Source organism: Glutamicibacter sp. JC586, from assembly GCF_009805585.1.
In the GTDB taxonomy this organism is placed as follows: Bacteria; Actinomycetota; Actinomycetes; order Actinomycetales; family Micrococcaceae; genus Glutamicibacter.
On sequence record NZ_VHIN01000009.1, the window covers coordinates 57,672 to 115,342 of the forward strand.

Sequence of the window (57,671 nt, forward strand, 5' to 3'; positions counted from 1 at the left end):
GCTGCCACCGGAGCCGCGTTCTCAACGACAACTGTTATCGTGGCCTCGGCCGTGGCACCGTCATTGTCGGTCACGCTCAAGGTCACCTCATACTGGCCATCGGCAGCGTAGGTATGCTCAACGTCCTTTCCTGTGCCCTTGGCAGTGCCATCGCCGAAGTCCCACGCGTACTCGCTAATGCTTCCGTCGGGATCTTGCGAATCCGCGGCGCTCAGTGAAACGCTCAGCCCGGTCTGCTGGCTAGTTATCGCTGCCGTTGGCGGCACGTTCTCTGCCTCGACGACAACCTCATGTGAGGTGCTTGCTGTACTTCCGCGGTCATCCTTGACGGTCAGACGTGCGGTGTACGTGCCGGACTGTGCGTAGGTATGGCTGACGCCCGGTGTTTCGACGCTTTGACTTTCCCCGTCACCAAAGTCCCACGCGTATTCGGTGATGGTGCCATCAGGGTCGGTGGAACCGCTGGCGTCAAAGGCTACGGTGAGGCTGTCATTTGACGAGACAAATTCGGCGGACGGCGCTTGATTTGCCGCACCGACAATCTCGTAGTGTTCGTTGACTTCCTCTTGAGACAAGGCCTTGGAATACACAGCCACTTCGTCGATCTCACCGTTGAACCAGGCGGAACTTGCTCCACCCCATACGCGGTCGCCACCAACGCGCCAGTAACCATTAAATGGTTCGGCTGCCGTTTGCGGGTTGCTGCCACGCATCGCGCCGTCTACGTAGAGCTTCATGCCGTCCGAGGAGAGGGTGGCGACCACGTGGTGCCATTCTCCGTCGTTGTAGGCCTGCTCGGTGACGGCGAGATTTTCTTGGCCCGTGTAGACGCCAAAGACCAAAGTGCCGTCGTTGCGCATGTAGATATGACGGTCATAGCTTGAGGACAAGCCACTGGCCGCGTTGCCAAAGCCGATGATCTTGCCGCCTTCAGTGCTGGTGGTGCGGAACCATGCTTCCGTGGAGAATACGGTCGGGTTCTGCACCGCCCGGTTGGAGACGACCACGGCGTTGGCATCACCAAATCCGAAGGAGCTTCCGGCTGCGATGGCTGGGTCCTGAGCGTACTCTACGGAGTTATGGATGGTTCCATCGTTCTTGGCGATGGTCGCATCGCGGGCAATGCTGCCTTCGGTTTCATCAAGGCGCCAGTACATTGCCGGATCGTCACCGTAAACCGCGATTCCATATGCATCGGTAGGCGGTTCAGGAATATCTGCCGTACGCCCCGAGGCTTGGTAGAGCTTTAGAACGGTTGCGGAATCAACCTCATCCTCAAAGATGACGACTTCATCCAGTACGCCATTAAAGGCAGTACTCGACGGTTGATTTGGCCAACCGTTCATATTATCGCCACCGATTCGCCAGAGGCCCGAGTAGGCTTGGCCGGCGTGAACGTCTTGACGGTCAGCAATCTTCAATCCGTCAACGTATAGGGCCATTCCATCATCACCCAGGGTCGCGGTCATCTGATGCCACTGGCCGTCGTTGTAGCTGGCTGTCGAGCTCACTGTGGCAGCCCAACCCAGCCAAGTGCCGAAGTGCAACTTACCGGCGTTATCCATCCAGACGTGTCGGTCGTAGCTGCCGGAGTTTCCGGAAGCAGTGCTGCCAAAACCGATCAGCTTTCCGCCCTTGTCGGTGGTGGTCTTGAACCACAACTGTGTTGAGAAGGTATCTGGAGCGGTGCTCACGTTGCGACTGGCCAAGGATTGACCACTGAATCCACTGGCGTCATCACCGGTGATAGCGCCTTCGATGGAACGTTGCAGCTCACCGGAAGCATCCGCATCAACAAAACCGAGGTTGTCATAGGCCACGGTGCCGTTGGGCTCGTTGAGCGGGTAGTAGATGCTGGCTCCGGCATCGCGCAGTGCTTGCGCGTATGGATTCTCTGGGGCATCGCTCACCGTGACCGAAGCCGAGCGTGGACCAATATAGTTATTCCCCCAGGGGTCGCTCACACGGATGCGATACGTATGGGTACTGCCCGGTTCAACCGATTCGTCTTTGAACCCAAGGGCTTGCTTCTTCCACCAGATGGAGGACGCTTCCACGGTGTGAATCGGGGTCAGCGAATTATCGCGCAGAACCTCATAGGTCAGTTTCTCATCATCCAAATCCCACGTGGTTGGCCACGCAACGCGCACCGAGCCGTTGCTCTGGGACATCACACTGGGCTTAAGCTCCGCAGTGTATTCCGGGCGCACGGAGTTGGGTGAAAGGGAGCGCTTAGGAAAAACAGCCAGAGACTGCTGGTTGTTATTGTTTAGTCTGGTGAATTCGCCGCCCAGCACCAGGTAGTCACCGTTATTGTCCATGGCCCAGCCACCTTGGTACTGACCGGTGTAGGTTCCGGTGTTCAGTGATGGATACCAGTGAAGCAACGTCGGAATTGGTTGATTGCGGATCAACGAATTATTTGATGGCGCGGTGACATCAACCCCGGTGGCAAACGTTGTTTCAGCCAAGGCTCGCTTCCAAATGGTCGGATTCTCCTCGGGGAAACCATTAACCGAGGTGCAGTCGTGAGCGTGCGGTGTTGAATACATGACCTGGCCCATGATCGAAATCGATGAGGTCGAGCCGTAGCAGTTATCCAGCCACTTCAGATCGCCGCTGTTGAAGTCGGCGGCCCAGCGGCCGTCGAACCAGTGCCATCCCATGCCGTTGTTGGCGGCATAAACGACGCCGTTATCCAGTTTGAGGTCAACCACCCACGCGCGTTCATTGTTGCTGATTTTTGCCGGGACGGGTGTTGAGGTCCATTCCATCTGCTCGCCGGAGTCCTTGTTGACCGCTCCCACGCCGACCTTAGGCTCATTGTTGATGCTCTGGAATCGACCACCGACAATAACGCGGTCACTGTCATCCGTGGCAACCAGTCCATGAACAATGTCATCCACTACCGGTGCCCACGGTTGAAGGGCTGCATCGCTCCGTTGCAATTTTGCGAGGTTGCGACGGGTCTGATTACCGATGCTGTTAAACGATCCCCCAAGGTACACGGCGTCGCTGGTGACGGCCAGCGTTTCAACCGAACCACCGACACTGGTAGCAAAGGAGGTCAGCTGGCCGTTGGAAGTCGTAAATTCTGCAACCTTGCTACGTGCTTGACCGCTGACGGCGGTGAACTGGCCCCCAGCATAAAAGCGGCTGCCGTCAGGCGAGAACTCAATATCCAGAACGGGCCCGTTGAAGTTTGGGTTCCAGGACAGGATTTCCCCGGTGACGATATTAAAAGCCATGCCGTTATTTCGCACGACTTCACCAGCTCCCCCGGCAGCTACTCCGCTAGGCCGAGCCCGGGTAAAGGATCCAACAACGTAGGCGATGTTTCCGCGAACCCGCAGATCCCAGGCCACGCCGTTGAGCTGCGGGGTGGGGATGAAATCTGCGCTTACGGTCTCCGGGAGCTCTACTTCTGATTCGTCGGCCGCAGCTGGTGCACTGGCCACGAGCCCAGCGGTGAGCACTGTAGCCATTATCAAACAGGCCGTCAGCAGACCCGCCAGCAGCCTCCTCAGGCCGTGGGTCATCCCACGACGGTCGCTGGAATTGTCGTGGGATTTCATGATCTTCCGTTCCTTTCGCTTCACTGTTGATGCGTAATTTTGTTGTTGTGTTGAAATTCAGCTGCTGAGGTTGGCGAGCACCTTCTCCTCAGTACGAATTTCATGGATAAGCCACCGACGTACTGTCAATCCTCCGGCCACGGCTCCCAGAGCCGCCGCCCATGGGACCAACCGGTAATCATCAGTGAGGGACAGAACGAGCAGTACCAAGAGCACCGACAAGATGCTGTCGGCAAGACGGATCACGAATACAGTCCGCGCCTTTTCGTACACGGCGGCAAGCAACCCGTACGGAGTGGAGACTGCGACGGCGCTGGCATAGGCCAACCATCCGGTCACGGCCAGCGCTGACGGAATCATGCCAGTAAGCAGTGGACCACCCCACGGCAACAGCGACATCCCGATCACCGCACACCCGAGGGTGGCGAGGAAGAGCTTAAGCACCGATCGATCTGTCTGGTGTAGTTGCTGGAGCGGTGCTTGGTCCCGTTGTCTTGCCAATGATGCAAATAGGAAAGAGCAGGTTCCACTGACTACAAGCATCGCCGGCGCTGCGTACAATCGGGCGGCTTCCAGTTGTCCGGCAGCCACCAGCCCGATCAGTGCAATGACCAGAAACCTCGTGACCGTTAGCTGGGCGGGACGCAACCCCTGAAGTGCCGAACGCCAGATCCCAAAGTCTGCAACCATCTTGATCCGTGCAGGTCGCTGTGCTGAGACCTTTTCACTTCTAGGCAGGCGGAGCCACCCATAGAGTGTGCCAACAACTTGGCCGCCAAGCACGGCAACTAAGAAAATCTCGATGGTCAACGTTTGCACCAGCGCCATGCCAAGAAGGATGGATGACGTAGTCACAAGTACTACTAAGTCGACAACAATCAGGCGAGGGAAATCCAAGATCGCCATGTAGCTACGCCTGGTTAGCTCCTCGGCCACGTAGGCGATGGCGACCAGGCCGTAGATTGTGGCGCCAACTATGCTCAGTTCTGTTTGAGCCCAACTAATCAGGACCGCGACGATACCCAACCCAAGAGACAAGAGAACGAACCAAAAGCGCAGGCCTGCTTGGATGTTCGGATCGTGTCGGTCCAATACCATCAGGGTGTCGCCTACGAATCCGGTCGTGATGGCGGCGGCGAGGATCAGCGCCCCATACAGTATGGAGAATAGGCCCAGAGCTTCAATGCCGAGTAGTTTAGCTGCGAGCATCAGCACAATCATGCTGCTCAAGGACTGGATCGCCTGAGCCACCGATGACGATGCCACTTGTGTTACGCGGCCAATCAGCCGCCGGATAGTGGTCATTTCTTCACGGACTTTACGCTGAATGTGGCAGGTGCATGAACCTTGTCAAGGTCAACGTTAAGGGACAAATCATCTTCGGGTGATGGAATGATGAACGCATACTTCGAACTGGTATGGTCGCCGGAATCTAGCGAACCGGCAAAGTCATAGGCCTCGATTTCACCGTACAGTGGCATGGCGATCTGTTTGTCATCTCCCAGTAACAAGGTCACCACAACGCTGTTGAGGTCCAGGGCCGAAGTTGAGTTGTTATCCAGCGTTATTTCGAAAACTCGATAGCCCGCACCCGTGAAGAATCCAGATCCTTCACTCTTGACCGTGCCTTTTCCGCCGTCGGCAACGCGAATGTTGACCCCGTCGCTGTAGTCTGCTTCAGACTCTGATCCCATCTTCGGACTGAGCCGGTCCGCGGCTTTGACCGCTTTTCCGGAGCGCGCAACCTGAGGCAGCTCCTTGCCCGAGGCTTCATACGCCACCCCGCCAAAATCAGCCGATGCGCTAGGTGTCGGCTTCGGTTCTACGGTCGGCTGAGCCGAGGCCTTGAGCTGCTGAGCAGCATCCTTGGGTGTCGCCGTCGGATTGCTCGTGGATTCGGAGGGCTTTGACGAATGAGGTGTTTGCGATGGTGCACCCTCGGACCCACCTGCGTTGTTCGTCTCACCGTTACTCTCTGCCTGAAGTGACGGCGAGGTGCAACCTCCTAGCGTCAAGCCAGCAATAAGCAACAAGGAAACTGCCGCCCAGTTTCTCCTAGTGCCCCCAGTATTTTTAAGAGGGGAGTCGGCGACAGCTGGGGGGCAAGTCGTGTTTTCGCGCGACTGACATGCCGCCGACTCCGTCTGTTGAGTTCCGACTGTGTCGAGAATGAACTGCTGCTTAGTTTCCTCGATCAGTCGGACTCTTTGCTTGGCGTCCGCTGACTTCCCGTCGCGAACGCGTTGATCTAGTTCGGCCTTTGTCGCCCAACGAGTTTGAGATACGTGCATTATCGATCCCCCCACAGAATCATTGCCACCCACTCTGAATGCTAGGTATTCCCTACATGGAAAACACGAGTGACGCATTCTCGTTTTTCACGAAAATCTACTTGGAAACGCCTGGACCACGTCAGCGTACCGTCGAAGGCCTAATAAGCCCCGTCCGGCTTTATCATCACGCCGACCGTTTTCCCAATGATCCGCAGGTCCCCCAATACGCTCCAGTTTTCTGCATAGTACAGGTCTAACCGAACACATTCTTTCCACGACAGATCAGACCTGCCACTGACCTGCCACAGTCCTGTGACACCAGGCTTGATCAGTAGTCGGCGATACGCCTCAGAGTCATAAGCCTCAACCTCTGAGAACAAGGGAGGACGCGGGCCAACAACCGACATGTCACCACGAAATACGTTCAAGAACTGCGGTAATTCATCCAGTGAATGCTGACGTAGAAAACGTCCACAACGCGTAATTCTAGGATCGTTGCGCAGCTTAAAAAGTGGTCCGGAGCCTTCGTTGACCTGATGTAGAGCGGACAGCTGTGCTTCGGCGTCTTCGACCATGGTGCGAAACTTGATCATCTTAAAGGGGCGCCCATCTTGCCCGGCCCGTTCTTGACGGAAGAAGACTTTTCCAGGTCCGTCTACTCGGATCAAGAGTGCTATCACTGCAAAAACGGGAGCTAGAGCAATCAGCGCCACCGACGAGAAAGCAATGTCAAAACTTCGTTTGAGCACATACTTAGGCCCGGCGAATTTTGCCGAGTCAATGTGCATCAGCGTTTGTCCGTTGACCGCATTTGAATGCACCCGACGATTGGAGATTCCCGTAATAGCCGATGCCACGATGAGACTGGTAGCAGTCTTCTCAAGCCGCCAACCTAAATGTTGCAGGGCAACGCTACCCCCGGTCAGATGGCCAGCCACAACTACTGAGTCGGCATCCAGTCTGGCTACGTCATTTTCGAGACAGTCAGCCGACGATATAGGTAGTGACGGGGCAATCTCCGCGATCTCCGCTTGGACTGTCCCGACTTCAGGTCCATCAACAACAACTCCCACTACCCGATAGGCGGGAGCTGCATTGCGCATAAGCTGTTCAAGGACAATCGGAACGTCTACCGCGGAGCCAAAAACCACGACATTCTTGAGAGCAATTCCGGTTCTTTTTCGACGGAATAGCCACTGCCGCCAAGTCCATCGACTAACCAGCAACGCAACCAGCCCCAACGTCATAGACTGGAGCAAGAACACGCGTAATTCCAGATGGCCAGTGAGACCAATATAAGTCCCCAGGCCTCCGGCCACAGCGAATGTCGACGCTACAACAAGTTTGTACTCCCTCAACCCGATGGCGACATGAGCCAACGAGCGACTTTGGGAGATTTGGAGGACAAGCATCCACGTAATAGCCAGGGCAACACCTTCAGCAATGAATAATGAAAGATACTCACTCTCAAGGAGAGTATTCTCTTCGCCTGTCAACAACGAAACTGCCGGCAGACTCAACATCGTTACAAGGATCAGTAAATCCGTGACAAACAGCCATCTGACGTAGAGACGACCGTGGGCTACCGTCTTTTGCGCTGCGTCAAGTACGACAGGACTCGATGTTGACCACGTGCCGACGGCACCAATACTTCTTTCATTTATCCGACTGCTAATCTGCGACATGGTCGCCTCCGAACGTTTCTATTTGAAACGAAGTGCCCAGATCAGCAAAAAGTGACATCCCCATGTCCACCATTAGTCTTCCCCCAAGAAAATGCGAGTTCTCAAGACGGCATCGATTGCTCCCTGAAGCACCGAACCCTTGATTAACTTGAGCCTAAGGTGTGAGACGTGGCTTCGCACGAGTGGAACAATACTCAAATCTCCGGTAAACAACCGGTGTCTGGGCTTGGTTCACACTTGATCCGTACCCTATGAACACTTGGTTTGCGCGTAGCGGCATAAAACCAAACTCTCTACCGATTCGATATCGTGCATAAGGAGTTGTCCGTAAGATCGCCCCCACACACGAATCTCCTCATGTGTCGAATGGGCCTAAGGCCGCTGTACGATTGCATCCAAGCTAGCGTGGTTCAGCTCGGAGCGTTCGGTGATTCCCAATTTTGAGAACACCCGATAGAGATGTCCTTCCACGGTCCGTTGTGAAACTGTCAGAGCCCTTGCGATGCGGGCATTGTTCAAGCCTTGACGCGCCAAATCAACAATCTCAATTTCTCTCGCGGTGAGTTCCGTCATCGCAAGAATTCTTGAAACATGCTTTCCAGGCACAACTTGTTGCTGTTCTATGAGTGTTGCAGTACGCCGCAAGACCGCTCCGCATCGACGCTGATCACCTAATTCTGAATGGCGTTCGCCAGCGCGCGCCCATGCTTCAATTGCAGACAAGTAGTCCTTAGTAGCCAAGGCTTCCGAAGCTAGGTCTTCAAGTGGTTCCCCGTGCGCTTGCAAACGCAGTTCAATTATGCGTCCAAGTAGCCAGGCGCGTTTACCTTCCTGAGACCCTGCTAGTTCCTGCAATCTCCCATGCAGTGTGGAATTGGTCAGTTGCACGTCGCTTTTCTGTCTGGCGTCGTCAAACAGGACTTCACGTTCAATTAACGGGAAATTCTTCACAGACTCCCCCGGATACGGCTGACCGAGAGCCGCCGCAATTGCACGGGCAAATATCCTTTGTTCCGAAGAATCTTTACCGAGTTGGCCAGTGGTACTAATCATTCCACTGAGGCTAGAGCTGTGCGGTCCAATATTGTCAACGGCCAATGTCGACTCTCCATTACGTACAAGAACGAGGTAATACAGATTAATCGCCAAGCCGAGAAGCTGTGCAATATCTGCGATTCGCAACTCTGTAATTGCTTCGGCAATCTTGGACAGCGAAAGATGCTTTCGCCCCTGAAGGAAATGGCTCAGCCCATCGAGTAACGAAACCGCGCCTTGGAATCGTTGAATGTCGTGAAGCATCATGTTGCGTTTCGCCTCAACATGTTGTTGCGCACGATCATTGTCGCCCAGGAAGAGCAAGTTCCATCCAACGCGGAAAAATACTCTCACCTCATACAAAGCTTGGAGCTGTGCATCGCTCGTCAAGAGTTGGGTTGCACTTTCCAATGTATATAGGGCTTGCTGGCAGTAGCCGAGAGCGCTCTGCCTGTCGCTAAGTGCAAGGAGTCCGATGATCCGGGCTCGAGACGTCAAATGTGGATGGGCGAGAAACTCTTGAAATTCCTCCATGCTCGGAGCTGTACCCTTGGCAGAATTAATTCTCACCCAAAGCGAGAACAGTTTCCTGGCCGAATCAAGGGTTTCAAGGTACTTTTCCCCTTGTTCCTTATCCGCGTGCCCTTCCACTTGGTGCTGCCAGTCCCGAAGGATTCTGTCCAATTCAGAGCTGTCAACATCGATACACGTAGCTACGTCCAGAAGGCAGCCGTAGACCCTGCCTAAGAGTTCAAGATCCGTGATCTGCTGGACCAAACGCAAAAGTAGCGCGCGTGCAGCGTGATGGCGCCCAAGAGTGAGCTGAACGTGGGCCTCAAGCAAAGCACCGCGCTCATGTAGTGGAGAGAACCTTCCAAGAATGCAAAGGCGCAAGGCCAAACTGAACTGGTGTTCATTTGCAGCAGAGAGGGCAGCCTCGTACACGTCTTCTATGGGAAGTTCTTGTCCGATCTCGAGACACCAAAGAACTTCCCACGCATTGGTAGGCCGGCCAAGCACCTTCGTTGCGTCGGACCACAGCCCATGTAATCGCGTGATTTCTTGCTCTGTTGCGAGACTCTTGATGATCCGTTGAATCAACTTTGATTTAAGTGAAAGAACACCATCTCTCAGCACAATTTCTCCGGCTTTGGCCAACTGGCGGTACGGTAGGTTGCACTGCTCCAATACCTGTACTGGTTGCTCTCGGGTTGAAGCCAAAAGCAGCATGGTCTGCATCTCAGCCTCGGAGAAGTAGCGCGTGATTTCACGCCCAACTGCCAGCAAGCGTTCATCGATGGCGGGCAAGGCTTCGGCAATTACCCAAACTGTTTCGTGAAGCTTTTCATCCCTTTGTAAATTATTGTCACGAAAAATGGTGCCTTGATCTCGGCACGATGCTACGTACTTTTCTATTAGAAGAGGATTTCCGCCGGTTGCCAATTCAATCAGCCTGACGGTCGACGAGCCTAATTTGCAGCTCAACACTGCTTCGGCCACTATCTGAACTCCGCTACCCACTAAAGGTTTTAGTACCTGAATACTAAACGCCTCATGCTGGACCAGCACGCTAAGCGGCTCATCCACTTCCATAGTTCCACGGCCAATGGCGACGATCTTAACGTCGGAATTCTCAATCAGGAGCGAAAGGACAAAACACGACTGCTCGTCAAGATACTGGGCGTCTTCGATCACAATAATCGGAGTCTCGCCTTGATTCGCCACCGCAAGAAACTGACGGTTTAGCTCGCGCAATACCTTGACCGGTTCGTCAATGCGATCGAGTCCACCCAAATATGGCGACAATACGCCATAGGGTACGTCGCTCAAGGTCGGCGTGCAGTACAACGTCATAGTTGGTTCGTGAAAACCGGAACTGGCTAAAACGCCGTTGACGAGGCTAGTTTTACCCATACCCACGTCGCCTAGGACAACTACCCCTGCAGGACCTGCTTTCTGCAAGACCTTCAGCAACTCTCGGCATTCATTCGGGCGAGTGCGTAATACTATCTCAAACCCCTTCACCGCAGCCCCGCAATTCGTCGGCTGGTACGGTCAAGTGCGGTAAGCTCTTGACGATTTCTGACCTGCACCTTGGAATACACCTGGTACAGGTGACCCTCAATAGTGCGGATTGATACTCCGTTAATTTTTGCGATTTCTTGGTTTGACTTACCGCCAATGGCCAGTATGGCCACGTGTGCTTCACGCTTGGTCAATTCGCGCATCCATGCGGGCTGAGAATTGGCGCCATCAGATTTGTGCGTACCATCAAGATATTTCTCAGGTACTGACTGCCGATGAAGCGCGCTAATAGCCCGCGAAACCTTTCGTTGGTCCTTGGCAACAAGCATGGAAGCGAATTCGTTATGTGCCCCCGTTGCAAGAAGGGAAAGTCCTACCTTTACCAACGCGTCGAGCGCGGTAGCTATCCCGGCGGAATCTCCAGCTGTTGTCGCACTAACAAGTAGCCTCAAAGCGTCCGCTGCAGGATCTTCGCAACTCGCAACGGACGTACTGATTGCTTCAATTTTGCTGGCACCAGCAAGGCGAACGATGAATGCATTGGTGATTGCACGAAATAGGTTTTGTTCATCACTTGATACCATTTCAATCAGGGTTTCTAGTCGACGGATCGCCTTCTCTTGGTCGTTGAACTCAGAAAATACTAGAGCCGTGAAAATCTCGCTGACCCATGAATGGAAATTAAGCGGTACCTCTGCCGTATCGTCAAATTCAACCCCAACTAAGGACGCAGCTTCCAGTTGGCGCCCTGAACGCGCTAGGACATATGAAACAGCGGAGGCAATCGTTGAAACAAATAGCGGCTCGCCTGTCGTCTGCAACTGATGTAGCGAAGGCTCGAGAATGCGCAAAGCAGCATCGTGATCATCGTTGAGCGCCAAGAGAATGCCACGTACAAGGTTTCCGTAAAATACCAAGGAAGGGTCGTCATAGAATCCCTCGGAGAGTCGCTGTGCACGAGTCATTGCGCGGTTCCACGCGCCGGTGACTAGCTCAGCCTCCAACAGTTGATATTCGATTTCGCTTGCCACATTTGGTGCAAGATCTGAACTACTTGAATTGCTCAGACGGGAGGATCGAAGTTCTTCATCGACGTACCGAATCAACTTTGACGCATCAACCTGACGCGACTGCGCGGCCCAGCTAGCTGTCTGTAGTGACAAGGCGCGCAGGCGCAAAGAATCACTCAACCAGCAACCGCCGGCCACCAATTCTTGATCGGCTCTTTCCAGGCTTGGACCAACTTGTCCACCGTTTCCAAAGGAGCGCACAAACTTGCTGAGCATTTCCAATTCTTGCAATGCGATATCCAAAGACTCGAGCGGGCCATATTTTTTGATCGCCCCAAGTAGTCCATTTTTGGAAAATTCGACGAGTTCATCAGCCGCCGGCAACTGACCGACCAGGCTCAGTGCCCGCACATGCATAATCATGATGTCGATCCGGCTTTCCGGATCAACGAACCAGTTTTCCGGTTCGTAACCAACTTTTCGGAAGTCCTCCGCAATTTCAATCTGAGCCATCGGGTCGTGTACGTCGCGGAGGATGAAGAGCCCAGCACGAATTCGCGCTACGTCTACATCTGGATGGAAGCTTGCAAGTTGATCGGCGACCGAGGAGCGGTTCACTAGTTCAAGATCTGAAGCAACCAGTAGTGCAAGTACCGGACTTTGAATACGCACCCTAATGATGGTGCCTGCGCTCATCTCCACCTTGTCGCGAGCCAACAGCCCATCCAAGGCAGCGCTATGACCGCCACGCCTAAGACTGTCTAGTGCAATTGGTCCACCGACCGCGAGCGTACCAAGTAGCTCGCGTTCTGGCTCTGTCAACTCTTGAACTTCGAGTGCATACAACGAACGCATAGACGAGCCAGATGGTAAGTCTTTGAGTTTCAGAACCCACGTGCCTCTGATCTGACGCAATTGACCGTCAGTTCGCCAGCAATGGATCAGCTTGCGCATCAGTCCGCGGTTTCCCGCCGCCATGTAGCGCAGGTTCGCTGAGGCGAGCGCCGATACGCTGGCCCCTAATTCTTCTTCCATCAGCTGGTGGCTTTCCGCCTGGCTAGCACGACGCAGGTGCCGATGCTTGAGTTTGCCAGAGCGAAACAACGTGAACAAATCAACCGGGAGGTCCTGAACCTGCTGGCAGATTACGATGAGTTTCGCTTTACCCATGCTGGCCAATTGCGCCAGCAACGAGCTCGATTGCTCATCAATCAGTTCTGGACGCCCCACAACAATAACCGATGCCTTCCGTTCCCCATCTAGGAGTCTTCCGAGACCATGAACCAGTTCATGGCGACTTGGATCTTCCCCCAGATCTAGTCGGGAGAGCAAGAAAGACAATGCACCTAACGGAACCTGAGTGCCAAACTTGCTGCCGTTAAGGCGTACAACATGTGGCCGGTCTTGGATGCTATCTAGCTCGGATTCGACCAGTGCCCGTCGCCCACTGTTATTGGCTCCGGAAACTACGATTCCTGACAAACGCGGGTCGGATATGACCCGGCTAATTACGTTTCGAGCAAGATTCGGCGTCGACGAGATTTCCCCAAAATCTTCATCCCTCCGATCTCTGCCAGTGCTATCAAATGACAAAAGTTGCGAATGATTCATTGTTCAAACCGTCCCCATCGGTTCGTTCCCCATATACCCAAATGGAACCATTAGTCCATTCGTGGTAGTCCTCATACTAGGACGTACCGATGCGGAATTCACCAACTTTTCACCCACAAAAATGAAGATGGTTCACATGGTGAAGGTTGCGAGAGAAGCGCACTGTGTTACCTAAAACCGAGGACATCGTGAAATATGTACCCACGGCAAGCGCTTGATATGCGGAGAATTAGTTTCCGAAACGCAAACGGATTCTTAAATACTCGAGGTGCACTTGAGAATGATTCGCCTCAAATGCATGTACTTGTTTTTTACTTGCAAGCTACTTATAAGACCGCGTATTCGTCATCTAAGTATCGCTTTAACAACTCGGTGTTTGGTTCCACAACAAAACCACTTGCTTCAAACTTACGGGCATTGAAGGTGCTATTACGTGGACGAGGCGCTCGTTGAGGGTTCTGAGCCAAGTATTGTTTTGTTGACAGGGGCTGCACCGCGTTAGAGTCTTTTCCGCACAGTTCAAAGACATCACATGCCAGCTCATACCAGCTCATGGCCTGCCCAACACCTTGCAAATGATAGATACCTGGTTCACAGTCAGAATCAATCAGGTGCATGATTCCTCTGGCTAGCTCACTGGCAAAGGTCACTCGCCCGAATTGATCGTCAACAACGTTCGGACTGACACCTTGCTGTGCAAGTCGCCTCATCGTTGAAACAAAGTTGTTTCCCTTGCCAACAACCCAACTGGTACGCACCACGAAATTATTAGGATGTGCCAGCACTGCCTGCTCGCCGGCCGCCTTGCTCTGCCCGTAAACTCCGAGCGGCGCTATCGGATGAGACTCGTCAACCTCTGGCGTTGCACCATCGAATACGTAGTCCGTGGACACGTGAATCAGTTGTACCTGCTGCGCAGCGCAGTGTGCAGCAAGCTCGGCGACGGCGACAGCGTTGATGCGCCACGCTTCGCTGCGTCCCGGTTCTGTTTCCGCTCGATCAACTGCGGTCATGGCCGCGGCGTTAATGACGTGGCTGAAGCCCTCGAGGTTTATTGACGTGGCAAAACCTTGTTTTTGGAAGTCAGCCTGTGATCTATCAAAGAGGACTATTCGTGAATCGCGTTCTGCCAATCGAACGAATTCACGCCCCAATTGTCCGTTTTGACCCAGGACAGCAATGCGCTGTGGCTGTACAGCTTTTGCAGAGGACAGGAGTGGATGCTCCCGGTCTGCTGACGAAAGGATCACGTCGTCCAGGCTTATCGGCCAAGGTATCGAGAGCTGCGGGTCAGCAACGTTGACGTAGCTGTAGTCCTTACGCGAGTTCTCGGTCCAGTGTTCGGTGACGAGGTAGGAATAGACGGTGTTGTCACTCAGCGTTTGAAAACCGTTGGCCACGCCGCGAGGAACAAAAAATGCTTGATTTGGGCCAATACGACTGTAGAACACCGCCCCAAAGGTCTCACCTGGACGCAGATCTACCCACGCACCAAAAATCTCTCCGGCCGCCACCGAAACATACTTGTCCCATGGTTCAGCATGAAGCCCGCGAGTCGTACCACGTTCAACATTGAAGGAGATATTGTTTTGCACAGGTCGAAAGTCCGGCAAGCCCGCTGCAACCATCTTCTCGCGTTGCCAGTTTTCTTTGAACCAACCTCGCGCATCCTCATGCACGGGAAGGGTAACTTTCAACAATCCTGGAATTTCGGTTCGTACTACTTGCACAGTCCTGCTGTCGTTCATCAAATGGCGACCTTTGCAGCTTGGCTTGCCTGATAGCTGTATCGCTTCTCAGTGTCTGATTTGGATGGTTGCCACCAGTCACGATTCTTCCGGTACCAATCAATGGTCTGTTCAAGTCCCAGACGTAAGTCTGTGTACCGTGGCTCCCAACTCAATTCGTGACGCAGTGGCGTAGCATCAATGGCGTAACGCCGGTCGTGACCTTGCCGGTCGGGAACCCAGTCTAAGAACCTTTCGTCCTTACCCATGAGTTCGAGGATGAGGCGGAGCACCGACAAGTTGTCCTGCTCCCCATCGGCTCCGATCAAATAGGTACGTCCAAACTCTCCGCTTTCGAGAATGCGTTGCACAGCAGATGAATGATCGCTCACGTGGATCCAGTCGCGAACGTTTCTTCCATTTCCGTAGAGCTTTGGACGTTGTCCATCAAGAATGTTCGTGATTTGTCGTGGGATGAACTTTTCTACGTGCTGGTATGGTCCGTAATTATTGGAACAGTTGGACAGCGTAGCGACAACGCCGAAGGAACGAATCCATGCCCTTACCAGCATGTCGCTGGAAGCTTTGGTTGCCGAATAAGGGCTAGAAGGATTGTAGGCAGTTAATTCGGTGAAACGTTGCGGATCATCAAATTCAAGATCCCCATAAACTTCGTCCGTGGAAATATGATGCAATCGAACGCCATGGCGGCGCACCGCTTCCAGGAGTTCCACTGTCCCTAGGATGTTCGTGGTGACAAAGCTACGTGGGTCATGCAACGAATTGTCGTTATGCGTCTCTGCGGCGAAATGGACTACAGCATCATGTTGGGGAACCAGCTCATTAACTACAGCGCCGTCGCAGATATTGCCAATGACCAACTTGACACGCTGTTCGTCAAGACCGGACAGAGATGCTCGGTTAGCAGCATAAGTCATCTTGTCCAACACGGTAATTTCGACGTCGGAGTGCATGATCATGTGCCGCACGAAGTTAGCCCCAATGAATCCTGCTCCCCCAGTTACTAGGATTCTTTTCATTCCACCAATGTAGCCATGTAATTTCTCCTACAGGTCAGAACCTAGCAATTCTCGAGTATGACTACGCTGACGCTACCTACATACCGGGCCCTAGGATCAGTAGCATGAAGGGAATAATATTGGCTGGCGGAACCGGGTCTCGATTGCATCCGATAACGCTGGGCATCTCAAAACAGTTGGTGCCTGTCTATGACAAGCCGATGATCTACTACCCGCTGACTACGTTAATGCTGGCAGGAATCCAAGATATTCTGATCATCACCACACCGCGTGATGAAGCCGCATTCGAAGAGTTACTAGGCGACGGATCACAGTTTGGCATCCGTCTGACTTATGCAGTGCAGCAAAGGCCAGAGGGCCTAGCTCAAGCCTTTATCCTAGGGGCCGACCACATTGGTAACGATTCTGTTGCCCTCGTATTGGGCGACAATATCTTCTACGGCCCGGGTTTTGGTACACAGCTGATGAACTATGCTGACAAGCCAGGGGCAGCAATTTTTGGCTACTGGGTCAAAGACCCCAGCGCGTATGGCGTGGTTGAATTTGATAAATCAGGAAAGGCAGTTTCCCTGGAAGAAAAGCCACTCGATCCGAAGAGTCATTTCGCCGTTCCAGGTCTCTACTTCTACGACAACTCAGTCGTTGAGAAAGCGCGGAATCTGCAGCCATCTGCTCGCGGCGAGTTGGAAATTACAGATATCAACCGCCTCTACCTTGAAAATCAAGAGCTCAACGTCACGGTGTTAGCTCGTGGGACAGCTTGGCTGGATACGGGTACTTTCGACTCACTGAACGAGGCATCAAATTTTGTGCGCACTGTTGAAGCGCGACAAGGACTGAAAATAGGCTCGCCTGAAGAAGTTGCTTGGCGTCTAGGGTTCATTGATGATCAGCAGCTGCGCGATTTGGCAAACAAGCTGGGCAAGAGCGGTTATGGCGACTACTTGTTGCACCTGGGCGAACTAGATTTTGTCGATCCGCACCATCAGACGCAGAGATCGATGTCTGCTGCATTTGCAGACTAACCGAGATGCGGCGCGGTGTAGTCTTGCTCCTAGATTCCTAATCCCAGTGAGCGCTTGAGCTCATGTTCACGTCTCGCCATGGTATCTGTAGAAATCGTTGACTTATAGGAAAGCCCGCCGGCCGAACTTCAAGTTCGGCCGGCGGGCTTTGAAGAGCTAACGCTAATTAGTCTTCGAGGTTGATCTCGCGTGCAACGCTAGCGCCGATTGCGGCACCAACTACGTCAAGGACACCTGCTGGCAATGCCGAGTCGATGCTGATAACAGCCAAAGCTTCGGACTTCTTCTCATCGCGGGCAACCTGCATGCCTGCGATGTTCACACCCTGCTCGCCCAGTACGTTGCCCAGGGAGCCAACGACACCTGGACGGTCAGAGTAACGAACGACGATCATGTGATCCGAAATTGGGATTTCGATTTCATGGCCGTTGATACCAACAAGCTTTTCAATCTGCTTAGGACCGGTCAGGGTACCAGCTACTGCCAGCTGCGCGCCTTCGTTGGTGGAGCCCTTGATGGTCAGCTGGTTGCGGTATTCAGGTGAATCAGCGGTGGTGATCAAACGAGTCGCCACGCCACGCTGCTCAGCAAGAACTGGCGCGTTCACGTAGGAAACCTGCTCCGAGACAACGTCCATGAAGACGCCCTTGAGTGCCGAAAGCTCCAAAGCCTTGACATCGAGGGAAGCGATTTCACCGGCAACCTCAACGTCAATGCTGGTCAACGATCCTGCGGTCAGTGCGTTGAAGATACGGCCGAGCTTTTCGATCAGTGGGATACCTGGGCGTACGTTCTCGTCAATGACGCCACCGGCAACGTTCACTGCGTCTGGAACCAATTCGCCAGCCAGCGCCAGTCGAACCGACTTAGCTACCGATACGCCAGCCTTCTCCTGAGCCTCGTCGGTGGAGGCGCCAAGGTGAGGGGTGACGGTCACGTTGTCGAATTCGAAGAACGGAAGGTCGGTGCTTGGTTCCTTGACGAAGACGTCAATACCGGCGCCGGCGATTTCTTCGTTCTTCAATGCTTCGTAAAGGGCATCCTCGTCGACCAGACCACCGCGAGCTACGTTCACTACGTACGCAGTGTTCTTCATCTTGGAGAACGCATCCTTGCCCAGCATGCCCACGGTCTCTGGGGTCTTTGGCATGTGGATGGTGATGAAGTCAGCCTGTTCCAGCAGCTCATCCAGGGTCAGCAAGGTGACACCAAGCTGAGCGGCACGTGCCGGGGTGATGTATGGGTCGTAGGCGACAATTTCCATACCGAAGCCCTGCAGGCGTGCTGCCACCAATGCACCAATACGGCCCAGACCGATGATGCCGGCCTTCTTCTCGAAGAGTTCAACGCCGGTGTACGAGCTGCGCTTCCAGGCGCCACCCTTCAACGAGGCGTTAGCTGCAGGGATTCGACGAGCCAGGGAAACGATGTGACCCACGGTCAGTTCTGCAGCGGAAATGATGTTGGAGGTAGGAGCATTCACGACCATGACGCCAGCCTGGGTGGCCGCCTTGATGTCAACGTTATCCAGACCAACACCCGCACGAGCGATGACCTTCAAGTTCTTGGCTGCAGCAATAGCTTCGGCATCTACCTGGGTGGCCGAGCGAACCAAGATTGCGTCAACATCCGCGATAGCTTCGAGAAGCTGAGAGCGGTCCGCGCCGTCCGTCTGACGAATTTCAAAATCGGGACCAAGTGCAGCAACAGTTGCAGGAGAAAGTTGCTCGGCCAGAAGTACGATGGGCTTAATGTCAGACACGGGTGTGGCACCTTTGCGATTTCATTGGGCTGATGCTTGCAAGGCGATAGCTTCTAATCACTACCGTCGAATCAAGCCTAACCCCATACAACGCTCGTTTTGGTGCGAAATCACGCATGTTACGCACAGAAAACGGCACTTTGTGAAAACTTTCACTTATTACATAGAATGTGACATTCCGTGCCCGCAAACCGATTGTTTACGTACCGGCACTGGCTCTCATGACTGACACTGTCTGAAGCCATGGAGTCGATATTACTAACACCCGACGATCCTCGACGGTTGCCTCACCTTCTCCCTGCTGCCGTCAACGGCATTCCCGGATTTCCCGGACTTCAAAGATTCCACATTGATGGCAGGCACCGCGAAATAGGTTTTGTGTCACTTTTAACAGTCGGTTCACGCAAGCAAACGTCATCTCCTGCCCATTGACGTCCGCGTTCTCACGTACACCTTTCCGCGCGGAATGAGACTGACGAACGACCTACCTATTACCTGCCGTTTTCGTTTGAGCCGGTCGCTTTGCCCGCTCTGAAATACGGCTTAGCGCACCATTGATTGGACCCGCCAAGAACACCAAATATTAACCATTACAGGAACCCAGTTGCCTCAAAACCCCTTACGCTCACAGCGACCTCAGTAGTCCCTGTGGTTTGATCAATATTTGCCGTCTCGGATCTGCGCGTACCCCAACAAGCTCAAGGTGCTAACGCGAATGTCCCGACCAAAGTTCCGGCAAACATTGAGAAGTTCTTGTTCAGCGGCGACTCAATTTCTGATGGATGGTACGCATCGGTCAAGTCAAAAGGCTTTGTCGACCGTGCTGAACGGGCCATTCATCCACACCCACGAGCATTGCTTTACGGTGGGCCAAGTTGGCGAAAGATTCAACATCCCAACCAACGTTGACCTTGCGATAGTTGAACTCGGCACCAACGACGTGAATAAAGGCACCGCCCGCGAAGCATTCAGCATCAGCTACCCGCAATACATCAACCGCGCTATGAGCAAATCTCCCAAGGCAGCGCTCATCAGTTTGGGCGTCTTCCTGCATCACCGCATAGCTCAGCTTCTTGACGGAGTCATTCGCCAGACCTGCGGAAGTCATCGCGACACGTTCATCCCCATTAGTGATCTCCGCGTCAACAAGCACCTGCCGGCCCCTATGTGAGAAAAACGTGAACTGGCAAGGCCAATCTAGGACACACCAACGATTACCATCATGAGGTCATCGCTCATCGAATCATGACCGTCGTTCGCGGCCTACAGAAACCTCGAGTCTCAGCTAATTTCCTGGACGCCTGAGCTTTTCCTTAATGCGGTCTCCAAGCGATCGAGAAGCCAGCGCAACTTGTGGATGATCAATATCAACAGTCTTATTCCAATATTTTTCGGACTTCTTCACCGTGGATGCGTCTGGTTTGTATGGTGGCGCGGCGAAGGACAAGTGGAGTCGCTCCCAGGCAATGCTCTGACGAACTACTTTCGCTGGCGCGCCCACAACGATCACGTTGTTCGGGATCCGTTTGGTCACGATACTTCCGAAGCCAATAACTGAACCATCACCAATCTTGGCACCACCCAATAGGGTGGCCTTCGCACCGATCCAGACGTGATTTCCGACAATGAAGTCTTTGGCGGGATTGACTCTTTTCCCGGTGGACACATCGAAGATGGGGTGCCCATCGTCAGCACGGAACTGATTTTGGCTGGCAATCATCTCATCGTCGCCAAAACTCACCGTCACGCCTTCTACCGCGCTATCGATGAACATCGTCGTGGTGGTGAGATCAGCGCCGATTTTCACCGTTGCATCTTCACCAATACGGATGTTCATCTCTAGTGGCTTCCTGCGACTTGGACCGATAGTCAACGTCCCGTTGTCGCAATCAAAGACGACTTTCAGCTTCTTGATGCGGGCATTTTCATCGATGACTATCCGGTTGTTTTGCCTCGGATAGTGATGTCAATGTTTTGGTCGAAGACGGTCGGCGATTCGACGGTATTGCCATCATCATCGGTGTACCCAGTGAGTGCGGTTAGCTTCTTCATGTCGCCAGCCTGCAGATGCACTAAATCATGTTACTGCTGCGCCCTGCCCGCGATTCAAAAGTTAGGAACGCGCCGGCAGGATGCAGGCCCCATAGAAGATCATCACACCGACTAACTCTTTAGGTTCACATTGCCCGCAGGGTGAAGAAGATGAAGCTCAAGAAAGCATCTCGATCCCGTAAGGCCTCCGGCACAACAGCCTGCGGAGCGTCTTTTGAGTACGGTGGTTCCCACACGCGCTCAATGCTAAATCCTGTATCAATGAACGCTGACATTGTCACATGCAATGGATGATGCCAGTAGCTTAATTCCGCTGACTCACCGTTTAAACTCACTTCGTCCGTGTATTCGGTGACCTTGAAATAGTCCTTGCCGCGGTGATTCCACGGGTACAAGATGGGATGATTTACCGAAATGAGTAACCGACCGCCGGGTCGCAGTACGCGTCTCACTTCTTGTAAAGCGAAACTCCAGTCGGGCAAATAGTGAAACACCAGGGAAGCAACTGCATCATCGAAGGAATTGTCTTCATACGGAAGCACCTCGCCTAATTTAGCAACTCGAAGCTCAGCAGTTTCGCCTAGTCGCTGTTTCGCTATATCAATCATGGCTGCACTGGCGTCAAATCCTGAGAGCTTGGCGCCACGCTTAACGAGCTGATCAGTCAACGGCCCTGCGCCACAACCAATATCCAAGATATCGTGGCCACAAACGTCCCCGGCAAGTTCCAACATGGCCGGCCGTTCATAGTAGGCATTGAGCAAACTGGACTCGTTTTCTAGCGCATAGGCTTTCGCGAATTGATCATAGTCACTCACGGCCATCATTGGTCCTTTCCAGACGTTTCATAAGAGCATAACAATGCGCGCGTACGAAGTACTGGATCCCCGGCAGCATAGCAACGGTCCCAGGAATCCGTTCTGATTCTCAGCCGGTCTCCATGTCCGTCTTTCTACTATCGCGTAGAACATTAACACCATATGATAGACACTGAAACATTCAAGTTTCATCTCTCATCACTCACCATGGGGAAAAATGAAAACTCTCGTTCAGCGCGCCCTGGCTGTTAGCGCAGCTTGCGCTCTCGCCTTCTCCGGCGTCTCCGCAGCTTCCGCTGCCGCAGTTCCAGCTTCGGTTCACGGTGTAGGTATCGTAGCGGCTAAGAAGGCCGCTCCTGTAGCTATCAAGAAAATCGGCACTAAGACTGTTAAAGGTTCCGCCAAGGCAACCATCAAGCCCAGCTATTCCAAGGCAAAAAACGTGCAGATCAAATCTGCGCTGTTGAAGGTAACCAAGGGCAAGAAGACCGTTGCCAAAAACAAAAAGTCCGTAAAACTGGCTGCTGGTTCGTACAAGGTCACCACCACGGTGAAGTACAAGTTCAAGGGCAAGACTTCCACCGTTTCCAAGACCCAGAGTCTGCAGGTGAAGAAGGCTAGCACAACCAAGCGCTCGGTCGCGATGAGCGGCAAGAGCTACAACTGCCCCGCAGGTTACCCAGTGAAGGGCAACCGCACCGGAAGCAAGAAGGAATGGAAGTACCACGTACCTCGCGGCGCTCTCTATTCACGCACCAAGCCTGAAGAGTGCTTCAAGACCACTTCTGACGCTAGCAAGGCTGGTTACCGCGCATCTAAGCGCTAATCACATCAGCCCGAAACATGCCTGGCTCGATTCCCCTATGGTGGGTTCAAGCCAGGCATTTTTTGGCTCTTCATGACCATATACACCCAAAACTAAAGGTTCGGCTCACTACCCCATACCGGGAAACGAGCCGAACCTTTTAGTGTCTACTATTTACGCAGCAAACGCTGTAGCTTAGCGGGCTACGGAACCGTCTACGTAGTCATCCGAAGATGCATCCGAGATCCAGGAGAACAACGAGCGCAGTTCGCGACCGGTGGTCTCGATTGGGTGAGCTTCACCCTTGGCACGCAGTTCCTTGAACTCAGGAGCGCCAGCCTTCTGGTCATCCATGAAGCGCTTAGCAAAAGCACCGGACTGGATATCGCTCAGAACAGCCTTCATGTTTTCCTTCACCTCTGGGGTGATAACGCGTGGGCCGGAAACGTAGTCGCCGTACTCAGCGGTGTCAGAGATGGACCAACGCTGTTTGGCGATGCCACCTTCCCACATCAGGTCAACGATCAGCTTCAGCTCGTGCAGCACCTCGAAGTAAGCGATTTCTGGCTTGTAGCCAGCTTCGGTCAGAACTTCGAAGCCGTACTGAACCAGCTGCGAGGTACCACCGCAAAGAACAGCCTGCTCACCGAACAGGTCGGTTTCGGTCTCTTCGGTGAAGGTGGTTTCGATAACACCAGCGCGGGTGCCACCAATACCTGCAGCGTAGGACAGTGCAAGGTCCTTGGCGCCGCCGGTGAAGTTCTGCTCCACAGCGATCAGGTCAGGGATACCACGGCCAGCTTCGAATTCGCGGCGTACGGTGTGGCCTGGAGCCTTTGGTGCAACCAGGGCAACGTCAACGTTGGCTGGTGGCTGGATGAAGCCGAAGCGGATGTTGAAGCCGTGACCGAAGAACAGTGCGTTGCCCTCTTCGAGGTGCTCGGCGATGGACTCGGTGTATACCTGAGCCTGAACCTGGTCTGGGGTCAGGATCATGATGACGTCTGCCCAGGCAGCTGCCTCAGCAACGGTGGATACCTTCAGGCCTTCAGCTTCAGCCTTAGCGCGGGACTTCGAGCCCTCAGCCAGACCAACAACAACCTCAACACCCGAGTCGCGCAGGCTTAGTGCGTGCGCGTGGCCCTGGGAACCGTAACCAATGATGGCTACCTTCTTGCCCTGGATGATTGAGAGGTCTGCGTCGTCTTCGTAATACAGATCAGCCACTGTAGTTCTCCTTATTTGTTCTTTGGCGTTTAGCTCACTGACTAAACTATGTGCCAAGTATCTAAAATTTGTAGTTCGTGTCCGTTGATGTCTTCGCCGCGTAGGCTCAGAGGGTTTTCAGCGCGCGGTCGCTCATCGACTTGGAGCCTCGTCCCACCGCTAGGGTGCCGGACTGGACAATCTCTCGAATACCAAATGGTTCAAGGACTGCTAGAAGTGCGTCAATCTTTGCCGCGTTGCCGGTGGCTTCAACCACCAGCGAATCGGTGGACACATCGATCACCGAAGCACGGAAGAGTTCCGCAGCTTGGGTCACCTGCAGGCGGGTTGCCGCGTCGGCACGGACCTTAATCATGATGTGATCGCGCTGCACCGAGGTTTCCGGTAGCAGTTCTACGATTTTGATGACGTTGATCAGCTTGTTCAGCTGCTTGGTCACCTGTTCCAGGGAATCTCCCTCTGCGTCAACCACCACGGTCATGCGGCTGATGCCGTCAATTTCGGTGGGGCCCACAGCCAGAGAATGAATGTTGAAGGCACGGCGGGCGAAGAGGCTAGCGACTCGGGTGAGTACACCGGGTACGTCTTCAACCAGTACCGAAAGCGTGTGCTTTGCCATGTTCTAGTCCTCCTCTTCCCATTCAGGGGTCATGCCCTTGGCGATCTGAATCTCATCGTTGCTCACGCCAGAAGGAACCATTGGCCACACCATCGAATCGGCAGAGACCACGAAGTCAATCACCACTGGGCGGTCATTGATTTCCAGGGCCTGCTTGATGGTGGCGTCGATGTCTTCGTCGCGTTCACAACGTAGACCCACACAGCCATAGGCGTCAGCGAGCTTCACGAAGTCAGGCACACGTGCGGTGCCATGACCGGTGTTCAGATCGGTGTTGGAGTATCTGCCATCGTAGAACAGGGTCTGCCACTGGCGAACCATGCCCAGCGAGGAGTTGTTGATGACGGCAACCTTGATAGGGATCTGGTTGATCACGCAGGTCGCCAGCTCTTGGTTGGTCATCTGGAAGCAGCCATCACCATCAATAGCCCAAACCACGCGGTCAGGATCGGCCACCTTGGCACCCATCGCGGCGGGAACCGAGAAGCCCATGGTGCCCAGGCCAGCGGAGTTCAGCCAGGAGCGTGGACGCTCGTACTTGACGAACTGAGCTGCCCACATCTGGTGCTGGCCTACACCGGCAACGTAGATTCCTTCCGGTCCGGTAAGCTCACCGATGCGCTGGATGACGTTCTGCGGTGCCGAAAGACCATCCTTGGTTTCGGTGTATCCGATGGGGTAAGTTTCACGTAGTCGGTTCAGCATCCCCCACCAACCGGTGAGGTCCTGCGGTGCTTCGTTCTCAAAGCGGGTAGCGCAGGCTTCATGTAGCTGCGGGATGATCTCATCCAGCGAGCCAACAATTGGCACGTCCGCCACGCGGTTCTTGGAGATTTCCGCTGGGTCAATATCGGCATGGATGACCTTCGCGTTAGGTGCGAAGGACGAGAGTACACCGGTGACGCGGTCATCAAATCGGGCACCGAGGGTAATCAGCAGATCAGCTTGCTGCAGTGCGGTCACAGCCGAAACTGCACCGTGCATACCAGGCATGCCAACGTGCTGCTCGTGAGAATCTGGGAAGGCACCGCGTGCGGTCAGGGTGGTAACCACTGGCGCGTTGATGAATTCCGCAAATTTCTTGAGCTCTTCGTGGGCGTTGGCCTTGATCACGCCACCACCAACGTAGAACACCGGACGAGTTGCCGAAGCGATCAGCTTCGCGGCTTCGCGTAGCTGCTTGTTGTGTCCACGAGTCACCACGCGGTAACCAGGAAGGTCTACCTTTGGAGGCCAGGAGAAAGTCATTTCAGACTGCTGAGCATCTTTGGTGATATCCACCAAGACCGGACCGGGGCGACCGGTCTGAGCGAGGTAGAAGGCACTAGCCAGAGTCTGTGGAATGTCCTCTGCCTTGGTCACCAAAAAAGCGTGCTTGGTAATTGGCATCGTGATGCCAACAATGTCTGCTTCCTGGAATGCATCAGAGCCGATGAAGGCACTGTGCACCTGACCGGTGATGGCCACCATTGGCACCGAGTCCATATTGGCATCGGCCAGTGCGGTGACGAGGTTGGTTGCGCCTGGACCGGAGGTGGCGATACATACGCCTACCTCGCCGCTGGCCATGGCGAAACCCTGTGCGGCGTGGCCGGCACCCTGTTCGTGGCGGACCAAGACATGGTTGATCTTGGTCGAATCCATCAGTGGATCATAGGTGGGAAGGATGGCCCCACCTGGTAATCCGAAGACGTCTTTGACGCCTAGTTCTTCCAGCGAGCGGACGATGGCTTGTGAGCCCGTCATCTGTGTGGGAGCAACGATATTATTCGGACCCTGTACCGGGTTCGAAGCTTCCACAACGGAAGAGACAGCGGCGGCGGCATCCTTGGTTCGATTGATTGACTTCGCAACCGACGCCGGATTGGCGGGTGTTGAGTTGCTCATCGGGATCCTTTCCATTTCTATCTCTTCGTTTGCGCATAAAAAACGCCCCGCGGCCGTCACTACTGACGAAAGGGGGCTTGCGCGTTACCGATGTTCTGTCTGCTTAGTGGGACAGCGCCTCAGGCTCCGCGCCTGATAACTAGTAGAACATCGAAGTTTGTTTGCATGCCTCTAGTTTTCTCTACCCGAAGGCAAAGAGCAAATAGACGCCCCGACCATCTCATTATATGAGATGGATGTCCAATGTGTGGACTCGTGGTTTACCCGGTGAGCATTTTCGCTGCCTCTTGTGGCGAACCGCGTTGAATGAAACGCCTGACAGGGAACGCTGGACAAGCGCAGTAATATACATAGCTCTCAGCGCAATACTCACCCAGAAGGCCGGCCGAGCGAAAACCGACAGTGACCACACGGGCATGCGGTTTGATATTCGGCGTAGCATCCTGGCTCATAAATCTCATTCTACTTGTCAATATGACCAATCATGCATCCCATGACATCTCCATGACACATTTCGATTAATGTCACCACTGATCAAATTGTCCAAACTATCGGTAGAGTAGAAAGCATGGACAACCGCCCAGAAGAAAATCCAGCCGAGCAGGTCAAGGCCCGTCTCCACGAGGCCTTCGATTCGCAGATCCCCAACTTCGCCAGCTACAACCTTGTAGCCGGCACCGGCATTGCCGGTTCGGGTGGTCTAAAGGTCATTGGATATCGGCGCCAGCCCGCAGAACTGATCATTGCCCCGGTCAATGCCAACGATCTGCGCGCGTCGGAAAATGCCATCAATATCAACAACACGAATGTGAATCAGCTCGCCGAGCTCAGCGATGGCGGCTATGAGGTAGCCACCTCCACCGGCCGGGTCTTCCGCTTCAACATCCCGGACAAGCCGAGCATCGATTACCACATCGACGATGCCGTGACCGTCGGCGCGCAGATCGACCAGGAATCCGATGCCCGGGATTTCGCGGATTTCATGGACCACTTCATGAACACCATCGAGGGCACCGAGAATTTCGTATAGCCGCTGGCCTGAGATCCCGGCTGGCAATGGCCACCGGTGGATGCCCCAGGGCATCGGCCGGTGGCCATTGCCACAGCGCTAGCCTCGACTTCGGTAGAGCTCCATGCCATTGGCCTGCATGACCAGCCACGGACTGAATGCCCAGGGAGTTGCCCTCACCGATTGGGCCAGGGCCCCGGGCTCCACCCAGCAGTAATCCATGACTTCCTCCGGATTCGCGGCGATCTCTCCTGCCGCGATCGCCGTGAATACCGGGCAGATTTCATTCTCCACGATGCCCGAGGCATCCACGGCCCGGTAGCGGAAGTCCGGAAGCGCCATCCGCACGTCCCGGACCTCCAGGCCCAGCTCCCCCTGTGCGTGGCGCGCCAGGGCACGCTCCAGGTCCTCCCCCGGCTGCGGATGTCCGCAAAAGGAATTAGTCCACACTCCCGGCCAGGTCAGTTTTCCCAAAGCCCGGCGGGTGGCCAGTACCTGCCCGGCATCGTTGATCACATGGCAGGAGAAAGCCTGGTGCAAGGGGGTATTTGTGCTATGCACCGTCTGCTTGGACTGCGTGCCGATGGGCTGGCCATCGGCGGAAAGCAAGATGACATCCATTCTTTGCCTCTACTTCTTGATTGTGGTTAGCCCGTGAACAAGGCGGTGGAAATGAGCAGCATGGTCAGCAGGAATCCGCACAGGTAGTTAATCCACAAAAATCTCTTCCACGCCCGGTTAACCGTACCCGACGAGTCATCGTCCACGCCCACATGCGGGAGCACATTGAGCACATAGGGCACAGCCAGCAGGCCGGCCAGCCGCGGCAGGCCCGACACGCCGAAAAAGATCATGGCTCCGGCCAGCACATAGGCGCCAAGCACCAGGAACACCGTGGGGCGCGCGCCCAGGGATGCCGCGATGGACCCGAGCTTCGCTGCGCGATCGGGGATGATGTCCTGCACTGCGCCCAAGGCATGGCTGGCCACGCCCCACAGCAGGAACGCGCCGAAAACCATCCACTGGGTCCGGTGCACGGGAGCACCGGCCAGGACCCACCCGTAGACCGCCGGGGAGACAAAGTGCACGGCGCTGGTCAGCGAATCCAGCCCGGCCCGCTCCTTGAACCGCAGGACAGGGAGGCTGTAGGCCAGCACGGCGGCCATCGAGCCCGCCAGCACCACATTGGCTGCCAGATCGCCGGCCAGCACCAGCACGGCCAGGAACGGTGCGGCCAGCACCAGGCAGGCCAGCAGGATCATTCGATGGCTCTGCCGGGCCAGCAGCGCGCCTTCGATGCCGCCCTTGCGCGGGTTGCGCAAATCGGACTCGTAGTCGAAGACGTCATTGACCCCGTACATCACCAGGTTGTAAGGGAACAAGAAGAAGAGGCTGCCCACGATGAGCATCGCATCGAGCCCGCCGCCGGCCAAGAGATAGGCGGCTGCGAAGGGATAGGCGGTATTCACCCACGACACCGGCCGCGAGGTGGCCAGAATGGCGCGAATCATGGTTGCGGGGTCCTTCCGGTTGGCTTAGCAGAACGCTGGCTGGCTGCGCGGCGGCGCTCCAGCGGCTCGGTGAGCCACCAGAGCCCCGGAACCAGGAGCACCGCGCAGGCGGCGTAGAAGAAATCCTCGATCGGCGCCAAGCCCACCCGGACCCCGGACAGCGCGTGGCTTCCATAGTCGAACAGGCCCGCGGCAATCATCAGGTTGTCGAAGACCGCGGTGAGCAGCAGCATCAGGCCCATGGCCAGCAGCATGGGCCGCGCCACGGTGCGCAGCCGCCGTCGGCTGGCCAGCAGCCCCGCCAGGAACACGAGGCTGGCCGCGGCGAGGAACCACAGGCTCATTTCAAGAAACATTGCCCGGCTCCTTGGGATTGGTGCGGCCGCCGCGGCTGGGGCGCGGGCTTCGGGCGCCGAGCCGGTGCGTGCCGGCCACGGCGATCATCGAGCAGTAGCAGAGGAAAATCAGGAAGAACACCTCTTCCAGCGGGAATTGCTCGCCCACCATGATCCCGGTCATCAGCTCGGATTCCTTGTGCACGAAAATCCCGCGTTCGATGGCCATCACATCCCAGAGCACGAAGAACCCGGTGCCCGCGGCCAAGCACAGCAGCGCCCGCAGCGGCGCAGCGAAGACGAAGAGCGTGAACCGGGCATCGAGCAATGCCATGCAGGCCAGAAGGAAAAGCAGGATGCTCAGGTAGATCATGCCCCCGCCTCCCCTTCAGAGCCGGCCAGCGGCTGCTCGCGCAGCGGGCCCGGGCCGGCGAGGCCCAGCACGGCCTTGGCCGCCAGCTCCCCGCTGATCAAGCACATGGGTACGCCGATGCCCGGGCGCACGGTGCTGCCGGCATAGTGCAGTCCCGAGACCTTGGTGCTGTGATTGCCTGGGCGCAGCATGGCGCTTTGCCCCAGCGTGTGGGCCAGCCCGAGGGCCCCGCCGCGGTAGGCCCCGTACTGCTGTTCGAAATCCGCGGGCCCGATGCTCTGGCGCACCACGATGCGCTCGCGCAGGTCTTGGATCCCGGCCCAGGCGGCGAGCTGGTCGATGGCCGCGTCGGCCACCTGTTCCACCATGCTCTCCCCGTTGCCGTCGGCACCGCCATGGCCCCATTCAGGGGCGGCCGGGGCGGGGACGAGGATGAACAGGTTCTCGCAGCCCTGTGGCGCGACGCCGGGATCCGTGGCGCTAGGCTTGCACACGTAGATGCTGGTTTCCCCCTGCAGGGCGCGCCCCTGGCGGATGCGCGCGAAATTATCGGCCCAATCACGGGTGAACAGCAGGTTGTGGTGCCGCAATTCCGGCAGTTCCCCGGTGACGCCCAAGCACACCAGGACCGCGCTGGGCCCAGGGTCCCGGCGCGCGAAGCGGCGCGCCGAATGGGTTTGCAGGCGTTCTGGGAGCAGCTGGCGATCAAGATGCTGCGCATCCGCCGCGGCGATGACATGCTGCGCCGGGGTCCGATGGCATTGGCCGTGCGCATCGATCCATTCCACCGCGGTGACCGCGGCCTGGCCCCTGGAGCTGGTCTCGATGGCGGTGGCCGTGGCGCCCAATCTGATGTCCGCCCCGTGCTGCGCCGCTAGATCGGCCATGGCATCCGCCAGCGCGGCGAACCCGCCCATCGGGTACTTGACGCCGTCGGTCAAATCCAGGTGGCTCATCAGCTGGTACAGCGCCGGGGTGCGCTCCGGGCTGGACCCGAGGAACACGGCCGGATAGCCCAGGATCTGGCGCAATTCCGTGCTCTGGAAACGCCGCGCGAGATACTTCTCCAAGCTCGATCCCAGCAGCGGCGCCAGCTGCGGGAGCCGGCGCAGGATCGCGGGCTTGAGCAGTGATCCCAGCGAGCTGAAATCATCGTACAAGAAGTGCTGGAGGGCCAGTTCATAGCCTTCGCGCCCGGTGCGCAGGTACTCGTCCAGGGCGGGCGCGCTGCCGGGTTCCAGGGTCTCGAACAACTCGCGGACCGTGGTGCCGGTGCCCACGTCCACCGGTGCCTGCCGCCCCTGGAAAAAGGTGCGGTAGCCGATGGGCAAGGAGCGCAGATCCAGTTGCTCGCTGGCGCTGGTTCCCATCAGGGAGAACCAGTGCTCGAAGACCTCCGGCATGAGGTACCACGACGGGCCGGTGTCGAATCGGAAGCCGTCGCGCTCGAGGCGTCCCGAGCGGCCCCCGACATGGTTGTGCTGCTCCAGCAGCGTGACCTTGCATCCTCGGGCCGCGAGCAGCCCTGCGCTGGCCAGTCCGGAGAATCCGGCGCCGATGACCACGACGTCCTGCGGCGCGCCGCTCATTTGCTGCCCCCTGCCTGCGTCTTGGCTTCCCTGGGTCCTGCCCAGGGCACGAGCACCCGCGCGGCGATCAGCGCCTTGCGGCCGGTGGAGACCGAGATGCGGGTGCGCAGCAGCTCCTTCGCGGGGGCCGCGGCCAGTTGGCGGTTTAGCTCCCGGAAGAGGTCATGGGCCAGGCGGACGGCACGGGCTGCCGGCGGAGCCAGCAGTTCCAGCCCGGAACGCGCGGTGGCCAGGTCGGCATCGATCTGCTGGACCAGCAGGGCCTTGTCCCCCTCGCCGAAGTCCCGCGCGTCGATGCCCGGGAAATAGGCGCGCCCCAGATCCAGGCTGTCCTGGGCCAGATCGCGCAGGAAGTTGACCTTCTGAAAGGCCGCCCCGAGACTGCGGGCCGAACGCTGGGCCTGTTCCACCTGCTCCGGGCGCAGCTCGGGGGCCGAGTCCATGGCGCGGAAGACCTGCAGGCACATCAGCCCGATGACTTCGGCCGAGCCGTAGATGTAGTGCTCCAGGCTGTGCGCGTCGTGGGTTGATGTCGTCAGGTCCGCCCGCATGGAGCAGAAGAAGGGGGTGGTCAGCTCGGTGCCGATGCCGGTGGCCCGGGCGGAGAGCGCGAAGGCATGCACCACCATGTTGGTGCTGTAGCCGCGCTGCATCGCGCGCCGGGTTTCGGCTTCCAGGTCATCCAGGCAGGCCGCGATGTCCCCGGCGTCCAGGCCGGCCTGCTGCGCCACCCCGTCCACGATTTCATCGGCGAGCCGCACCAGGGCGTAGATGTTGGCGATATGCGTGGCGCTGACCGCATCCAGCAGCCGGCAGGCCAGCGAGAAGGAAGTGGAGTACTGCTCGAGCAGCACCTTGGCGCTGCGCTGGGCGGTCAGCGAGTACCGCTGCAATGCCGGGGCTTGCGGGGCGATGCCCCGGGGCTTGATCAGGTTCATCGGCTTCGATTCAGAATCAGGTGGCTGCAGGTGCGAAGGAGCGCCTGGGCCTCATCGGGCAGATCGAGGAAGGCCACCGAGCCGGTGGCCCGCGCGCACAATTGCTCGGCAAGCTGCCGGGCGAAGCGCTCGGCCCCCTGGGCCGTCAATTCCGCGCGGATTTGCTGGGCTGGAATGCGGCCGGACCGGAACTCGGCCAGCAGCGCCGCGAACTCGGGCTGCTCGGCGGCCAGCGCCAGCAAGATGGTGCTCTTGAATTCACGCAGGTCCGATTCCACGGACTTCCCGGTGCGCATCGGATCCCCGAAGGTGCCCAGCACATCGTCGATGACCTGGTAGGCCACGCCGAGCTGGCACCCCACGGTGCCCAGGTCATCGGCCTGCGAGCTGGAAGCCCCGGCCAGCAGCGCCCCGGCCTGCAGCGGCAGCTGGAAGGAGTAGGCCGCGGTCTTCAGCTGCTCCATGCGCAGCACTTCGCTGGTGGTCGCCGGCGTGGCGCCCAGGGAGAAGAGCAGGTCCTCGAGTTCGCCGGCCCCTGCCTGCTCGATGCCCTGGAAGAAAGCCTGCTCAACTGCGGCTTCCGCGTCGGTCCCCGCGGCGGCCTTGATGGCGTGCTTGATGGCCTCATTGATCAGCAGGTCCCCGGCGATGATCGCCACCGAGTTCCCGGCATGCTCGGCCTCGGCCAGGCTCCGCCCGGCCGCCCTCGCCTGATCCCGGTAGCGCGCCGAGATGGTCGGTTCGGAACGGCGCACGAAGTCCCTGTCCACCACGTCGTCGTGGATCAGCAGGGCGGTGTGCAGCAGCTCGAAGGCGCACCCCAGGTCAATGGCCCGCGCTTCGTTGCGGCCGCCGAAAGCGCGGTAGCCGAGCATGACCAAAGCCGGGCGCATCATCTTTCCGGTGGCCAGGCCGCCGGAGATTTCCGTCCAGAGCTCGGCGGCGGTCCGCGAGTAGGCGGCTGCCCGCGCTTGCGCCTGCGCCCCGATCTGGGCCAGGCGCTGGCTGATGGCCGCGCGGGTGGGGTCGTCGATGAGCCGGGCCTCGGCGCTCTTCGGCTGGGCGTCGGCAGGTTGGCCGCGATGGCTTCGTGTGTGCGTGGTCATTGGTCACTGCTCCGGGGGCGTGGTGGGGGTGGATGTGGGGACTGCGGGCGCCGTCGCGCCGGTGGCTTCCAGCTCCCGATGGATCTGGGCCAGCAGCTGGCCCAGCGCGAGGCGGGTCGGCTCATCGAGCTGGGAGTAGAACCGGTGCAGGCCGCGCAGGAGCACCATCGAGGCGCCGGCGTTCCCGGGGAATGCGCGGCCCGGGCGCACCAGTGTCCGGCGTCGATCCGATCCGTGGTGCTCGCGCTGGACCATCTGCCTGGCCTCGAGGCGATCGAGCACCGAGGTGATCCCGGCCGAGGAAAGCCCCAGTTCCCGGGCGAGTTCGCCGGGGCTGGGCGTTTGCCGGGAGCGCAGGAGGTTCACGGCCCGCAGATCTGTATCGTTCAGGTTGAGGCTGGAACGAAAACGCACTTCACTCTGTGCATAGGCACGCTGCAGGCCCAGGAGCACCCGGAACAAATCCGAGGTTCGAAGCGGTGGTGTGTGGCGCATGATCACTTATCTCGAAAGGTTGATATTTAGCTTATCTAGATACATCATTGTTTAACTATCTCGTTTTGTCGACCCGGATTTGGAAATCTTTGAAGAACCTGTGGAGGACCCCGTGAATCGATCGCCTAACCCCGCACTATCGCCCGGCGCGCAGCGCATCGGTGATCCGCTATGGACCACCCCGTTGCTCACCGCCCTATCCCTGCTCATTGCCATCGCCGTATCCTTCATCGGCAGCGGCGCCTTCGGCGGAACCCCGGTCCAGCAAGTTGCCGGCGGCTACCTGAGCGCCGATGCGACCCTGCTGGCCCCGGCTGGGCCCGCCTTCTCCATCTGGAGCGTGGTCTATACCGGGCTTGCGGTCTATGGCGTCTACCAGCTCACCGCCCCGGGACGGCGCTCCGGCTGGGGCGCGAAACTCAGGGTTCCCGCGATGATCTCGGCTCTGCTCAACGCCGCCTGGATTTCCGTGGTCCAGCTGGGTTGGCTCGGCTTCAGCGTGATCGTCATTTTCGCGCTCGTCGCCGTCCTTGCCTGGATGATCCGCCTCATGTCCTCCGGAACCCCGGGCTCACGCACCGAGTACTGGGTGATCTGGCTGACCTTCGGGCTCTACCTCGGGTGGGTCTGCGTGGCCAGCATCGCGAACGTGGCTGCCTGGCTGCTCTCGCTGGGTGTCGGCGAAGGTGCTCGGTGGGCCCCCGCAACAGCCGTAGCGCTGCTGGTGGTTGCCGCGCTGGTGGCCATGGCCATCAGCTACTACGTCGGCAATGCCTTCGCCGCCTTGGCCATCAGCTGGGGCCTGGCCTGGATCGGCGTGAGCCGGTTGGCCGGAAGCAACCCCTCGGAGATCGTTGGCTATGCCTCGCTGGGCTGCGCGCTGGCCGCGTTGCTCGGCTCGCTGCTGATTGCGTGGCGGCGCCGAACCGCGGCCGGTACCGGAGGGAGAATTTCATGAGCCTGATCGCCGTCACCGGAGCCACCGGATACATTGGCGGGCGGCTGGTCCCCCGGCTGTTGCGCAACGGGCATCAGGTGCGGGTCTTCACCCGGGACGCACAGCGCCTTCGCGACATTCCGTGGCACGACGAGGTTGAGATCATCGAAGGCGATCTGGAAGACGCCGAGGCGGTCAACCGCCTGTGCCGCGGCGTCGCGCTGGTCTACTACCTGGTTCATTCCATGTCCGGCACGAGCAATTTTGCCGAGCAGGAAAAGAACTGCGCCGCCATCATGGCCCGGGCCGCGAAGCACCAGGGTGTGGAGCAGGTGGTGTACCTCTCGGGCCTGCACCCGCAAGGGCAGCTGAGCGAGCATCTGGCATCGCGCGTGGCCGTGGGTAAGATCCTGGCCTCGTCGGTGGACACCCTGGTGCTCCAAGCAGGACTGGTGATCGGGTCGGGATCCGCCAGCTTCGAGATGATCCGGCATCTGAGCGACGTGCTGCCGGTGATGCCGGCTCCGCGCTGGGTCACCAATCAGGTCCAGCCCATCGCCGTGCGCGACGCGCTGCACTACCTGGTCCGCGCCGCGCAGCTTAAGGGGCCGGTGCAGGGCGTCTACGATATCGGCGGCCCGAAGGCCTACAGCTATGCGCAACTGATGAAGATCTACGCCCGTTGCGCAGGCCTGCGCGAACCCTCGGTGTGGGCCCTGCCCCTGCTGACTCCGCGGCTGGCCTCGCACTGGGTGAACCTAGTCACCCCGCTGCCGCGCACCCTGGCCTCGGCTCTGGTGCAATCCCTGCAGCACGACTGCGTCATGGGCTCCCGCGAGATCGACACGCTGATTCCCCCGCCGGCGGAAGGCTTGTGCGACTACCCCAGGGCGGTGGAGCTGGCGCTGGAGAAAATCGAGGCGGACGCGGTGGAGACCACGTGGGCCACGGCCCATCCGCTGTCGGCACCAGCCGAGCCCTTGCCCTCCGACCCGCAATGGGCCGGGCGCAAGAGCTACAGCGACGTCCGCCGGGCCACCACGACGGCCAGCGCACCAGAGTTGTTCCAGGTGGTACAGCGACTCGGCGGGGACTCGCCGTATTTCGCCTTTCCCACGCTGTGGAAGTTGCGCGGGCTGCTGGACAAGCTCGCCGGAGGCGTGGGCTCTGGCCGCACGCGGCGCTCCAAGAGCACCTTGGCCCTGGGCGATGTGCTGGACTGGTGGCGCGTGGAAGCCCTCCAGCAGGACCGGTTGTTGCGATTGCGGGCTGAAATGCGCGTCCCTGGCCAGGCGTGGCTGGAGTATCGGCTGAGCCCCCAAGAGAACGGGGAGACCGAGCTGGTCCAACGCGCCGTGTATTTCCCACGCGGCCTGTGGGGACGATGCTACTGGTGGGCCGTGTATCCCTTCCACGGGATCATCTTCCCGGCCACCATCAAGAATATCGTGACGGCCGCCGAACACGATAACCAGCAGGTGTAGCCCATAGGCCCGCTACTGCCCCTGCTCCGCGGCCTGCTCCAGGCTCCCCTCCAGCGCATCAGAGGTCACCGAGAGAAAGCGGATCACGATCTCGCGCTCCTCGGCAGTCATGGAGCGGGCGACTTGGAATCGTTGCGCATGGTGCCGTCCCATTTGCTCGCGCGCGGCCAAGTGCGTCTGCTCGGTGACTTCGATGCACTGCGAACGCCGGTCGGTGGGATGCTGGCTTCGCCTGACATGGCCGTTGGCTTCAAGCCGGTCCACCATCTTGGTCACCGAGGCACTGGATATCCCCAGGTACTCGCGCAGGTCCGACGGGGTCAGCACCTTGCCCGTGTTCTTTGCGGCAATCATCTGCCGCAACGCCCGCATATCCGTCTCATTGAGTTTCATGAAACGTTGCGAACTGCGCATGATCTTGCGCTCGATTTGCCTCATGCGCCCCATTTCAGCCATAATCCGTTCGATCTGCTCGAGATCCGAGGCGCTGATGTTCCCGCGATCAATCAGGATCTGCTGCGGGTCAGATGCCGCCAGCCCGTAGGTGGTAGGCAAACGCTCTTCGGCCATGACGGTTCTCCCTTGCCGCGACGTGGGGCAGCGGTCACCGCCACTGACTAACTGTGTATTTCGATACTACGCCCACGGGCAAGCCGCGAGGCATGCAAAAACCCTGCGATCCAGCAACTGGGACCGCAGGGTTTTCTCTGGTGCGAGTAGAGAGACTTGAACTCTCACGTCCGAAGACACTGGAACCTAAATCCAGCGCGTCTACCAATTCCGCCATACTCGCTAGCGCTACACCAAGAACCGGAATCCTTGAAGGCGACCTCAATCAGTGTAGCGGAGTTTTTCACCGATGCGAAATCGGCGAGTCATCGCGACTACTTTGGGTCAATCCCCAAGTCACGACGTAGCTTTGCAACGTGACCTGTAGCACGAACATTGTACTGAGCAAGCTCCACGTTGCCCTGCTCGTCCACGACGATGGTTGAGCGAATTAGCCCCTCGTAGGTGCGGCCATAATTCTTCTTCTCGCCCCACGCAGCGTAGGCCTCAGCTACGGCATGATCCTCGTCCGAAAGCAACGGGAAGTTGAGCTCCTCGGTGGTGGCGAACTTCTCTAGCTTAGACACCTTGTCGGGCGAAATACCCAGTACCTGATACCCCAGGGACTTGAGCGACTCCAGCGAATCGCGGAAGTCACAGGCCTGCTTGGTGCAGCCTGGTGTTGATGCCGCTGGGTAGAAATAAACGATGGCCTTCTGTCCTCGGTAATCCGCGAGGCTAACTTCTTTGCCCGCTGCATCCAGCAACGTGAAGTCAGGTGCTTTATCGCCTACAGACAGTCGTGCAGTAGTTTCGGAAGTGCTCATCAGTGGACCTCTCCTCTTCGCGGTATACAAAAAATCCGACCTGATAAATCAGATCGGATCTACTGTGCGCCCCTCGGGACTTGAACCCGAAACCTAATGATTAAGAGTCATTTGCTCTGCCAATTGAGCTAGAGGCGCATATCGCTCTGACTAGTCTTTTTCAAGAAGTTGTCTTTGCAACGTAGATAATCATAAGCAGTAATAGGCTAAAAACAAAAATCGGCCAATCTGCCATGAAGAATCGAAAACGTCTAGTCAGCTATCGTTTCACGGTGAATCATCAACTTTGAGGGTAATCGACGCCACAACTTTTTGAATTGGTTTCACTCCACAAACCAATTCTAGGTCTCATCACCGACGCAACTAGACCGGCACGTACCCACTAAGAATCGTGAGTCACTTCCAAAGACTGCCGGATTCAGCAAGCCCAGCTAGATATGTGCAACCGGGCCAACGGTGGACACGTGACTATTTCTTATCAGCGGCATCCAGATATCGTTACCTGCCAGGCCATGCGACAGGGGAACCCAATTTAGCGATCCACCAAGGAATGCGTAAACGCTCCCACTGTTAATCGTAAGTTGAACGGTTGACCAGGCATCCCTCGGATACTTTGCCTCTGCCCGAATAAATCCACCCCAAATACTCAACCACACACCGTGTGAGATCAGATGGGTGACGATGCGGACAACCGCAATGTTCGGTACTCAGGTGGCAACACTGTGGTCCGCAGAACCTAGCTGAGGCGCTAGGACATCCGCAGGCACCGGTAACAACGTCCGTACACAAAGTCGTGATCAAAACAAAAAGGCCAGACCTAAGTCTGACCTTTTTAGTGGTGCGCCCCTCGGGACTTGAACCCGAAACCTAATGATTAAGAGTCATTTGCTCTGCCAATTGAGCTAGAGGCGCCCGCTGCGATGTTCTAGAAGCTTTTTGAGCTCCGCGCTTTCGCAACGAGATAAAACTTTACCAGCTTTATCCCCCAGCGCAAATTCGATAGCCCGCATCGTGCGGTGACCTTCATTACAGGATATGACTAGGGGTTACTTCCATTGCTTCCATGAGGTTTGTACAGTGAATCCATGAGTGAACAACGAACAATTTCTTTGCCCTCCCAAGATTTGATTCAGGCCGTGGGCCCGTTCCCGAAAAACCTCAAACCGGTGCTGTGGGATCTGGTCAATGCTCCTGAGGTCGAACTGGACGAGATCGAGATTGCCGTCATGCCCTACATGGCCAACCCTGGGACACTGAAGAATGTGCGTTCTGCACCCAACCTGCGCATCGTGCAGACTCAAACCACCGGTTTTGACGGCATGGTGCAACTCATTGGTGACCGCGCCAATATCAATACGGCCGCAGGAGTCCACGCGGCCGCGACTGCTGAAATGGCCATCGGGCTGGCCATTGCTTCACTACGCGGATTCCCTCAGGCAGTTCGAGATCAGCAAGATGGGCGCTGGAACCCGATGCTATGGCCAGGGCTAGCTGACCGAACAGTGGGCCTTGTTGGTGTGGGAGGAATCGGCGAAGAGATTCGCAAGCGCTTAGAACCCTTTGAAGTCAACCTGTTGCGCTTCGGAACTACTGCACGCAAAGACGAACACGGAGAGATCTTCTCCACCAAAGACTTGGCCGAACGTGCCGGCGAAATCGAAGTTTTGATCCTGATCGTTCCACTGACAGATTCCACTATGCACCTTGTTGATGCTGAACTGTTGGCCCGGTTGCCCGATGGGGCAACGGTGGTTAATGTGGCTCGTGGCCCCGTAGTGGATACGCAGGCTTTGATGGCAGAGGTTACTTCTGGACGTTTGAATGTTGCCTCAGATGTTTTTGACCCGGAGCCGCTACCGACGGATCATCCATTGTGGCAGCACCCCAATGCGTTGATCATTCCGCACAACGGTGGAAACACCGCTGCCTTCTTCCCACGCATGGTCAAGTTGCTCAAGTCCCAAATTGCCGCTTGGTCAGCTGGCGAACCCGGCGAGAATCTTGTGCACCGTAGCTAACAATTCGACGACAGTTGGCAGCCTCGGGAGTTTTGGCTCCGAAGCAGCAGCGATGGTGCGCTATCTTTGATAAATACCGTTAGTCCACCATCGTTATTGTTGTCTGCGGTATAGAACGTTGCTTGCTAAAGGAAGATGAGCCATTCCAGTGCACGAATTGCCACTAAGTTCCGTATCTCGACGCGCACTGCTGACCGGTACTTTAGCGACAACCGCGCTGGCTCTAGCAGCCTGCACTGGAAAATCTGAGACATCGGCCCAAACTTCGACCGGCGCTGCCGCCTCAAGCACACCAACTCCGCGTACCTTACGCTTGTCGGCTTCGGCTCCCCCAATCAAGATGGACCCAGCCATTGTTGCCGACAATGAGTCTTTCCGCGTCACCCGACAGGTATACGAGACCCTTGTTGATATTGACCCTGATACCGGCGGAGCAGTCCCCGGTTTGGCGCAATCATGGAATGAAAGTTCCGATGGCCTCACCTACGTCTTCACCTTGCGTGAAGGTGTGCTGTTCCACGACGGTACCGAGCTGGTTGCTTCATCGGTGATCGCAAACTTTGAACGCTGGGAAGCGCTCTCGACATCTCAGAGCGCCAGTTCCACCCAGGGGTTTTTCGACGTTTTCCATTACGACACCGACATCCCGACGCTGCCCAAGGCCGAAGACCTCGAACCAGAACCCAAGGATAAGGAAACGGCTAGCGCGGAAGAACTAGCCACCGCGCAAGAACGTGTTCAGCTGCTGGCAGAGACGCAAAAGCAATTCACCACAGATCTGTTTGCGGGCAAGTCCAAGGGCGGAACGGCTAGTTACTTCCGTTCGGTAGAAGCCACCGGAAAATATGAAGTGACCTTACGTCTGCGGCGCCGACTGCCGGAACTAATAGATGCCTTCACCCTTCCGGGCATGGCCATTGCGGCGCCCAGCGCGCTGACCGGCGGGTCTAAAGAGAATCCAGCCGAGTCCTTGTCGACCCAGCCTATGGGCACCGGCCCATACAAGTTTGTCTCTCTAGAAAAGGGCGTTGTCCGCCTGGAGATTTTCGAAAAGTACTGGGATCAGCAGCGACTCACCGGCAATAAGCACCATCCAGAAGTTGTTCTGATTTCTTCGATACCTTCCCCTTACAACCGTGAAGGTGCCTTGCTGGCAGAAGAAATCGACGGATTCGATATGGTCTCGGTAGACACCATGCGCACCTTGGTACGTAACGCCAAGGTGGTCGTTCAGCGCGATCCGTTCTCCGTGTTGTATCTAGGCATGGATCAGCGTAATAAGTGGCTGGCTAAGCCCGAGTTCCGTCAGGCCATCGCACACGCCACCAACCGCACTTCGCTGGCCGACAAGCTCTTTATCCAAGGATCCAAATATGCGGCAACGATCTTGCCGCCGGCGTTGAGTGTTCCCAACCCCGAGGATACGCCAAATCATGATCAGTCCAAGGCCAAGGCGCTACTGGATCAGATCAACTACAAAGGTGAGGAAATTGAGTTCGCCTACCCACTGCGGGTATCGCGTAACTACCTGCCACTTCCGGAACGTACTTTTGCGCAGATCGCTGAAGATCTCGCCCAAGTTGGTATCCGCATCAAGCCTCGACCCATCGCGTGGACCGACGGCTATGTGAAAACGGTGCAGTCCAGTAAGTTCAATGGACTTCACCTGCTCGGGTTCTCCGGCGCCTATCGTTCGGCGGATGACTTCCTTACCGGCATCTTGGCCAATAAAGCTAATGAGTTCGGCTACACCTCGGCGTTACTTGACTCACAGATCATGCTGGCTCGTTCCATCCCATCGGGTGAAGAACGCACCGCTGCCTACGCCACGATCATGAAGATGCTGAACGAAGATTTGCCACTGTTGCCACTGGTTTTCCCGATCTCGGCCTTGGCATTCAACGGAAATGTCACCTTCTATCCTCCATCGCCGATGCTCAACGAGTGCTACGCCGATGTCCAGATGTCCAATTCGCCAGCCCTGGGTAGTTAATAATCATTAACCCAGTTAAGGATTTCTAACCCAAGGGTAGATAGGTCTACTCTGGGATAGAGCAAAGTATCACTGTCGATGGAGATCCTCGTGCCTTCTGAAACGTCAACCGAATCTTTTGACGTAGTACTAATCGGTGCCGGCATTATGAGTGCCACCCTTGGCACCATGATCAACCAGCTGGAACCAACCTGGTCTATTGGTCTATTTGAAAACCTGGACAAGGCGGGGCTGGAGTCTTCCTCCCCTTGGAACAACGCTGGTACCGGCCACTCGGCCCTGTGCGAGTTGAACTACACGGCAGCTGCTGCTGATGGTTCGGTTGACCCGACCAAGGCAATTGGCATCAACGAGCAGTTCCAGCTTTCCCGCCAGTTCTTCTCCTGGGCAGTGGACAACAAGCGCGTTGCTGACAACAGCTTCATCAACCCACTTCCTCATATGTCGTTTGTTATCGGCGAGGACCACTCAAAGTACCTGCAGACTCGCTATGAGGCATTGAAGCCCAACGCGCTGTTCGAGGAACTGGAAATCACCAACGAACTAGACACCATCAATGAGTGGACTCCACTGGTTGCTGCCGGTCGGGATGCCTCACAGAAGGTTGCCGCTTCGCGCGTCACCTCTGGTACCGACGTTGATTTCGGTCGCCTCACCGCGGATCTGACCAACTCACTGAGCGCTGCTGGCGCTTCGGTGAACTACGGTCACAAGGTTCAGAACCTCAAGCGCTCCGGTGCTGGCTGGGAACTGACCATCAAGGACAAGGCGTCTGGCGCGGTGAAGAACGTCAAGGCAAAGTTCGTCTTTGTTGGCGCAGGCGGCGGCGCACTGCCACTGCTTCAGAAGTCGGGCATTGATGAGATCAAGGGCTTCGGTGGCTTCCCAGTTTCCGGTCAGTTCTTGCGTTGCACCGACGAGAGCATCGTGAACCAGCACAACGCTAAGGTTTACGGCCAGGCTTCGGTGGGCGCTCCTCCGATGTCGGTTCCTCACTTGGACACCCGTTTTGTTGATGGCAAGCGTTCGCTGATGTTCGGCCCCTACGCTGGCTTCTCGATGAACTTCCTGAAGTCCACCGGTCAGTTGGATCTTCCACTGTCCCTGCGTCCACACAACCTCATTCCAATGCTGGCAGTTGGCAAGGACAACTTGGACCTGACCACTTACCTGATCAAGGAAGTTCTCAAGTCCCGCTCCAAGAAGGACGAGGCACTCACCGAGTACTTCCCAGGCGCCGATGGTTCCAAGTGGGAACTGATCACCGCTGGTCAGCGCGTTCAGGTCATCAAGAAGGATGCCAAGAAGGGTGGTGTACTTCAGTTCGGAACCGAGGTCATCACTTCCTCGGACGGCTCCATCTCCGGTCTGCTCGGCGCTTCGCCAGGCGCTTCGACCGCCACGCCAATTATGGTTGGCCTGCTCTCACGCTGCTTCCCTAAGCAGTTCGCAGGCTGGGAGTCGAAGCTGAAGGACATGATTCCTTCCTACGGTCAGAAGCTGAACGAAAACCCAGCACTCTACGCTGAGGTTAAGGCCGCTACCGATAAGACTCTGGGACTGGCCTAGTCCCAAGAAGTTCAAAGACCCGTCCACTATTTAGTGGACGGGTCTTTGGCGTATGTTGACGAAGTCCAGTTCATCAGCCGATCAATCTTGTGCGCCACGACTCATTAGAGGACGTATGTTCTTTCCAGTTCGAGGGCATTAACTGTATTCTCGAAAATGTTGTCTATCTCATACTCATTGTTCTGAGTTCCCCGCGCCATGCTGAAAGGCACCGATGACCTACACCGCAGCGGAAAACCGCTATGAATCCATGCCCTACCGCCGCGTTGGACGTAGCGGCCTAAAACTTCCTGTCATTTCCCTTGGGCTGTGGCATAACTTTGGCGATGACAAGCGCTTCGATGAGCAACGCGATATTTTGCGCCGTGCCTTCGACCTTGGCGTGACCCACTTTGACCTAGCCAATAACTACGGCCCACCGGATGGCACCGCCGAGACCAACTTCGGCCGCCATTTGGCACAAGACTTCAAGCAGTACCGCGATGAACTGGTGATCTCTTCCAAAGCTGGGCACCGCATGTGGCCTGGCCCATATGGCGATGGAGGTTCACGAAAGTATTTGCTTTCCAGCCTTGATGCCTCGCTGGAGCGCATGGGCTTGGATTACGTAGATGTCTTCTACAGCCACCGCCCAGATCCAGAAACCCCGATGGAAGAAACCATGGGTGCATTGGATCAGGCGGTGCGTTCAGGTAAGGCGCTCTACGCCGGCATTTCTTCGTACTCGCCAGAACAAACTATTCAGGCTGCCGCGATTCTCAAAGAGCTGGGCACTCCCCTACTGATTCACCAGCCAAGCTATTCTATGTTCAACCGCTGGACTGAAGCAGGCCAACCTAATCTCTTCCAAGCTTTGGAGCACGTTGGTGCTGGTTCCATTGCTTTCTCACCGTTGTCGCAGGGACTGCTGACCAATCGTTACTTGAACGGGATCCCAGAGAACTCGCGGGCAACCAAGGGACGCTTCCTCTCGGAATCCAACATCACCGACGATATCTTGAACCGTATCCGCGGACTGAATGATATTGCAGCTACCCGCGGGCAGACTCTGGCTCAGATGGCCATTGCCTGGCTACTGCGCGATCAGCCACTAGGAACCCCGGTGACCTCAGCACTGGTTGGCGCTTCTAGCGTCAAGCAGCTGGAAGACTCGTTGGCTGCGGTGAATAACCTTGCTTTCTCAACCGAAGAACTCTCGGAGATCGACAAGTTTGCGGCCGAATCAGGTGGCGACGTTCGGGCCTAGTACCAGTCTTAGATTTCAACTAATTTGGGCCAAGAACCCCGACGGACTTTTGTCCGCCGGGGTTCATTTCCATCTGTACTCCTCGCGGATGATCTTTGTCGATTTGGCACCCTTTTGGACAGTTGCACAGCACCAACAAACTAGAATTTATAGCAAGCTCACTTCCGTACTGCGACCTTGCTAGGACTACACCCGCATGCAACGCTTGGCCACCTTATCTCTGAAGAACCGAGCGCTCATTGCGCTGATTACGGTCTTCGCCGCCGTCTTTGGTGTGATCTCGATGGGATCACTCAAACAAGAACTCATTCCTTCTATGGAATTCCCGCAGATTTCCGTCATGGCTACGCAAACCGGGTCCAGCCCGGACGTGATTGATGAACAAGTCGCGGCACCACTAGAAACCGCTTTGCAGGCAGTTGAAGGCCTAGAATCCTCCAGCGCTACGTCTCAAGCCGGCTTCACACGCATCGCGCTGACCTTCGCCTACGGCACCGATATGGACCGAGCTCGCTCTCAAGTGGACCGTGCCATTTCCAATGCCAAGTCGCAGCTTCCCGATGACGTTGAGCCAACCGCCTTGGCTGGTTCCATCGCGGACTTACCCGTATTGATGCTGGCGGTTTCTTCAGATGAGTCTTTGGAATCACTGAACGATGACGTCAAGCGCATCGCCCTGCCGAAGTTGCAGAAGATTGATGGCGTGCGCGAAGCCTCGGTCTCTGGTGGCGCAACGCAGCACATTGCCATCCTGCCGAAAAATGCTGAGATGACCAGTGCGGGGTTGAGTGTCTCGGATTTGAAAGACAGCATTGAAAATGCCGGCTCTCCACTTCCCGTGGGCAACATGTCTGTAGATGGTCTGCAGCTACCGGTAATCGCTGGTTCCACGCCCGATAATTTGGATGCCATCAAGGACATCCCGCTGGTAAGCGATAAAGGTCCCGTACTACTCAAGGACGTTGCTGACGTTTCGGTCAAGGCTGATGAAGCCACCAGCGTCACCCGCACCAATGGTGCAGAGACACTGTCTATCTCGGTGACTAAGACACCAGATGGCGATACGGTTGCAATCTCGCACGCCGTGGCAGAGATGGTGGAAGATCTTCAGTCGGAGTTGGGCCATAAGGCCACCATCACCACCGTCTTTGATCAGGCACCGTTCATTGAAGACTCGATTAGCCATCTGGCCATCGAGGGCGCACTCGGTCTGGGCTTTGCCGTCATTATTATCCTGATCTTCCTCTTCTCAGTACGTTCAACCCTGGTCACGGCGATCTCCATCCCACTCTCGCTGATGGTGACTTTCATAGGGATGAACGTCTTCGGTTACACCCTGAACATGCTGACCTTGGGCGCGCTAACCATCTCCATTGGCCGCGTCGTGGATGACTCGATTGTGGTCATCGAAAATATCAAACGACACCTGGCCTTTGGTGAGTCCAAGGGACAATCCATCTTGTTGGCGGTCAAGGAAGTTGCTGGCGCTATTACCGCGGCAACACTGACCACCGTGGCAGTCTTCCTACCGATTGCCATGGTGGGCGGTATGGCCGGGGAGCTGTTCAGTCCCTTCGCATTGACCATGACCATTGCTCTGTTGGCCTCCTTGTTGGTCTCGCTGACCATCGTGCCGGTCTTGGCTTATTGGTTCTTACCGCACCGTCCAGGTTCAGCCAAGGCACGCACGGTGCACGTGGCCGAAGACAAGTCGTGGATGCAGCGCGCTTACCAGCCGGTGCTCACTTCCACCCAGAAGCACCCCGTCATCACCCTGCTCGCCTCGGTGCTGATCTTGGCCGGCACCGTCGCCATGACTCCGTTGCTCAACACCAATCTGCTTGGCTCCACCGGCGAAAACTCGATCACCGTGAAAGCCACGATGCCTTCGGGTACCGCGCTGAATACGACCACCACTGAAGCGAAGAAGATCGAATCGAAGCTCAGTGATATCGATGGTGTAGAAGACGTTCAAATGACCGTTGGTACCGCCAGCGGCATGGCAGCGATGTTTGCTTCAGGCTCTGAAATCGCGAACTTCACGGTGATTACCGATAAAGACGCGGATCAGGAAAAGCTGACCAACACCGTCCGCGAACAAGTTCAGGGTCTTGACCTATCCAAGGACATGACCGTTAGCTATGGTTCCAACTCCTCGGCGATGACTTCCAGCGATGTCACCGTTGAGATCAAGGCGCCAAACGAGTCCAGCCTGCGCGAGGCAACTGACAAGATGCGCGATGCGCTCAAGGATACGGCGCACGTCACCGACATCACCGATAACCTTTCGGCCGAACGCGAGCAGGTATCGATTGACATTGATGCTAAGAAGGCTGCTGCCGCGGGTCTGACCGAAACTCAGTTGGCTGGCATGGTTGCAGGCCAGGTCTCCCCTGTTCCTGCTGGCAAGTTACGTCTGGACTATACGGATCTGACCGTTCAGATTGGACAGGGACAGAAGCTTGATAGCCTGCAGAAGCTGCGCGACTTGCAGATCCCTACCGCCACCGGGCCTAAGAAGCTCCAGGACCTGGCCAAGGTAGACCGCACCAAGGTGGTCCAGCAGGTCACGACCTCTAACGGTGAACGTATCGCCACGGTGACGTTGACTCCTGAAGAAAACATGTTGGGTCAGGTTTCCACGGAGGTTAGCAAGAAGCTTGGTTCGGTGGATCTTCCCGAAGGTGCTAGCGCTGAAATTGGTGGCGCCGCCACCGAGCAGGCAGACTCCTTCAACCAGCTGTATCTGGCTCTCTTGGCCGCCATCGCTATCGTGTACGTCATCATGGTGGCTACCTTCAAGTCGCTGATTCAACCGCTGGTACTTCTGGTATCCATTCCGTTTGCAGCCACCGGTGCGATTGGTCTGTTGCTGATCTCCGGCATCCCCTTGGGCTTGCCTTCCTTGATCGGTATGTTGATGCTGGTGGGCATTGTGGTCACGAATGCAATTGTGCTGATCGACTTGATCAACCAATACCGTTTGCCGTCAGCTGAGCGCGAAGCTATGAGCTTGGAGGACGCCATCATGCACGGTGCTCGCCAACGTTTGCGTCCGATCCTCATGACGGCCTTGGCAACGATCTTTGCATTGATTCCAATGGGTCTTGGTTTGACCGGTCAGTCCGGTTTCATTTCCCAGCCACTGGCTGTGGTGGTCATTGGTGGTTTGGTCACCTCGACCTTACTCACCCTCATCTTGGTTCCTGTGCTCTACCGCCTGGTGGAATCGCGTAAGGAAAAGCGTGAGGCGCGTCGTGCCAAACGCAAGCACTCCGCGAATCAGCAGACTGATTCCGCTGATCTTGCTCAAGCTATGAACGCAGCGAGCGCCAAAATTAGCGCTCCAGAACAGAAGGCCGATGAGGCTTCCTCCGATGATCAGCTCATCCATCCGATGACCGGCCAGATCCCGACCACGCGTCGCGAGCGTCGAGACATTGAACAGATGATCAACAAGTCCACCAAGGACACCGAAGAGTAATCTGCGTCAGAGAGACGGCGGGCCGAACACCTATTTTGAGGTGTTCGGCCCGCCGTTTGTTTGTTTCCAAGGGAATGGTGGCGAAGAGTCAAAGGCCGTGCAACAGCTCACTCTAGATTTAAGTTGCGCACAATTGAATTGCGTGCAATGATTATGACATGGCGATAGTTGATGAGATGGTTTGCTTCTCCCTGTACTCGGCAACCCGGGCAACCACCAGGGCTTACACCGATCTGCTGGCTCCGTGGAAGCTGACCTACACCCAGTATCTGGTTCTAGTGATCCTATGGAACGAAGGATCACAGCCGGTACGTCAGATCGGTGAGATGCTCCAGCTTGATTCGGGAACGCTTTCCCCACTCCTACGTCGTCTGGAAAGCAAAGAACTTATCGACCGCCAGCGCAGCGAAACCGATACTCGCGTCGTGAATGTTGTACTGACCGAGCCAGGCGAGTCGTTGCGCAAAGAACTGGCACATATCCCTGAACAAATAGCTTGCGGCACCGGACTTCCCGACATCGCAAGCGCCCAAGCTTTAGTGAGCTCATTGCATCGAATTACCGATTCCATGCAACAGCTCCCACTGACGGACAGCAAATAACTTACTGCCCATCACGCACGTTATCCCTTACGAAAGGCAGCATCATGGAAACCTTGTACACCGCAGAAGCATTGTCCACCGGTCAGGGCCGCGAAGGTCGGGCACAGACCCCAGACGGTCGCCTCGACCTGGTCTTGACCGCACCAAAGGAACTTGGCGGCAGCGGAACCGGCACCAACCCGGAACAACTTTTTGCAGCTGGTTACTCGGCTTGCTTCCACTCGGCGCTGAACACCGTGGCACGAGCTCGCAAGATCAAGGTTGAGGACTCCAGCGTAGGCGGCCGCGTGAACCTGCACCGTGATGGTGAAGGCTACAAGCTGTCTGTTGAACTCGAAGTCATCATCCCTGGCATGGAGCACGAAGCAGCACAGGAACTAGCTGACGCTGCGCACTCTGTATGCCCATACTCGAACGCAACTCGCGGAAACATTGATGTGACCGTCACCGTTTCAGATGACTAATCAACTGAGCAAGCCGCGCCACGCGGCAAGACTCCTTCTTGGATCATTCCTCACCTATGCAGGGGTCAGTCACCTGTCTTTCGGGCGCAAGGAGTTCCAAGCCCAGGTACCTAACGGCTTGCCGCTAGACCCAGACCTAGTCGTCATTCTTTCCGGAGTGGCAGAGGTTGGACTTGGCGTCTCACTGCTCACCCTGCTCAAGAAGCGTGTTCACGTCGGTTGGATCGTTGCATTGTTCTTTGTTGCTGTCTTCCCAGGCAACATTGCCCAGTTGCTTGATCACCGAGACGCATTTGGCTTGGACACCGACGGTAAACGCCTAGCTCGTTTGTTCTTCCAGCCCGTGCTGGTTGCCTTGGCCTTGTGGAGCACCGCAGCTTGGCGCGATCGCGCACAGCTTCGTGACAAGTAAGCAATCGCCCTTTCCCAAGAACGGATCAGGGATGGCAGTCTCATAACTGCCACCCCTGATCCATCTGTTCGTTCTAGATCCCTGTCGCCGACCTAGAGGGTGGCAAGTAGATCTTTCATCTGCTCAATCTCGTCCGTTTGTGAGGCCACGATGTCTTTGGACATCTTGATTGCCTCAGGACTGGACCCGTCCGCAATTTCCGTTTTCGCCATCTCCACCGCACCTTCATGATGCTTGATCATCTGTGACAAAAACAGCTTGGAACCATGCACGCCATCCGCTGACTTCAATTCCGAGATTTCCTGTTCCGGAATCATTGCCCCAGAATGATCCATGCCGCCATGATCCATGCCGCCATGATCCATCCCTGAGGACATACCCCACTGACTCAGCCAGGTTTCCATCTGTTTAATTTCCGGAGCTTGGGCCGCCTTGATCTCCTCGGCTAGCTCGCGCACCTTCGGATCCACACCGTCCTTATCCAGGACGTATTCAGACATCTGCAGCGCTTGCTCGTGATGGGCTTTCATTCCTGACGCAAAGTTCATGTCCGCTTCATTGGCCTCATTCGATTCATCGGTTGCCGTGGATGATTCGTGCATTTCAGCATGGGATGTTGGCGAACTTGCCGGGGAGGTTTGAGCCGAATTATCAGCGCACGCAGCCACGCTCAGCAGTGTACTCAACGCGAGGGCGCTGAAGTAGAGGGACCTGTTCTTCATGATGTTCTCCTGCATATGGGTAAAAAGAGTCTTGTGCCTTGATGGCACGGAACATGATGCAAGGCAGGACTAACGCCTGCCAGCAGATCACGTTCGACTAATCCCCAGTGCAATCAGATCTGGCCTGTCTCTAAAGACCTTCGACACCCAAATAAGAGGAAGCGCAGTGCACCGAGCAACACCGGGTTGTACCCGCAATGCGCGAGGTGGCCGCACCAGGAGCAAGATCGCCAATAAAGCCAGCACACAGCCGACAGCGCTCATGTCATGCTTCATTGGGCAATCAGCACAACCTTGTGAATCGCCCTGAGACGCACCATTGTGGAGCGGAGCTAATTCGTGGTGCTCACCGCCGGCCATGTGATGACTCGCGGTAGCGCTAGAGGCCACTGGTGTCGAGGCGGGATGAGCCATTGCATGCATGCCGAGTAGGCCGAGGAAAACCATGGCCACCATGAGCGTCAGGCGCAACAAGGCCAGCGGCGGAACACGCTTCTGGCTCATTGACTGTGAACTGACGCTGGACTGCATATTCCCCACGATAGCCAACACTCTCCAGCGACACGAAATATGAATCTCGCCGTGGTGGGTATTCGCAAGCAGAGCGGCGACAATCATTCAAGTGAGCCCCTGCATCACATTGCGCAGTGTCCTACACCACAACACACAATGGGGAATAAGTTTCTGCTCAGGTTGTTATTACATGCATACGCATATAACTTTAAGGCCAGTGCACAAGCGAAGGCTTACAACAAGAGGAGATCACATGCAGTTCGGAGTTTTCACCGTCAGTGATATCACCCGTGACCCCACTACCGGTCGCATCCCCACCGAAAAAGAACGCATTGACGCTTCGGTAGCCATCGCTAAGAAGGTGGAAGAAATTGGCATGGATGTCTTCGCCCTCGGTGAGCATCACAACCGCCCGTTCTTCTCATCCTCACCAACCACTACGCTGGCCTACATCGCAGCGCAGACTGAACGAATTATTCTTTCAACCACCACCACTTTGATCACCACCAACGACCCAGTGAAAATTGCTGAAGACTTCGCCATGCTCCAGCACCTGTCTAACGGGCGGGTGGACTTGGTCTTGGGCCGTGGCAACACCGGGCCGGTCTACCCATGGTTTGGCAAGAACATCCAGGACTCGGTGAACCTGACGGTGGAAAACTACAACCTGTTGCGCCGGTTGTGGGATGAAGACGTGGTGAACTGGGAAGGTCAGTTCCGCACTCCCCTGCAGAACTTCACTTCGACCCCTCGCCCTCTGGATGAGGTCGCTCCATTCGTTTGGCACGGTTCTATCCGCACCCCGCAGGTTGCGGAAATCGCCGCCTACTATGGTGACGGATTCTTCGCCAACAACATTTTCTGGCCAAAAGAGCACTACCAGCAGCTAATCAACCTCTACCGTGAACGCTACGAGCACTACGGCCACGGCAAGGCACACCAAGCAGTTGTTGGCCTTGGCGGGCAGTTCTACATGGCCAAGGATTCTCAGCAGGCGGTCAAGGAATTCCGTCCTTACTTCGATAATGCCCCGGTCTATGGCCATGGTCCTTCCCTAGAAGATTTCACCGCACAGACTCCGCTCACCGTCGGCTCGCCACAGCAGGTGCTAGAAAAGACTCTGACCTTCCAAGAGTATTTCGGTGACTATCAGCGCCAGCTGTTCTTGGTGGACCATGCTGGTCTTCCGCTGAAGACGGTGCTGAATCAGCTAGACATGTTTGGTGAGTATGTCCTTCCTGAGCTCCGCAAGGAAATGGAGTCACGCGCTCCTGCAGACTTAACCCCGGCACCCACCCATGAAGGATTGGTTGCAGCTCATCGGGCTAAACTGGACGCTGAGGTATTTGCTAGTGAGGAGCCAAAGTCCGTTGACCAAAACCGGTGAGACTGTCGCGTCGCTCAAGGCCAGCACCAACGCGTGGGAGTCGCTCTTCCGCGCACAGGTGGCGGTCATGCGTCACATCAATTCCATGCCAGAGTTCGGCAAACTCTCAATGCGTGAATACGATGTACTCTTCAACCTGCGCAACTGTCCAGAAGGCAAAAGTCGTCTAGTGGACTTGAACAAGCATTTAGTCATCACCCAGCCGAGTCTGAGTCGAATGATTGTGCGTTTGGAAGAACAGGGTCTGGTAGCACGTGAACCGGATCCCGAGGATCATCGCGCGATGCTGCTCTCGTTGACCGATAAGGGTTTGGCTGTGCAGCGGGAAATCGGTCGAGTGCACATCAATCATCTACATGAGCTCTTAGGATCCGCCCTGAGCGAGGCGGAGTTCAACGAGCTGGAACGACTGAGCACCAAGCTACGCAACGCAGTAAGTTAGTTCACTGCTTTCAACCCGGTAGGTGGGGCCAATCCCCCGCCTACCGGGTTTTCTGGCACCATTGAACTAGACAAAGTTTTTGTTGGTTTACAGCGCCACACCAAAGGAAGATCATTGCTAGAAGACGAGCAGCTACTCACCCTCGATGTAGCAGCCAGCCACCTCGGCGTACCTACCAAGGATCTGAGAACGTACCTTCAAAAACAACGCCCCAAAGGTTCGGTGCAAATCCCGAACAAACCCGGCGGAAACTGGCACGTTCAACCCGCGCTCTTAACGCAGCTTGCCTTCGCCGGCGCCTCAGGACTAAATGCCACCTTACTTCCGATCACCCAAGAGACCCTGGATTCTTTAGAGTGGTCACCTTGGGTTCCATTTGATCAAGCATCTAATGCCGCACCGGCTCTTCCTGGGGTATATATGCTCCGCAAGGAAGGAAACGAAGATCACCCACCGGTGTACATCGGTGAAGCGAGCGAACGCAATGGCAAGGGACTACGCGGTCGACTCAAAAGCTACTCCTTAGGCAAGAGCGCCACCACGGGTCTGGGCAAACACGCGATGGATCAAGCCCTGGCAGATTTCCAATGGTTGCAACAACTAGTGACGAATGCTCAGGCAGGATCCGCCGAACCTATTGAAAGCGTGGCGCGTTCAGCCATCGACCGTCTGAACTTGGAAGTCCGCTGGGTCACCTGCATTCACCGCAAGGCTGCCATGGTGCTCGAAGCTGCTCTGATGGCTAGGCACGCTGACACCCTTTGGAACTTCAACGACGATTCCACAGACGCGGACGCCTAACAACTAACTTTTTGCGTTCGGGTCGGTTGTGCTTGCATCTTCTGGCCGACCGGTTCACTGTAGGAGTACCACCGCGCATGGTGATTCTCCAATAGTGAATTGAGGTAGGGCAATGGGGCTCGTTACTTGCGATGTGACAGTTTCTTCCGATGGATTCTGTGCCGGTCCTAATCAAAGTATGACAACTCCGCTGGGCGAAGGTGGAGAGAAGCTGCATCGCTGGCAATTCGAAAATACTGAGGAAAACAGCGACGAAATTGCAGCCATCACCGAAGCCTCGGCGTTCATCATGGGAATGAATATGTTCACTCCGCCCGAGCATGCCAGTTCAGCTGATTGGAGTGGCTGGTGGGGCGAAAATCCTCCATACCACGCCCCTGTGTTTGTGCTCAGCCATCACCCGCGCTCAACGATTCGCCTCGTGGGTGGCACCAGTTTTCAATTTGTCACCCAAGGAATCCACGAGGCACTCTCTGAAGCACGAGAAGCCGCCGGCGATAACCCAGTAGCCATCGCCGGTGGTGCCAGTACCATAGTCCAGTTCCTGAGCGAAGGGCTGATCGATGAGTTGCGGTTGCATATTGCGCCAATACACCTGGGTCAGGGAGAAGCGATCACCGTAGAAAAGATCGAGTCGCATATGGATCGATATTCCAGACGTGAAACGTCATTGGCCACCCACGTCTACTATCGCAAGCGTCGTTAGACTCAACCGCGCTTATTTGTAGAATCCTTCGCGCAGGTTGATGCCGTATTCAAGCCAAGCTTTCATGGCTGCCATCATGCCAGTCCAGCCCATGCAATTGCCGAATGCCGCTTTGGCCCCACTCTCGGTGGCCTGCCATGAGGCTTCGGTAATCTCCACCTTGGTACGTGTTCCATTATCTACAGAACTGAAGTCAAAAGTGACAGTGTTTAACGCATCCTCGGCCGTGGTGTTTTCGGCTTCCCACTGAAGAACTATTTTCTCTGGGAACTGCGCTTGAAGAACTTTGACCGGGAAGGCACCGGGGAAATCGTGGAAATCCCAGCTGACGCTTTCACCGGTTTCGAGCCTGCCCTGGGCTCCACCGGTGGTGAAGTAACTGGAGAGTTTTTCAGGGTCAGCTACAGCTTCGTAGACCTCAGAGATTTCTTTAGAAATGAACCCCGAGACGGTGAAGGACAGCTGATTTAGATCATTACTTGTAGACATGATTCATGTCTACGCGCGAAGTTGCCGACTCACAACTCTTTGTCGGAGTTTGACAGATTATTTTTGGTTACACACCAAAAGGTTTGGCGTACTGATAATGACCGGTGGGAAGTTTTCGGTCATCAAATACCCTGACCATAAAATGCTCTCCCCACGACGGATCGCTGGGATGAAGGCCGCGGGCCTGTGCCGGTTCGTAGCCAAAACGGCGATAGTAGGCAGGGGTACCGAGCAGTACGATGCCGCTCAGAGATTCCGCTTCAGCTTGGTCGTGGATGCTCTGCATCAGAATTGAGCCCACTCCGCGATGCTGATATTCCGGGGCGACAGCCAGCGGGCCCAAACCCAGCATGGGTTCTTGGCCTACTCGCCCCCAGGTTGCGATGACGTGGCCGATAACGGCCGTTCCGTCGAGCGCCAGGATAGAAAACCTCGGGTCATAGTTCTCGCAGTCGAATAGCTCTTGAAGCAACGAGACCTCATCAGGTTCCACCATGGGGTCCATTCCGGCGAAGGCCGCATGCGTCACTGCATACACCGCAGCACGGTCATCAAAGACTTCTCCTCGGATATGCATGATCGCAAACCTATCAAAACTCACCGGGCAAGAAAAATTCTCACCGCGACTTGAAGAATCGCGCAGCAGCTCTTTTGTCCCCAACCTTGGACTAAGACGGATCATTACGGAACCCAGAAATTTGTTCATCAGGTGTTAAACCGGTTCACTGCATCCTGGCCTACACCAAGATAAGCCCTCCCTATTTGGAGACAAAACAGGTGGGTCAGTCTCAAATATTTTCAAGTCAGCACCGTGGCCAATCAGAAATTTTCGTGCTGAACTTGTGACAATCAGCTCGTGGCATGCTCCCCACAATATGGTTGATCCTTTAAGAAATGCCTGTTTTGTAGAAGATTCATCTTCAACCAGTTGCATAAACCTTGATTCACGAAGCAGTTGATGATGAACTAGTTTTCACATCACCTGCATCAACGAATGGACTTCACTTTGAGAACCTCACCGAAACTCTCACCGGCCTTGAAGGTTCCTTTGGCCGCCTCGCTTAGCGTCGCTTTGATGACAACGTTACTGCCTCTCAGTCCAGCAACCGCTTCAACTGATGTCCCTGCAACGACCACTATTAGTGCACAATCTCTCTCCGTGGATTCCTCAGTTCAGATCGCGGCAAAGAAGTTGCCCAGGGATCCGAACAATATCAACGTGCTGGTCAATAAAAAGTACCCACTAAGCCCCAAGAAGTTCGCCCCTAAGACCGTTGCGATCTCGGGTACCGACGTACGTCTGAAAGCTTCTGCGGCCAAAGCCTACTCATCTATGGTGAAGGCGGCAGCCAAAGATGGCGTCAAGATTCGTGCTGTCAGTGGCTATCGCTCCTACGTCCGTCAAGCTGAGCTGTACAACTACTACACCAGAATCTACGGCCAGAGTTATGCATCAAAGATCTCTGCTGTGCCAGGCACCAGCGAGCACCAAACCGGACTGGCCATAGACATTGGAAATAAGAACAAGGCCTGCGGTCTGCAAGCCTGCTTCGCTAACACTCCAGTGGGCAAATGGGCCGCGAAGAACGCCTATAAATTCGGTTTTGTCTTGCGCTATCCCAAGGGTCAAGAATCCATCACAGGATATTCTTTTGAGCCTTGGCACTTCCGCTACCTAGGCACCACGCTAGCCAAGAGTTACAAGAACTCGGGTGCCAAAACACTTGAGGCCTACTATGGAGTTGCCTCCAGCACCAAGACTCCAGCCCCGACCAAGACAGTCAAGGGAACCGCGAGAACCACTGCCAATTTGAATATGCGCAGTGGTGCTGGGACTTCAAATCGAATCTTGCTGACCATCCCGAACGGTAAAAGCGTCAAGCTGACCGGTTCAAAAAAGTCTGGTTGGTATCAGGTGACCTACAGTTCGAAGACTGGCTGGGTTTCAGGCACATACTTGAGCAATATCTCGATGCCATCAAAGTCGAGCAAGGCTCCCAAGGATTCATCCAAGAAATCCGAATCAAAGGCATCAAAAACCAAGACTGCCAAGACCACGGCAAATTTGAATATGCGCACCGGAAATGGCACCAATCACCGAATCAAGCTGACCATTCCGCGCGGAAAAATGGTGACCATCACCGGCGTCAAAAAGTCAGGCTGGTACCCAGTGAAGTATGCCGGAAGATCCGGCTGGGTCTCTGCCACTTACCTACGATAAATAACTGCGCAAGATGCGACTGTGCCCCCGGACTTTGTAGTCCGGGGGCACAGTCGTTAGCAGTTCGCAGAACCGTTCACTAGCGATATCTAGCCATTGAGCGCACTGTAATTAAGTGCTCCACCGGTGGCCGAGTCGCCAAAGGTCTCAACGTGAATATGGTTCATGTGACGCGTGTTATCGGTCCAGTTATTGGTGAACTGAGTGCCGTACTTTCCTGAGGTGGAGTATGGTTCCCACCCCTTGCTGGGGCCCAACCAAATCTTGTCTTGCCAGATCAGATAGCTGACACCTAGCTGTTGGCGGTTATCCAGCAGAAATTGGGCGATTCGATCGCCCGCGGCGATGCTTGAAGCGCTCTTGTAATTGGGAATCATCACGTCCACGGCACGTCCCGAGCTATGGCCCACGGAGCCGGAACGAATGGTACCGAACGAAGTGTAGTCACCGGCGAATAGTCGACGAACCGTGTTCATCACCAGCGTTGTGTCGTTGCGGACCTTGGCGGAAGTACTCGGTGCTCCCTGCGTTGCCGAAGAGCTCAGGTAGCTGGAGCTAATGTAGCCGGTACCAACGCTGCTCGAAACTTTGGACCATCCATTTGCTGCGGACTGAACGGTGACTTTCTCCCCCGCTTGAACAACACCGAGCACTCGATAGCTGGTGCCTGCACCCGATCGTTGGTTGACGGCGACAGTCGCGTACGCGGTGGTGGTTTGTGTCTGTTCTGGCTTTGGGGTCGGCTTTGGGGACTGCGTAGCTGGAGCCTTGGCGAGGTAGGACTTGCTCACCCAACCGGTTCCCTTGGAGGAAGTTACCTGTGCCCAGTTACCCGAGCTGCGATGAATCGTGAGCTTTGAACCCGATGGAATCACTCCGACGGAGCGGTAGTTGATTCCTGCGCCGGTTCGCAGGTTCAGGTTGGCCGTGGTGTACCCGGTAGTGGTGCTCGTCTCTGGAGCCGGCTTCTGGGAGCTCGCAGTGGACTTGAGGTAGCTCTCGCTGGCCCAACCAGTGCCACGTGACGAACTCACCTTCGCCCATCCGCGAGAAGTTTGCAGAACGGTGACCCGCTCGCCCTTAGGAATAACGCCGATTGAACGGTAGCCGGTGCCAGCCCCGGTGCGCAGATTCAGATTCGCTGTGGTGTATTTTGGCGTACCACTACTGGTATTGGATGAGGAAGTTACCGTGTCCAAGTAAGAGTTGGAAGACCAGCCGGTCTTGCCTGCGTACTTAACCTTGCTCCATTTGCCACTGGTTCCCAGGACGG

At 56.1% G+C, this 57,671-nt stretch carries 48 protein-coding genes and 3 tRNA genes (2 of these 51 cut by a window edge); 18 read left to right on the forward strand and 33 right to left on the reverse strand.

From position 1 onward, the window contains the following. The 8 genes from FJV47_RS06750 to rfbB form a co-directional block, all read right to left on the reverse strand. On the reverse strand, window positions 1-3,575 hold the 5' portion of the coding sequence (locus FJV47_RS06750; protein ID WP_159611327.1) for a PKD domain-containing protein. 1,891 nt of this gene lie to the left of the window's left edge; 3,575 of the gene's 5,466 nt are visible here — the first part of the coding sequence; it begins with the start codon at window positions 3,573-3,575; its stop codon lies off the left edge, out of view. A gap of 57 nt (window positions 3,576-3,632) precedes the next feature. Continuing rightward, window positions 3,633-4,880: a hypothetical protein gene (locus FJV47_RS06755; protein WP_159611329.1), complete on the reverse strand. Its 1,248-nt coding sequence runs from the start codon at window positions 4,878-4,880 to the stop codon at window positions 3,633-3,635. Beyond that, window positions 4,877-5,590: a DUF4352 domain-containing protein gene (locus FJV47_RS06760; protein ID WP_159611331.1), complete on the reverse strand. Its 714-nt coding sequence runs from the start codon at window positions 5,588-5,590 to the stop codon at window positions 4,877-4,879. Before FJV47_RS06760 ends, FJV47_RS06755 begins: the two co-directional genes overlap by 4 nt. Before the next feature lie 416 nt (window positions 5,591-6,006). Continuing rightward, window positions 6,007-7,533, reverse strand: a complete 1,527-nt coding sequence (locus FJV47_RS06765) for a sugar transferase (RefSeq protein ID WP_159611343.1) — start codon at window positions 7,531-7,533, stop codon at window positions 6,007-6,009. 372 nt (window positions 7,534-7,905) lie between these two features. Further along, window positions 7,906-10,482 (reverse strand): LuxR C-terminal-related transcriptional regulator, encoded by a 2,577-nt coding sequence (locus tag FJV47_RS06770; RefSeq protein WP_159611345.1) that lies wholly within the window; start codon window positions 10,480-10,482, stop codon window positions 7,906-7,908. 107 nt (window positions 10,483-10,589) lie between these two features. After that, complete coding sequence (locus FJV47_RS06775) at window positions 10,590-13,085, reverse strand: helix-turn-helix transcriptional regulator (RefSeq protein ID WP_159611347.1); 2,496 nt, start codon at window positions 13,083-13,085, stop codon at window positions 10,590-10,592. Window positions 13,086-13,540: 455 nt separating this feature from the next. After that, on the reverse strand, window positions 13,541-14,962 hold the full coding sequence (rfbD, locus tag FJV47_RS06780) for a dTDP-4-dehydrorhamnose reductase (protein ID WP_159611349.1): 1,422 nt from the start codon (window positions 14,960-14,962) through the stop codon (window positions 13,541-13,543). Next, the gene (gene rfbB / locus FJV47_RS06785) at window positions 14,962-15,981 is read right to left on the reverse strand and encodes a dTDP-glucose 4,6-dehydratase (protein WP_159611351.1); all 1,020 of its coding nucleotides are present in this window, start codon (window positions 15,979-15,981) and stop codon (window positions 14,962-14,964) included. Before rfbB ends, rfbD begins: the two co-directional genes overlap by 1 nt. 104 nt (window positions 15,982-16,085) lie before the next feature. Here rfbB and rfbA point away from each other — a divergent pair, with 104 nt between their 5' ends. Then, window positions 16,086-17,006: a glucose-1-phosphate thymidylyltransferase RfbA gene (gene rfbA, locus FJV47_RS06790; RefSeq protein ID WP_159611353.1), complete on the forward strand. Its 921-nt coding sequence runs from the start codon at window positions 16,086-16,088 to the stop codon at window positions 17,004-17,006. Window positions 17,007-17,172: 166 nt separating this feature from the next. Here rfbA and serA read toward each other — a convergent pair whose 3' ends face one another. The 4 genes from serA to FJV47_RS06810 form a co-directional block, all read right to left on the reverse strand. Then, window positions 17,173-18,768, reverse strand: coding sequence for a phosphoglycerate dehydrogenase (gene serA, locus FJV47_RS06795; protein WP_159611355.1), 1,596 nt, complete (start codon window positions 18,766-18,768; stop codon window positions 17,173-17,175). Between the two features lie 796 nt (window positions 18,769-19,564). Next, window positions 19,565-19,876, reverse strand: coding sequence for a hypothetical protein (locus FJV47_RS06800; protein ID WP_159611357.1), 312 nt, complete (start codon window positions 19,874-19,876; stop codon window positions 19,565-19,567). A 177-nt stretch (window positions 19,877-20,053) separates the two neighbouring features. Further along, window positions 20,054-20,605, reverse strand: a complete 552-nt coding sequence (locus tag FJV47_RS06805) for an acyltransferase (RefSeq protein WP_159611359.1) — start codon at window positions 20,603-20,605, stop codon at window positions 20,054-20,056. Between the two features lie 340 nt (window positions 20,606-20,945). After that, the gene (locus FJV47_RS06810) at window positions 20,946-21,644 is read right to left on the reverse strand and encodes a class I SAM-dependent methyltransferase (RefSeq protein ID WP_370514999.1); all 699 of its coding nucleotides are present in this window, start codon (window positions 21,642-21,644) and stop codon (window positions 20,946-20,948) included. Between the two features lie 211 nt (window positions 21,645-21,855). On the opposite strand from FJV47_RS06810, the gene FJV47_RS06815 reads away from it, so the two are divergent. Further along, a complete protein-coding gene (locus FJV47_RS06815) occupies window positions 21,856-22,464 on the forward strand; it encodes a hypothetical protein (protein ID WP_159611363.1) in 609 nt (202 codons plus the stop codon). Window positions 22,465-22,638: 174 nt separating this feature from the next. Here FJV47_RS06815 and ilvC read toward each other — a convergent pair whose 3' ends face one another. The 3 genes from ilvC to FJV47_RS06830 all read right to left on the reverse strand — a co-directional run bounded on the left by ilvC (window position 22,639) and on the right by FJV47_RS06830 (window position 26,176). Next, window positions 22,639-23,670 carry a ketol-acid reductoisomerase gene (ilvC, locus tag FJV47_RS06820; protein WP_159611365.1) on the reverse strand — a complete coding sequence of 344 codons (1,032 nt, stop codon included), beginning with the start codon at window positions 23,668-23,670 and terminating at the stop codon, window positions 22,639-22,641. Between the two features lie 106 nt (window positions 23,671-23,776). Then, entirely contained in the window at window positions 23,777-24,289 is a 513-nt protein-coding gene (ilvN, locus tag FJV47_RS06825) for an acetolactate synthase small subunit (RefSeq protein WP_159611367.1), read from the reverse strand. A 3-nt stretch (window positions 24,290-24,292) separates the two neighbouring features. Then, a complete protein-coding gene (locus FJV47_RS06830) occupies window positions 24,293-26,176 on the reverse strand; it encodes an acetolactate synthase large subunit (protein WP_159611369.1) in 1,884 nt (627 codons plus the stop codon). Window positions 26,177-26,744: 568 nt separating this feature from the next. Here FJV47_RS06830 and FJV47_RS06835 point away from each other — a divergent pair. Beyond that, window positions 26,745-27,206 carry a hypothetical protein gene (locus tag FJV47_RS06835; RefSeq protein ID WP_159611371.1) on the forward strand — a complete coding sequence of 154 codons (462 nt, stop codon included), beginning with the start codon at window positions 26,745-26,747 and terminating at the stop codon, window positions 27,204-27,206. 78 nt (window positions 27,207-27,284) lie between these two features. Here FJV47_RS06835 and idi read toward each other — a convergent pair whose 3' ends face one another. From idi to FJV47_RS06875, 8 genes are read right to left on the reverse strand one after another with little or no spacing between them, the layout of a single operon-like run. Further along, complete coding sequence (idi, locus tag FJV47_RS06840; protein WP_159611373.1) at window positions 27,285-27,806, reverse strand: isopentenyl-diphosphate Delta-isomerase; 522 nt, start codon at window positions 27,804-27,806, stop codon at window positions 27,285-27,287. A 26-nt stretch (window positions 27,807-27,832) separates the two neighbouring features. Continuing rightward, window positions 27,833-28,696: a prenyltransferase gene (locus tag FJV47_RS06845; RefSeq protein ID WP_159611375.1), complete on the reverse strand. Its 864-nt coding sequence runs from the start codon at window positions 28,694-28,696 to the stop codon at window positions 27,833-27,835. Further along, entirely contained in the window at window positions 28,693-29,052 is a 360-nt protein-coding gene (locus tag FJV47_RS06850; RefSeq protein WP_159611377.1) for a lycopene cyclase domain-containing protein, read from the reverse strand. Before FJV47_RS06850 ends, FJV47_RS06845 begins: the two co-directional genes overlap by 4 nt. Further along, window positions 29,042-29,404 carry a lycopene cyclase domain-containing protein gene (locus tag FJV47_RS06855; protein WP_159611379.1) on the reverse strand — a complete coding sequence of 121 codons (363 nt, stop codon included), beginning with the start codon at window positions 29,402-29,404 and terminating at the stop codon, window positions 29,042-29,044. The genes FJV47_RS06850 and FJV47_RS06855 overlap by 11 nt, the downstream gene beginning before the upstream one ends. Then, a complete protein-coding gene (gene crtI / locus FJV47_RS06860; protein ID WP_159611381.1) occupies window positions 29,401-30,993 on the reverse strand; it encodes a phytoene desaturase family protein in 1,593 nt (530 codons plus the stop codon). Before crtI ends, FJV47_RS06855 begins: the two co-directional genes overlap by 4 nt. After that, on the reverse strand, window positions 30,990-31,931 hold the full coding sequence (locus FJV47_RS06865) for a squalene/phytoene synthase family protein (protein WP_159611382.1): 942 nt from the start codon (window positions 31,929-31,931) through the stop codon (window positions 30,990-30,992). Before FJV47_RS06865 ends, crtI begins: the two co-directional genes overlap by 4 nt. Beyond that, a complete protein-coding gene (locus tag FJV47_RS06870; RefSeq protein WP_159611384.1) occupies window positions 31,928-33,037 on the reverse strand; it encodes a polyprenyl synthetase family protein in 1,110 nt (369 codons plus the stop codon). Before FJV47_RS06870 ends, FJV47_RS06865 begins: the two co-directional genes overlap by 4 nt. A 3-nt stretch (window positions 33,038-33,040) precedes the next feature. Next, a complete protein-coding gene (locus tag FJV47_RS06875) occupies window positions 33,041-33,532 on the reverse strand; it encodes a MarR family winged helix-turn-helix transcriptional regulator (RefSeq protein WP_159611386.1) in 492 nt (163 codons plus the stop codon). A 112-nt stretch (window positions 33,533-33,644) separates the two neighbouring features. On the opposite strand from FJV47_RS06875, the gene FJV47_RS06880 reads away from it, so the two are divergent. Next, window positions 33,645-34,490, forward strand: a complete 846-nt coding sequence (locus tag FJV47_RS06880) for a TspO/MBR family protein (protein ID WP_159611388.1) — start codon at window positions 33,645-33,647, stop codon at window positions 34,488-34,490. Beyond that, window positions 34,487-35,953, forward strand: coding sequence for an SDR family oxidoreductase (locus tag FJV47_RS06885; RefSeq protein WP_159611390.1), 1,467 nt, complete (start codon window positions 34,487-34,489; stop codon window positions 35,951-35,953). Before FJV47_RS06880 ends, FJV47_RS06885 begins: the two co-directional genes overlap by 4 nt. A gap of 12 nt (window positions 35,954-35,965) precedes the next feature. On the opposite strand, the gene FJV47_RS06890 is transcribed toward FJV47_RS06885, so the two are convergent. The 5 genes from FJV47_RS06890 to FJV47_RS06910 all read right to left on the reverse strand — a co-directional run bounded on the left by FJV47_RS06890 (window position 35,966) and on the right by FJV47_RS06910 (window position 38,241). After that, window positions 35,966-36,523 carry a MarR family winged helix-turn-helix transcriptional regulator gene (locus tag FJV47_RS06890; RefSeq protein ID WP_159611392.1) on the reverse strand — a complete coding sequence of 186 codons (558 nt, stop codon included), beginning with the start codon at window positions 36,521-36,523 and terminating at the stop codon, window positions 35,966-35,968. 138 nt (window positions 36,524-36,661) lie between these two features. Next, window positions 36,662-36,746: transfer RNA gene (locus FJV47_RS06895), tRNA-Leu, on the reverse strand. 91 nt (window positions 36,747-36,837) lie between these two features. After that, window positions 36,838-37,329 carry a thioredoxin-dependent thiol peroxidase gene (gene bcp / locus FJV47_RS06900; protein ID WP_159611394.1) on the reverse strand — a complete coding sequence of 164 codons (492 nt, stop codon included), beginning with the start codon at window positions 37,327-37,329 and terminating at the stop codon, window positions 36,838-36,840. A gap of 65 nt (window positions 37,330-37,394) precedes the next feature. Beyond that, a tRNA-Lys gene (locus FJV47_RS06905) sits at window positions 37,395-37,467 on the reverse strand. Window positions 37,468-38,165: 698 nt separating this feature from the next. Then, window positions 38,166-38,241 (reverse strand) — tRNA-Lys (locus FJV47_RS06910). A gap of 173 nt (window positions 38,242-38,414) precedes the next feature. Between FJV47_RS06910 and FJV47_RS06915 the strand changes: the two genes are divergently transcribed. The 8 genes from FJV47_RS06915 (at window position 38,415) to FJV47_RS06950 (ending at window position 49,117) form a co-directional block, all read left to right on the forward strand. Further along, entirely contained in the window at window positions 38,415-39,347 is a 933-nt protein-coding gene (locus FJV47_RS06915) for a 2-hydroxyacid dehydrogenase (RefSeq protein WP_159611396.1), read from the forward strand. A 148-nt stretch (window positions 39,348-39,495) separates the two neighbouring features. Beyond that, a complete protein-coding gene (locus FJV47_RS06920) occupies window positions 39,496-41,340 on the forward strand; it encodes an ABC transporter substrate-binding protein (RefSeq protein WP_159611398.1) in 1,845 nt (614 codons plus the stop codon). Between the two features lie 78 nt (window positions 41,341-41,418). Further along, on the forward strand, window positions 41,419-42,909 hold the full coding sequence (locus FJV47_RS06925; protein WP_200831969.1) for a malate:quinone oxidoreductase: 1,491 nt from the start codon (window positions 41,419-41,421) through the stop codon (window positions 42,907-42,909). Window positions 42,910-43,123: 214 nt separating this feature from the next. Beyond that, window positions 43,124-44,155 carry an L-glyceraldehyde 3-phosphate reductase gene (gene mgrA, locus FJV47_RS06930; RefSeq protein WP_159611402.1) on the forward strand — a complete coding sequence of 344 codons (1,032 nt, stop codon included), beginning with the start codon at window positions 43,124-43,126 and terminating at the stop codon, window positions 44,153-44,155. A gap of 196 nt (window positions 44,156-44,351) precedes the next feature. Further along, window positions 44,352-47,639 (forward strand): efflux RND transporter permease subunit, encoded by a 3,288-nt coding sequence (locus tag FJV47_RS06935; protein WP_159611404.1) that lies wholly within the window; start codon window positions 44,352-44,354, stop codon window positions 47,637-47,639. Between the two features lie 158 nt (window positions 47,640-47,797). Next, window positions 47,798-48,241 (forward strand): MarR family winged helix-turn-helix transcriptional regulator, encoded by a 444-nt coding sequence (locus tag FJV47_RS06940; RefSeq protein ID WP_200831970.1) that lies wholly within the window; start codon window positions 47,798-47,800, stop codon window positions 48,239-48,241. A gap of 44 nt (window positions 48,242-48,285) precedes the next feature. Continuing rightward, window positions 48,286-48,705: an organic hydroperoxide resistance protein gene (locus FJV47_RS06945; protein WP_159611406.1), complete on the forward strand. Its 420-nt coding sequence runs from the start codon at window positions 48,286-48,288 to the stop codon at window positions 48,703-48,705. After that, a complete protein-coding gene (locus FJV47_RS06950; RefSeq protein WP_159611408.1) occupies window positions 48,698-49,117 on the forward strand; it encodes a DoxX family membrane protein in 420 nt (139 codons plus the stop codon). Before FJV47_RS06945 ends, FJV47_RS06950 begins: the two co-directional genes overlap by 8 nt. Window positions 49,118-49,209: 92 nt before the next feature. On the opposite strand, the gene FJV47_RS06955 is transcribed toward FJV47_RS06950, so the two are convergent. Together FJV47_RS06955 and FJV47_RS06960 are read right to left on the reverse strand one after the other, a co-directional pair. Next, window positions 49,210-49,839 carry a DUF305 domain-containing protein gene (locus FJV47_RS06955; RefSeq protein WP_159611410.1) on the reverse strand — a complete coding sequence of 210 codons (630 nt, stop codon included), beginning with the start codon at window positions 49,837-49,839 and terminating at the stop codon, window positions 49,210-49,212. An 87-nt stretch (window positions 49,840-49,926) separates the two neighbouring features. Then, window positions 49,927-50,343, reverse strand: a complete 417-nt coding sequence (locus FJV47_RS06960) for a DUF6153 family protein (RefSeq protein WP_159611412.1) — start codon at window positions 50,341-50,343, stop codon at window positions 49,927-49,929. Between the two features lie 262 nt (window positions 50,344-50,605). On the opposite strand from FJV47_RS06960, the gene FJV47_RS06965 reads away from it, so the two are divergent. The 4 genes from FJV47_RS06965 to FJV47_RS06980 all read left to right on the forward strand — a co-directional run bounded on the left by FJV47_RS06965 (window position 50,606) and on the right by FJV47_RS06980 (window position 53,688). Further along, a complete protein-coding gene (locus FJV47_RS06965; RefSeq protein ID WP_159611414.1) occupies window positions 50,606-51,739 on the forward strand; it encodes an LLM class flavin-dependent oxidoreductase in 1,134 nt (377 codons plus the stop codon). Further along, window positions 51,723-52,181 (forward strand): MarR family winged helix-turn-helix transcriptional regulator, encoded by a 459-nt coding sequence (locus tag FJV47_RS06970; protein WP_235026385.1) that lies wholly within the window; start codon window positions 51,723-51,725, stop codon window positions 52,179-52,181. Before FJV47_RS06965 ends, FJV47_RS06970 begins: the two co-directional genes overlap by 17 nt. Window positions 52,182-52,295: 114 nt before the next feature. Next, the gene (locus FJV47_RS06975; RefSeq protein ID WP_159611418.1) at window positions 52,296-52,982 is read left to right on the forward strand and encodes a hypothetical protein; all 687 of its coding nucleotides are present in this window, start codon (window positions 52,296-52,298) and stop codon (window positions 52,980-52,982) included. A gap of 133 nt (window positions 52,983-53,115) precedes the next feature. After that, window positions 53,116-53,688 (forward strand): dihydrofolate reductase family protein, encoded by a 573-nt coding sequence (locus FJV47_RS06980; protein ID WP_235026386.1) that lies wholly within the window; start codon window positions 53,116-53,118, stop codon window positions 53,686-53,688. 12 nt (window positions 53,689-53,700) lie between these two features. On the opposite strand, the gene FJV47_RS06985 is transcribed toward FJV47_RS06980, so the two are convergent. Together FJV47_RS06985 and FJV47_RS06990 are read right to left on the reverse strand one after the other, a co-directional pair. Further along, a complete protein-coding gene (locus tag FJV47_RS06985; RefSeq protein WP_159611421.1) occupies window positions 53,701-54,177 on the reverse strand; it encodes an SRPBCC domain-containing protein in 477 nt (158 codons plus the stop codon). A gap of 67 nt (window positions 54,178-54,244) precedes the next feature. Further along, on the reverse strand, window positions 54,245-54,754 hold the full coding sequence (locus FJV47_RS06990; RefSeq protein WP_159611423.1) for a GNAT family N-acetyltransferase: 510 nt from the start codon (window positions 54,752-54,754) through the stop codon (window positions 54,245-54,247). Window positions 54,755-55,336: 582 nt separating this feature from the next. Here FJV47_RS06990 and FJV47_RS06995 point away from each other — a divergent pair. After that, window positions 55,337-56,398, forward strand: a complete 1,062-nt coding sequence (locus FJV47_RS06995) for a D-alanyl-D-alanine carboxypeptidase family protein (RefSeq protein ID WP_159611425.1) — start codon at window positions 55,337-55,339, stop codon at window positions 56,396-56,398. 89 nt (window positions 56,399-56,487) lie between these two features. On the opposite strand, the gene FJV47_RS07000 is transcribed toward FJV47_RS06995, so the two are convergent. Then, window positions 56,488-57,671, reverse strand: partial view of an SH3 domain-containing protein gene (locus tag FJV47_RS07000; RefSeq protein ID WP_159611426.1) — the 3' portion only. The gene runs 247 nt beyond the window's last position; only the last 1,184 of its 1,431 coding nucleotides appear in the window; the start codon falls outside the window, past its right edge; it ends in the stop codon at window positions 56,488-56,490.

Coding starts and splice junctions, on each gene's coding strand:
- FJV47_RS06755 (WP_159611329.1), bottom strand. CDS start 4,880: ATGACCACTATCCGGCGGCTGATTGGCCGCGTAACACAAGTGGCATCG.
- FJV47_RS06765 (WP_159611343.1), bottom strand. CDS start 7,533: ATGTCGCAGATTAGCAGTCGGATAAATGAAAGAAGTATTGGTGCCGTC.
- FJV47_RS06770 (WP_159611345.1), bottom strand. CDS start 10,482: ATGGGTAAAACTAGCCTCGTCAACGGCGTTTTAGCCAGTTCCGGTTTT.
- rfbD (WP_159611349.1), bottom strand. CDS start 14,962: ATGAACGACAGCAGGACTGTGCAAGTAGTACGAACCGAAATTCCAGGA.
- rfbB (WP_159611351.1), bottom strand. CDS start 15,981: ATGAAAAGAATCCTAGTAACTGGGGGAGCAGGATTCATTGGGGCTAAC.
- rfbA (WP_159611353.1), top strand. CDS start 16,086: ATGAAGGGAATAATATTGGCTGGCGGAACCGGGTCTCGATTGCATCCG.
- FJV47_RS06800 (WP_159611357.1), bottom strand. CDS start 19,876: ATGACTTCCGCAGGTCTGGCGAATGACTCCGTCAAGAAGCTGAGCTAT.
- FJV47_RS06805 (WP_159611359.1), bottom strand. CDS start 20,605: ATGAACATCCGTATTGGTGAAGATGCAACGGTGAAAATCGGCGCTGAT.
- FJV47_RS06810 (WP_370514999.1), bottom strand. CDS start 21,644: ATGGCCGTGAGTGACTATGATCAATTCGCGAAAGCCTATGCGCTAGAA.
- FJV47_RS06815 (WP_159611363.1), top strand. CDS start 21,856: ATGAAAACTCTCGTTCAGCGCGCCCTGGCTGTTAGCGCAGCTTGCGCT.
- ilvN (WP_159611367.1), bottom strand. CDS start 24,289: ATGGCAAAGCACACGCTTTCGGTACTGGTTGAAGACGTACCCGGTGTA.
- FJV47_RS06830 (WP_159611369.1), bottom strand. CDS start 26,176: ATGAGCAACTCAACACCCGCCAATCCGGCGTCGGTTGCGAAGTCAATC.
- FJV47_RS06835 (WP_159611371.1), top strand. CDS start 26,745: ATGGACAACCGCCCAGAAGAAAATCCAGCCGAGCAGGTCAAGGCCCGT.
- idi (WP_159611373.1), bottom strand. CDS start 27,806: ATGGATGTCATCTTGCTTTCCGCCGATGGCCAGCCCATCGGCACGCAG.
- FJV47_RS06845 (WP_159611375.1), bottom strand. CDS start 28,696: ATGATTCGCGCCATTCTGGCCACCTCGCGGCCGGTGTCGTGGGTGAAT.
- FJV47_RS06850 (WP_159611377.1), bottom strand. CDS start 29,052: ATGTTTCTTGAAATGAGCCTGTGGTTCCTCGCCGCGGCCAGCCTCGTG.
- FJV47_RS06855 (WP_159611379.1), bottom strand. CDS start 29,404: ATGATCTACCTGAGCATCCTGCTTTTCCTTCTGGCCTGCATGGCATTG.
- crtI (WP_159611381.1), bottom strand. CDS start 30,993: ATGAGCGGCGCGCCGCAGGACGTCGTGGTCATCGGCGCCGGATTCTCC.
- FJV47_RS06865 (WP_159611382.1), bottom strand. CDS start 31,931: ATGAACCTGATCAAGCCCCGGGGCATCGCCCCGCAAGCCCCGGCATTG.
- FJV47_RS06870 (WP_159611384.1), bottom strand. CDS start 33,037: ATGACCACGCACACACGAAGCCATCGCGGCCAACCTGCCGACGCCCAG.
- FJV47_RS06875 (WP_159611386.1), bottom strand. CDS start 33,532: ATGCGCCACACACCACCGCTTCGAACCTCGGATTTGTTCCGGGTGCTC.
- FJV47_RS06885 (WP_159611390.1), top strand. CDS start 34,487: ATGAGCCTGATCGCCGTCACCGGAGCCACCGGATACATTGGCGGGCGG.
- FJV47_RS06890 (WP_159611392.1), bottom strand. CDS start 36,523: ATGGCCGAAGAGCGTTTGCCTACCACCTACGGGCTGGCGGCATCTGAC.
- bcp (WP_159611394.1), bottom strand. CDS start 37,329: ATGAGCACTTCCGAAACTACTGCACGACTGTCTGTAGGCGATAAAGCA.
- FJV47_RS06915 (WP_159611396.1), top strand. CDS start 38,415: ATGAGTGAACAACGAACAATTTCTTTGCCCTCCCAAGATTTGATTCAG.
- FJV47_RS06925 (WP_200831969.1), top strand. CDS start 41,419: ATGGAGATCCTCGTGCCTTCTGAAACGTCAACCGAATCTTTTGACGTA.
- mgrA (WP_159611402.1), top strand. CDS start 43,124: ATGACCTACACCGCAGCGGAAAACCGCTATGAATCCATGCCCTACCGC.
- FJV47_RS06935 (WP_159611404.1), top strand. CDS start 44,352: ATGCAACGCTTGGCCACCTTATCTCTGAAGAACCGAGCGCTCATTGCG.
- FJV47_RS06940 (WP_200831970.1), top strand. CDS start 47,798: ATGGCGATAGTTGATGAGATGGTTTGCTTCTCCCTGTACTCGGCAACC.
- FJV47_RS06945 (WP_159611406.1), top strand. CDS start 48,286: ATGGAAACCTTGTACACCGCAGAAGCATTGTCCACCGGTCAGGGCCGC.
- FJV47_RS06950 (WP_159611408.1), top strand. CDS start 48,698: ATGACTAATCAACTGAGCAAGCCGCGCCACGCGGCAAGACTCCTTCTT.
- FJV47_RS06955 (WP_159611410.1), bottom strand. CDS start 49,839: ATGAAGAACAGGTCCCTCTACTTCAGCGCCCTCGCGTTGAGTACACTG.
- FJV47_RS06960 (WP_159611412.1), bottom strand. CDS start 50,343: ATGAGCCAGAAGCGTGTTCCGCCGCTGGCCTTGTTGCGCCTGACGCTC.
- FJV47_RS06965 (WP_159611414.1), top strand. CDS start 50,606: ATGCAGTTCGGAGTTTTCACCGTCAGTGATATCACCCGTGACCCCACT.
- FJV47_RS06985 (WP_159611421.1), bottom strand. CDS start 54,177: ATGTCTACAAGTAATGATCTAAATCAGCTGTCCTTCACCGTCTCGGGG.
- FJV47_RS06990 (WP_159611423.1), bottom strand. CDS start 54,754: ATGCATATCCGAGGAGAAGTCTTTGATGACCGTGCTGCGGTGTATGCA.